48 protein-coding genes and 1 pseudogene (2 of these 49 running past the window's edge) are annotated in these 57,671 nt (G+C 48.5%); 31 read left to right on the forward strand and 18 right to left on the reverse strand.

Annotated elements, in window-relative coordinates; all coding sequences use genetic code 11:
* On the forward strand, nucleotides 1–121 hold the 3' end of the coding sequence (locus JNJ77_18225; GenBank protein ID MBL8824529.1) for a DUF2089 family protein. It extends 176 nt beyond the left edge of the window; only the last 121 of its 297 coding nucleotides appear in the window; its start codon lies off the left edge, out of view; the stop codon is at nucleotides 119–121.
* A gap of 1 nt (nucleotide 122) precedes the next feature.
* Entirely contained in the window at nucleotides 123–458 is a 336-nt protein-coding gene (locus tag JNJ77_18230) for a hypothetical protein (protein MBL8824530.1), read from the forward strand.
* On the opposite strand, the gene JNJ77_18235 is transcribed toward JNJ77_18230, so the two are convergent.
* Entirely contained in the window at nucleotides 453–1,250 is a 798-nt protein-coding gene (locus tag JNJ77_18235) for a putative hydro-lyase (protein MBL8824531.1), read from the reverse strand. The genes JNJ77_18230 and JNJ77_18235 overlap by 6 nt on opposite strands.
* Before the next feature lie 123 nt (nucleotides 1,251–1,373).
* Between JNJ77_18235 and JNJ77_18240 the strand changes: the two genes are divergently transcribed.
* The 3 genes from JNJ77_18240 to JNJ77_18250 all read left to right on the forward strand — a co-directional run bounded on the left by JNJ77_18240 (nucleotide 1,374) and on the right by JNJ77_18250 (nucleotide 3,676).
* Nucleotides 1,374–2,279: a sugar kinase gene (locus JNJ77_18240; protein MBL8824532.1), complete on the forward strand. Its 906-nt coding sequence runs from the start codon at nucleotides 1,374–1,376 to the stop codon at nucleotides 2,277–2,279.
* Between the two features lie 88 nt (nucleotides 2,280–2,367).
* Nucleotides 2,368–2,790, forward strand: coding sequence for a hypothetical protein (locus JNJ77_18245; protein MBL8824533.1), 423 nt, complete (start codon nucleotides 2,368–2,370; stop codon nucleotides 2,788–2,790).
* 604 nt (nucleotides 2,791–3,394) lie between these two features.
* Nucleotides 3,395–3,676 carry a GNAT family N-acetyltransferase gene (locus JNJ77_18250; GenBank protein MBL8824534.1) on the forward strand — a complete coding sequence of 94 codons (282 nt, stop codon included), beginning with the start codon at nucleotides 3,395–3,397 and terminating at the stop codon, nucleotides 3,674–3,676.
* On the opposite strand, the gene JNJ77_18255 is transcribed toward JNJ77_18250, so the two are convergent.
* Nucleotides 3,677–4,216 carry a hypothetical protein gene (locus tag JNJ77_18255; protein MBL8824535.1) on the reverse strand — a complete coding sequence of 180 codons (540 nt, stop codon included), beginning with the start codon at nucleotides 4,214–4,216 and terminating at the stop codon, nucleotides 3,677–3,679. It abuts the gene before it with no gap.
* 115 nt (nucleotides 4,217–4,331) lie between these two features.
* Here JNJ77_18255 and JNJ77_18260 point away from each other — a divergent pair, with 115 nt between their 5' ends.
* Nucleotides 4,332–6,149, forward strand: a complete 1,818-nt coding sequence (locus JNJ77_18260) for an aspartate kinase (GenBank protein ID MBL8824536.1) — start codon at nucleotides 4,332–4,334, stop codon at nucleotides 6,147–6,149.
* Nucleotides 6,150–6,200: 51 nt separating this feature from the next.
* Here the strand turns inward: JNJ77_18260 and JNJ77_18265 are convergent, their stop codons facing one another.
* Nucleotides 6,201–6,968 (reverse strand): gamma-glutamyl-gamma-aminobutyrate hydrolase family protein, encoded by a 768-nt coding sequence (locus JNJ77_18265; protein MBL8824537.1) that lies wholly within the window; start codon nucleotides 6,966–6,968, stop codon nucleotides 6,201–6,203.
* 315 nt (nucleotides 6,969–7,283) lie between these two features.
* Between JNJ77_18265 and ispG the strand changes: the two genes are divergently transcribed.
* Both ispG and JNJ77_18275 read left to right on the forward strand, forming a co-directional pair.
* Nucleotides 7,284–8,423, forward strand: a complete 1,140-nt coding sequence (ispG, locus tag JNJ77_18270) for a flavodoxin-dependent (E)-4-hydroxy-3-methylbut-2-enyl-diphosphate synthase (GenBank protein MBL8824538.1) — start codon at nucleotides 7,284–7,286, stop codon at nucleotides 8,421–8,423.
* A gap of 64 nt (nucleotides 8,424–8,487) precedes the next feature.
* Complete coding sequence (locus JNJ77_18275; protein ID MBL8824539.1) at nucleotides 8,488–10,428, forward strand: hypothetical protein; 1,941 nt, start codon at nucleotides 8,488–8,490, stop codon at nucleotides 10,426–10,428.
* Here the strand turns inward: JNJ77_18275 and JNJ77_18280 are convergent.
* Complete coding sequence (locus JNJ77_18280) at nucleotides 10,406–11,059, reverse strand: molybdenum cofactor guanylyltransferase (GenBank protein ID MBL8824540.1); 654 nt, start codon at nucleotides 11,057–11,059, stop codon at nucleotides 10,406–10,408. The two genes, JNJ77_18275 and JNJ77_18280, sit on opposite strands and share 23 nt — an antisense overlap.
* Nucleotides 11,060–11,226: 167 nt before the next feature.
* Between JNJ77_18280 and JNJ77_18285 the strand changes: the two genes are divergently transcribed.
* Nucleotides 11,227–12,558 carry a serine/threonine protein kinase gene (locus JNJ77_18285; protein MBL8824541.1) on the forward strand — a complete coding sequence of 444 codons (1,332 nt, stop codon included), beginning with the start codon at nucleotides 11,227–11,229 and terminating at the stop codon, nucleotides 12,556–12,558.
* On the opposite strand, the gene nirD is transcribed toward JNJ77_18285, so the two are convergent.
* A complete protein-coding gene (nirD, locus tag JNJ77_18290; GenBank protein MBL8824542.1) occupies nucleotides 12,555–12,866 on the reverse strand; it encodes a nitrite reductase small subunit NirD in 312 nt (103 codons plus the stop codon). The genes JNJ77_18285 and nirD overlap by 4 nt on opposite strands.
* Nucleotides 12,867–12,933: 67 nt before the next feature.
* Between nirD and JNJ77_18295 the strand changes: the two genes are divergently transcribed.
* The 8 genes from JNJ77_18295 to JNJ77_18330 all read left to right on the forward strand — a co-directional run bounded on the left by JNJ77_18295 (nucleotide 12,934) and on the right by JNJ77_18330 (nucleotide 23,696).
* Nucleotides 12,934–14,754, forward strand: a complete 1,821-nt coding sequence (locus JNJ77_18295; GenBank protein MBL8824543.1) for a M3 family oligoendopeptidase — start codon at nucleotides 12,934–12,936, stop codon at nucleotides 14,752–14,754.
* Nucleotides 14,755–14,757: 3 nt separating this feature from the next.
* On the forward strand, nucleotides 14,758–15,396 hold the full coding sequence (locus JNJ77_18300; GenBank protein ID MBL8824544.1) for a phosphopantothenoylcysteine decarboxylase: 639 nt from the start codon (nucleotides 14,758–14,760) through the stop codon (nucleotides 15,394–15,396).
* Nucleotides 15,393–18,146 carry a hypothetical protein gene (locus tag JNJ77_18305; GenBank protein MBL8824545.1) on the forward strand — a complete coding sequence of 918 codons (2,754 nt, stop codon included), beginning with the start codon at nucleotides 15,393–15,395 and terminating at the stop codon, nucleotides 18,144–18,146. The genes JNJ77_18300 and JNJ77_18305 overlap by 4 nt, the downstream gene beginning before the upstream one ends.
* Nucleotides 18,147–18,171: 25 nt before the next feature.
* On the forward strand, nucleotides 18,172–19,521 hold the full coding sequence (locus JNJ77_18310; GenBank protein MBL8824546.1) for an excinuclease ABC subunit UvrC: 1,350 nt from the start codon (nucleotides 18,172–18,174) through the stop codon (nucleotides 19,519–19,521).
* Between the two features lie 11 nt (nucleotides 19,522–19,532).
* A complete protein-coding gene (locus tag JNJ77_18315) occupies nucleotides 19,533–20,147 on the forward strand; it encodes a DUF1080 domain-containing protein (GenBank protein ID MBL8824547.1) in 615 nt (204 codons plus the stop codon).
* Between the two features lie 36 nt (nucleotides 20,148–20,183).
* Nucleotides 20,184–20,945 (forward strand): bifunctional demethylmenaquinone methyltransferase/2-methoxy-6-polyprenyl-1,4-benzoquinol methylase UbiE, encoded by a 762-nt coding sequence (ubiE, locus tag JNJ77_18320; protein ID MBL8824548.1) that lies wholly within the window; start codon nucleotides 20,184–20,186, stop codon nucleotides 20,943–20,945.
* 18 nt (nucleotides 20,946–20,963) lie between these two features.
* The gene (corA, locus tag JNJ77_18325) at nucleotides 20,964–22,007 is read left to right on the forward strand and encodes a magnesium/cobalt transporter CorA (GenBank protein MBL8824549.1); all 1,044 of its coding nucleotides are present in this window, start codon (nucleotides 20,964–20,966) and stop codon (nucleotides 22,005–22,007) included.
* 69 nt (nucleotides 22,008–22,076) lie between these two features.
* Nucleotides 22,077–23,696 carry a phosphoglycerate dehydrogenase gene (locus JNJ77_18330; GenBank protein MBL8824550.1) on the forward strand — a complete coding sequence of 540 codons (1,620 nt, stop codon included), beginning with the start codon at nucleotides 22,077–22,079 and terminating at the stop codon, nucleotides 23,694–23,696.
* Here the strand turns inward: JNJ77_18330 and JNJ77_18335 are convergent.
* A complete protein-coding gene (locus JNJ77_18335) occupies nucleotides 23,688–24,773 on the reverse strand; it encodes a DUF1501 domain-containing protein (protein ID MBL8824551.1) in 1,086 nt (361 codons plus the stop codon). The two genes, JNJ77_18330 and JNJ77_18335, sit on opposite strands and share 9 nt — an antisense overlap.
* 146 nt (nucleotides 24,774–24,919) lie before the next feature.
* The gene (gene lexA / locus JNJ77_18340) at nucleotides 24,920–25,528 is read right to left on the reverse strand and encodes a transcriptional repressor LexA (GenBank protein ID MBL8824552.1); all 609 of its coding nucleotides are present in this window, start codon (nucleotides 25,526–25,528) and stop codon (nucleotides 24,920–24,922) included.
* 158 nt (nucleotides 25,529–25,686) lie between these two features.
* On the opposite strand from lexA, the gene trpD reads away from it, so the two are divergent.
* The 3 genes from trpD to JNJ77_18355 are packed head-to-tail and all read left to right on the forward strand — an operon-like array spanning nucleotide 25,687 to nucleotide 29,248.
* Nucleotides 25,687–26,655: an anthranilate phosphoribosyltransferase gene (gene trpD / locus JNJ77_18345; protein ID MBL8824553.1), complete on the forward strand. Its 969-nt coding sequence runs from the start codon at nucleotides 25,687–25,689 to the stop codon at nucleotides 26,653–26,655.
* An 8-nt stretch (nucleotides 26,656–26,663) separates the two neighbouring features.
* Nucleotides 26,664–27,590, forward strand: coding sequence for a nucleoside hydrolase (locus JNJ77_18350; GenBank protein MBL8824554.1), 927 nt, complete (start codon nucleotides 26,664–26,666; stop codon nucleotides 27,588–27,590).
* A complete protein-coding gene (locus JNJ77_18355) occupies nucleotides 27,587–29,248 on the forward strand; it encodes a hypothetical protein (GenBank protein MBL8824555.1) in 1,662 nt (553 codons plus the stop codon). The genes JNJ77_18350 and JNJ77_18355 overlap by 4 nt, the downstream gene beginning before the upstream one ends.
* Before the next feature lie 23 nt (nucleotides 29,249–29,271).
* On the opposite strand, the gene JNJ77_18360 is transcribed toward JNJ77_18355, so the two are convergent.
* Together JNJ77_18360 and JNJ77_18365 are read right to left on the reverse strand one after the other, a co-directional pair.
* A complete protein-coding gene (locus JNJ77_18360) occupies nucleotides 29,272–30,627 on the reverse strand; it encodes a BBP7 family outer membrane beta-barrel protein (GenBank protein MBL8824556.1) in 1,356 nt (451 codons plus the stop codon).
* A 347-nt stretch (nucleotides 30,628–30,974) separates the two neighbouring features.
* Nucleotides 30,975–33,725 (reverse strand): hypothetical protein, encoded by a 2,751-nt coding sequence (locus JNJ77_18365; GenBank protein ID MBL8824557.1) that lies wholly within the window; start codon nucleotides 33,723–33,725, stop codon nucleotides 30,975–30,977.
* Between the two features lie 191 nt (nucleotides 33,726–33,916).
* Between JNJ77_18365 and raiA the strand changes: the two genes are divergently transcribed.
* From raiA to JNJ77_18400, 7 genes and pseudogenes are all read left to right on the forward strand, one after another.
* Nucleotides 33,917–34,252, forward strand: a complete 336-nt coding sequence (gene raiA / locus JNJ77_18370) for a ribosome-associated translation inhibitor RaiA (GenBank protein ID MBL8824558.1) — start codon at nucleotides 33,917–33,919, stop codon at nucleotides 34,250–34,252.
* Nucleotides 34,253–34,291: 39 nt separating this feature from the next.
* The gene (locus JNJ77_18375) at nucleotides 34,292–34,765 is read left to right on the forward strand and encodes a PTS sugar transporter subunit IIA (GenBank protein ID MBL8824559.1); all 474 of its coding nucleotides are present in this window, start codon (nucleotides 34,292–34,294) and stop codon (nucleotides 34,763–34,765) included.
* Nucleotides 34,766–34,791: 26 nt separating this feature from the next.
* A complete protein-coding gene (locus JNJ77_18380; GenBank protein ID MBL8824560.1) occupies nucleotides 34,792–35,091 on the forward strand; it encodes an HPr family phosphocarrier protein in 300 nt (99 codons plus the stop codon).
* A gap of 28 nt (nucleotides 35,092–35,119) precedes the next feature.
* Nucleotides 35,120–36,874, forward strand: coding sequence for a phosphoenolpyruvate--protein phosphotransferase (ptsP, locus tag JNJ77_18385; GenBank protein MBL8824561.1), 1,755 nt, complete (start codon nucleotides 35,120–35,122; stop codon nucleotides 36,872–36,874).
* A gap of 146 nt (nucleotides 36,875–37,020) precedes the next feature.
* Entirely contained in the window at nucleotides 37,021–37,872 is an 852-nt protein-coding gene (locus JNJ77_18390; protein MBL8824562.1) for a DUF2344 domain-containing protein, read from the forward strand.
* 61 nt (nucleotides 37,873–37,933) lie between these two features.
* Nucleotides 37,934–38,161, forward strand: a pseudogene (locus JNJ77_18395) (S1 RNA-binding domain-containing protein).
* 942 nt (nucleotides 38,162–39,103) lie between these two features.
* Nucleotides 39,104–40,606 (forward strand): Rne/Rng family ribonuclease, encoded by a 1,503-nt coding sequence (locus JNJ77_18400; GenBank protein MBL8824563.1) that lies wholly within the window; start codon nucleotides 39,104–39,106, stop codon nucleotides 40,604–40,606.
* A gap of 57 nt (nucleotides 40,607–40,663) precedes the next feature.
* Here JNJ77_18400 and JNJ77_18405 read toward each other — a convergent pair whose 3' ends face one another.
* Nucleotides 40,664–41,647: an extracellular solute-binding protein gene (locus tag JNJ77_18405; GenBank protein ID MBL8824564.1), complete on the reverse strand. Its 984-nt coding sequence runs from the start codon at nucleotides 41,645–41,647 to the stop codon at nucleotides 40,664–40,666.
* A 130-nt stretch (nucleotides 41,648–41,777) separates the two neighbouring features.
* Here JNJ77_18405 and JNJ77_18410 point away from each other — a divergent pair, with 130 nt between their 5' ends.
* From JNJ77_18410 to JNJ77_18420, 3 genes are all read left to right on the forward strand, one after another.
* The gene (locus JNJ77_18410) at nucleotides 41,778–43,766 is read left to right on the forward strand and encodes a sigma 54-interacting transcriptional regulator (protein MBL8824565.1); all 1,989 of its coding nucleotides are present in this window, start codon (nucleotides 41,778–41,780) and stop codon (nucleotides 43,764–43,766) included.
* Between the two features lie 134 nt (nucleotides 43,767–43,900).
* Entirely contained in the window at nucleotides 43,901–46,132 is a 2,232-nt protein-coding gene (locus tag JNJ77_18415; protein MBL8824566.1) for a PSD1 domain-containing protein, read from the forward strand.
* 13 nt (nucleotides 46,133–46,145) lie between these two features.
* Nucleotides 46,146–47,600, forward strand: a complete 1,455-nt coding sequence (locus tag JNJ77_18420) for a DUF1501 domain-containing protein (protein ID MBL8824567.1) — start codon at nucleotides 46,146–46,148, stop codon at nucleotides 47,598–47,600.
* A 4-nt stretch (nucleotides 47,601–47,604) separates the two neighbouring features.
* Here the strand turns inward: JNJ77_18420 and JNJ77_18425 are convergent, their stop codons facing one another.
* From JNJ77_18425 to JNJ77_18455, 7 genes are all read right to left on the reverse strand, one after another.
* Nucleotides 47,605–49,455, reverse strand: a complete 1,851-nt coding sequence (locus JNJ77_18425; protein MBL8824568.1) for a beta-propeller fold lactonase family protein — start codon at nucleotides 49,453–49,455, stop codon at nucleotides 47,605–47,607.
* A gap of 12 nt (nucleotides 49,456–49,467) precedes the next feature.
* A complete protein-coding gene (locus JNJ77_18430; protein MBL8824569.1) occupies nucleotides 49,468–50,514 on the reverse strand; it encodes a carbohydrate kinase in 1,047 nt (348 codons plus the stop codon).
* An 8-nt stretch (nucleotides 50,515–50,522) separates the two neighbouring features.
* Nucleotides 50,523–51,788: an efflux RND transporter periplasmic adaptor subunit gene (locus JNJ77_18435; GenBank protein MBL8824570.1), complete on the reverse strand. Its 1,266-nt coding sequence runs from the start codon at nucleotides 51,786–51,788 to the stop codon at nucleotides 50,523–50,525.
* Nucleotides 51,789–51,840: 52 nt separating this feature from the next.
* Complete coding sequence (locus tag JNJ77_18440; GenBank protein MBL8824571.1) at nucleotides 51,841–52,572, reverse strand: ribonuclease HI family protein; 732 nt, start codon at nucleotides 52,570–52,572, stop codon at nucleotides 51,841–51,843.
* 8 nt (nucleotides 52,573–52,580) lie between these two features.
* Nucleotides 52,581–53,174 carry a hypothetical protein gene (locus JNJ77_18445; protein ID MBL8824572.1) on the reverse strand — a complete coding sequence of 198 codons (594 nt, stop codon included), beginning with the start codon at nucleotides 53,172–53,174 and terminating at the stop codon, nucleotides 52,581–52,583.
* Between the two features lie 115 nt (nucleotides 53,175–53,289).
* Nucleotides 53,290–53,664: a diacylglycerol kinase family protein gene (locus tag JNJ77_18450; GenBank protein MBL8824573.1), complete on the reverse strand. Its 375-nt coding sequence runs from the start codon at nucleotides 53,662–53,664 to the stop codon at nucleotides 53,290–53,292.
* An 8-nt stretch (nucleotides 53,665–53,672) separates the two neighbouring features.
* Entirely contained in the window at nucleotides 53,673–55,112 is a 1,440-nt protein-coding gene (locus JNJ77_18455; protein ID MBL8824574.1) for a DUF1501 domain-containing protein, read from the reverse strand.
* A 134-nt stretch (nucleotides 55,113–55,246) separates the two neighbouring features.
* Between JNJ77_18455 and JNJ77_18460 the strand changes: the two genes are divergently transcribed.
* On the forward strand, nucleotides 55,247–56,431 hold the full coding sequence (locus tag JNJ77_18460) for a pyridoxal phosphate-dependent aminotransferase (GenBank protein ID MBL8824575.1): 1,185 nt from the start codon (nucleotides 55,247–55,249) through the stop codon (nucleotides 56,429–56,431).
* Nucleotides 56,432–56,486: 55 nt separating this feature from the next.
* Here the strand turns inward: JNJ77_18460 and JNJ77_18465 are convergent, their stop codons facing one another.
* Nucleotides 56,487–57,671, reverse strand: the 3' portion of a protein-coding gene (locus tag JNJ77_18465) for a Gfo/Idh/MocA family oxidoreductase (GenBank protein ID MBL8824576.1). 189 nt of this gene lie beyond the right edge of the window; only the last 1,185 of its 1,374 coding nucleotides appear in the window; its start codon lies off the right edge, out of view — the gene reads right to left on this strand; the stop codon is at nucleotides 56,487–56,489.

Consider the following 57,671-nt stretch of genomic DNA (forward strand, 5'->3'; position numbering starts at 1 on the left):
GAAACTGACCGATCCATTTGAGCGCAAATTGAAACTTCTGGTGTCTGATGGCCAGATCACGGCTGGCCTGGCCAGGGAGTTGTTGAATACGCATCATTCAGTTCTAACTGGGAGAAAGTAGCATGAACGAACCATGGTTTTCCCTTCAGGTTGCCTGGATATTTGGCACTTCGGTTGGGGTAATGGGTGGAATCGTAGGAACGCTGGTAGGCATCCTGGCCCCGCGAGGTAAGGCAAAGACTTTTGTTTATGGTCTCTACTGGTTTGCACTGTTACTGAGTGGTGCGAGCTTATTGGGTGGCATCATAGCACTTGTGTCCGGGCAGCCTTACCATGTCTGGTACAGCATGGGCCTGGCCGGATTGATTGGAGTCCTGGTGTTTGGAATCAATTATTTCACACTCAACATGGCTTACCGCCAGGCGGAACTGCGTAAACTAACCGCACAACATTTATGATGAGTGAATAATGTCGTGGTCGCGCATATCTGTCAAAAACATATGTCCTGGACAATGAGTTAATGCCAGAGTAGGTCGGGCAGCCATGATGGCTGCTTGGGGTGTTACGCCACAAGCCCAGAACACGGGTATTTCGCCTTCGTGAATCGTGACTGGATCACCAAAGTCTGGCTTGTTGATATCACGAATACCCAGTTCTGCCGGATCGCCCGCAAAGACTGGTGCGCCATGGGCCAGTGGCATTCTGCCAGACAAGTGTGATGCCAGATTGATCAGTTCGGGTTTGAGTGGACGCATCGAAACAACCAGTTCGCCTTCGAAAATGCCTGCTGCCCGGTTCTTTTGATTGGTGCGATACATCGGCACGTTGACATTCTGTTCCAGATGTCGCAGTGGCAGATTCTCTTCGATCATTACCGATTCAAAAGAAAAGGAGCAACCCAGTAGGAAACTCACCAGGTCGTTTCTCCAAAACGCCTGGATATCAGTTGGTTGATCAAACAGCACACCATCCTGGTACACAGCATAGCGAGGAAGATCGGTTCGTAAATCGGCACCCGGCGCTATATCGATTGGTTCCACCTGTCCCGCTTCCACCACGCTTAGTAGTGGACATGCCTGCGGATTGCGTAAGCAAAACAGAAGAAAATCAAATGCATATTCTTTCGGAAGAACGACAAGGTTGGCTTGCACAAATCCCATAGCAAGCCCTGAAGTCGGCTTGGTCCACTGGCCTGATCGGCTGGCCAAGCGTACTTCTTCAGCAGTTGAATGTGGTGAAAGTGGTTGCATAACTTCATGGTAGGAATCTGTTCTATGACGGATAACAAAAAATACCTGAGTGCATGCTTATTGAAGCCCTTCCTCAGGATTGTAAGCTGAAAGCTGATAGTTGAACAACCAAAGGTCCTGTCAATGTCTTCAGTTCTGGTGATTGGAACAGTCGCGCTGGATACCATTCTGACCCCAACCGGTGAGGCTCCCATGGTGCTGGGTGGCTCCGCAACTTATTTCTCTTGGGCTGCCAGCTATTTCAGTAAAGTGCATCTCGTCGGAATCGTCGGCGATGATTTCCCGCAACAGCATCAAGATATGTTTATCAACCGTGGGATTGATACAACTGGGCTGATGGTGAAGCCTGGTGGGAAAACCATGTTCTGGCGAGGTCGATACTTTGACGATATGAATCAGCGTGAGACCTTGGAGTTCTCGCCCAACGTTCTCACGGAGTTTGATCCGCAACTTCCTGCCATTTATCGAAAAATACCTTATGTATTTCTCGCAAATACCCATCCCAAACTGCAGATGCAGGTATTGGAACAAGTGGAAACGCCAGAACTGGTGGTAGCTGACACGATGGATCATTGGATCAACAACACACGTGAAGATCTACTACAATTGTTACCCAAACTGGATGGATTGGTTTTGAATGATGGCGAAGCCAAACTGCTCACAGGCGAACAGAATCTGATTCGCGCTGGAGAAAAGGTCCGTGAAATGGGCCCCAGTTTTGTAATCGTTAAAAAGGGCGAGCATGGCTCTTATCTGGTAACAAAAGATGGCCCCTTCCTGCTGCCAGGCTACCCGACGAAAACGGTTCTCGATCCCACCGGTGCAGGGGATAGTTTCGCGGGCGGCCTGATGGGATACCTGGCATCTGATACCAGCCGAGCACCTGGTTCATTGCGACGAGCTATTGCCTATGGTTCCATTGTCGCCAGCCTGACAGTAGAAGGATTCGGCCTTAATCGTTTAAAAGAGGCTACTCGTTACGACATCAATCATCGACTTGAAGAATATCGTGCAATGCTCGCCTTTTGACAATAGGTGCATCCTCATGACTTTGAACTCTATCTCTGTTATAATCAGTCTGCGGGTAAATATTCCACCAGCAAGGCAATAGGTATCGATGAGTTCGCATCCCCCATGTTTGCCTCACGTGCTGGCAATGATTATCTGCGATATGGTAATCGATGATCGCATCTCTGGAAAGAAAAGTCTCATCGGACTGTTCGATGCTATCGCGGCAGCGTCTCTCCCATGCCTGGTGAATGAGTTGTTTGTCTTCGTGGCTCTGACTGAAGGACATGGAGAATTGACGATACACTTGCGTTGCGTCAAAGCATCATCTAATGAAGAACTTTTTGATACTGAAACAGAAGTGAATTTTCCCGACCCACTAAGTGTCGTTGAAGTCAATTTTGGCCTTTGCGGGTGTGAGTTCCCTGAAGTAGGTGAATATCGCTTTCAGCTATTTGCAGCAGATAGTTTGCTATGTGAACGCAAGTTCCACGTGACGCAGGTGGAGCATGAAGCCGAGACTGAAGCCTGATTCCTGGGAATGCCGACTGGCAAGCCCAATAGATTGGCGGGCCATGCTTTCCTGCTGGTATGGATTAGATCAATATAGCTTGGAAATTGATACGTATTGCAGGCGGCTGCAGGAATCACCAGACTCTGCGAAACATTGCTGGCTGGCTATAAATCAACATATTATTGATGGAGTGGCTTGGCTGATGCCACACTCGCCCAGTTTGTTTCATTGCTGGCCTGTTCGCAGTCGTTTTGAGTCACGTACCAGAACGCATCTTGCGTGCACAGTTAATTTGTGGAAAAGTGTCAGTGCATATCTGGCTTCTTTGAATGTTAATCAATGCCAGGCACTCATATCGACATCGGCTCTGGATGATTTGACTACGATGGAGTCTCTCGGTTTCAAGCGAGTAGCAATGATCCATCGAATGCGTGTTAATGTCCATCAATGCAGTAATCCAGTAAAGAACAGATCAATCCATCTTGTCAGAGTAGTGGGGGAAAATTGGCACGAGTTTCAAAGTTGCTTTCGTTCAACCATGGTCAACAGTCTTGATGTACCAGAACTAAACGAGATACACTCTGGGGAGCAGCTAGGATCACAATATCTTGATCCTTCACTCATGAAGTATCTGATCTCCAATGAAATTCATCAAATGGCTGGTGTTGCAGTGCTGGAAACAGATGAAACTAACGGAGTGTTGAGATATCTGGGTATCGTCCCTGAATGCAGAAAACAGGGTTTAGCAACTCAAGCTTTGCAGATATTGATAGAACAGTTGAAATCGCTTTCTTGTGAGACGGTAGAAGTCAGGATGGATGCCAGGAACTTGCCCGCCTGTAGGCTGTATAACCGAACTGGGTTTGTTCATCTGGATGATGAAGAGTTGTTGATCGCAACTTGATTACTTGTCTTGAATTGCCTGAGTAACATTGCGGGCGATCGAATCATGTGGATTGGTGTATCCCTTTCCCCAAGTGACTTTTCCTTCTTTTGCAATGACAATATTCAGTGCGCCATCGCCACTGAGTTGCCAACCTGAAACATCGTAGATTTCACCATCGAAGTGATTCCAGGAAGAAGCCTGGAGTTTGATGGATTGCTGTGCTTTCGGAAGATACTCCTTGGCTTTCTCGGCATCCTTACTGATCCAGATGATGCACACCTGCACCTTTGGTACATCTTTTCGCAGATCATTCACAGCGGTGTCTATCTGCTTTAAAGAACGTGCAACAGGCCGGTCCCATTTATCACTTCGAACAAAAACAAAGATGGTTGGCTGGTTCTTGGATACTTTGCTCCACTCCAGCGATTTGCCTTGCTGATCACCGACGACCTGCATCGCCATTAAAGATGGAACTGCCTTCCCGGCTTCCGGGCCAGCATTAATTTCGTTGTCGTCGAAACTTCCAGTCAAACATATCAGGGTGATGATCCAAAACATGATGTTCTCCCAGTCAGAAAATTTTATCCAACGAGACAAACTTGCAAAGTTTGAGAATGGCAGACATGATAAAAAATACTAATGTAACTCCTTCACTTTCGCGAGGAAAATATTCGTGGCCTTGATTGTACAGAAATTCGGTGGCAGCAGTGTTGCGACCAAAGACCTGATTATGAAGGCGGCTAGCAGAGCCATCCGGGCTAAGGAAGCAGGCAACCAGGTGATGGTGGTAGTGAGTGCCCGGGGAGATACTACAGACGAATTGATTGAATTAGCTCAGGAAATTTCTGATGCTAGCTCTGCACGCGAGATGGATATGCTGCTGGCAACCGGGGAGCAGATCTCAATTGCATTAATGGCCATGGCTATTCAAAAACAAGGACATCAAGTTGTCAGCTTAACAGGTCCCCAGGCTGGCATTCATACAGACGACACATTTTCCAAGGCACGTATTCGGCGGATTGACACTCTACGATTGAAAACTCAGCTTGATGCAGGCAACATCATTATTGTAGCCGGTTTCCAGGGGCAGACGGATGCAGGAGAAATCACCACGTTGGGGCGAGGCGGCTCGGATACTACCGCAGTAGCTTTGGCTGCTGCCATGAAACATGATCCTTCAGCCAAGTATGTCGATACGCAATGTGAAATCTATACTGATGTGGATGGAATCTACACAACAGATCCTCGCATTATCCCCAATGCTCGCAAGGTGCCCAGCATCAGTTACGAAGAATTGCTGGAACTGACCAGCATGGGTGCTGGAGTCATGCATTCCCGCAGTATCGAATTTGCGAGCAAATTTGGTGTGCCATTTCAAGTCCGCAACAGTTTCAGTGATTCTCCAGGTACATGGGTACTGCCAAACACAGACTGGACCCGGCAAACACCAGTCTGTGGTGTAGCCATCGTTCGTGAAGAGGCTCGCGTGCGGATTGCAGGGCTTCCGGATCAGCCCGGCATCAGCCATCGCATCTTTAGTTCGCTGGCCAGCCGAAAAATTGTCATAGACATGATCGCGCAGGCGTCGGGATCACAAGGTAAGGCAGAAATCGGTTTTACCCTGCTCAAAGGTGATATGCAGGCAGCATTAGATATTCTGCGACCGATCACCGATGAGTTAAAAGCTATCATTACTCATGTGGATTCTGTCAGTAAAGTGTCAATTGTTGGTGCTGGCATGCGTACACATACCGGCGTCGCTGCCAGCATGTTCAACGCTCTTGCAGAAGCCAAGGTAAATATCAATCTCATTACTACCAGCGAAATCAAGATCACTGTTCTGGTTGATCGAAGGGATGGTGTTCGCGCGTTGAAAGCGGTGCATGAGGCATTTGGGTTGCACATTCTGAAACTACCAGCCGGTCAGATTAATCCCAGCAATTCGTCCAGCGATCAAACCAGAACTGCTGAAAGTCATCTGGTAGGGCAGCAGATAGTCTCCAATTTGGAGAATATGGAATCAATCGTAGTAACCGATGTAGTGAAAGACACGACACAGGGGCGCATCACGATACTCGATTTTCCCGATGTACCAGGGAACTGTGCAAAAGTGTTCTCATCAATAGCCTTGGCCGGGGTGAATGTGGATTTAATTGTTCAATCCAGCGATGATAATGGAATTTCAGAACTGGCATTTACCGTACCACGGAACGACCTGCAGCGCGCCTTGGAACAAACACAACTGACATTCCCCAATATCAGCCCACAGTGTCGCGCTTTAGCAGATGCAGAAATCACCAAACTGACAATTTATGGAGTAGGTATTCGCTCCCAGACAGCAGTCGTTCAAAAAATGTTTGGAGCACTGGCGGAACGAGGCATCAACATTGACATGATTTCAACCAGTGAAATATGCGTCAGCGTCGTGGTGCATGAACGGCATGCTGAAATTGCGCTTTCTGCACTAAAGCAGGTATTTGGTATCAAATAAGAAAGCTGGTTGTTTTCGCAACCAGCCTGTGGGCGAGTAATTGATAATTCATTAAGCTGCCAGTCGTAATCCGCTGACACCCTTCTGTGCACAGTTGCTGATAAAGGCTTCAAACAACTGCATATCTAATGCAGAAGCGGTTTCCGAATGGGGATGCCATTGAACGCCGATGCAGAACCAATGTGGATCAGTCGATTCATAGGCTTCAATCACTCCATCCAGCGATAGAGCACAAACCTGGAATTTTGGTGCAACCTGCTTGATGGCTTGATGGTGGTAACTGTTGACTCGTATTTCACCACCGCCATAGATTTTATCAAGTAGTGTTTTAGGCATCAGGTTAATGGCATGACGATGAGGACCTCCTGTCAGATCTTTGTGAGGGAGTGCTTTGGGCATATCTTCAGGCAGATGCAGGTAAAGGCTACCACCGCAAATAACATTCAATTCATGCATACCTAATGCAACAGCCAGCACAGGCATCTTGCGTTCCATGATATACTTGCACAAAGCCCGGTCATAATCTTCGCGCTTCGCGGGCATCGGCTGAACAGCGGGGTGAGGCTCCATTCCCAACCGTTTGGGATCCATATCAAGTGGTCCACCTGCCAGAAGAAAACCATCTAGCCTGTCCAAAAGGGTATTGAGTTCCTGATCCTTGCAGACTGGTGGCAGGAAAATGGGCATTCCACCCGCAGCGTAGACAGCCTCTGCATAACCGGCATGTAGCCGCAGTTGTGCTCCAGCCATCTTCCCTGCCGGGACAAAATCCAGATTGATACCAATGAGTGGACGGGTCGGTGCCGACTGCTTGGCCATGAGGTTCCTTCCTCGATTGTTAACCTGTCTGGTGCGGATCAAGACAGGCATGTTCCAGCACTCATCCATGAGTGCCCGCAGGCCAGATCGCCTGCGGCGGACAAAGTATAAAGTGATGCTTCTCTGCACACAACCCCAGTTCTTTTAGGCGTGATAGCGGGCTAAGTTGATGAAAACAAACGACTTATGTGTAAAGGTCTCAGTGACTGAAGAAATTTTCTTTGTTATTCTCTCTCTATTTTCAAAAGCCTGGACTAATAAACTGTACTTGCGAGTGAGTAAAAGGAATACACCATGACTGCGATGTACCAATCAATGTTTGCTAGACATAAAACCCGCGAAGTCATGGTGGGAGATGTTGGCATTGGAGGTGACAACCCCATCGTTGTTCAATCCATGACTACTCCTGACACTCATCATGTGAAGGAAGTAGTAGATCAAATTCGCCGTCTGGAAGAAGCAGGCTGCGAGCTTGTACGGGTTACTGTGCCCAAGCCTGAAGATGCCCATGCATTATCTGAAATCAAGAAACAGATTAAGATTCCACTTATTTGTGATATTCATTTTGATTACAAAATGGCACTTGCAGCCCTCGACCACCCGATTGATAAGATTCGCATCAATCCCGGGAACATCGGGGGCCTGGATCGTTACAAGCAAGTGGTACAGAAAGCCAAGGACAAAGGCATTCCCATGCGAATTGGGGTAAATGCTGGTTCGCTGGAACGCGAATTTGCCATGAAGTATGGCTATCCCTGTCCACCTGCGATGGTGGACAGCGCGCTTCGCTATATCGAAGTAGCAGAAAGTCTTGGCTATCATGACATCATCGTGTCATTGAAATCGAGTGATATTATCACCGTGGTGGAGGCATATCGACTTTTTGCCAAGCAAGCCAACTATCCAACCCATATCGGTGTGACGGAAGCGGGTAAACCTCCATATGCAATCACCAAATCGGCATGCGGCATAGCCCCATTGCTGCTGGATGGAATTGGCGACACCATTCGAATCAGCCTGTTAGGTGACCCAGTACCAGAAATCCAGGCTGCTTTTGACATTCTCCAGGCTACCCAACGCCGTGTGCGCAAACCTGAATTGATTGCCTGCCCCACCTGTGGCCGACTGGAGATCGATCTGGAGGGCATTATTGCACAACTCGAAAAGCGGCTGGAGGGCCGAAAAACTCCGATCAAGATTTCTGTGCTCGGTTGTGTGGTGAATGGGCCAGGCGAAGCCAAGGAAGCTGATCTGGGAATTGCAGCGGGCAAAGGCAAGGGCATGATATTTAAGCGTGGTGAGATGCTGCGAACCGTGCCTGAATCAGAAATGGTTGATGCCTTAATCGAAGAAATCAACAAATGGGAAATAGAAGAAAACTCTCTGGGAAAGGCACAGGGAGAGACGGAAGGTTTAGGACGTCGCAGAAAAACACTGCCTGTCATTCGATCATAACGCTTGCAGAGTCTGTTGGTTACGTACACAATTAAGCAAGATGAGTGTTAGAAGGATATTCTGAATGTTGATTCGTATTCATTGCCCCAATCCTCAGTGCAAAAAGCTGCTTCGAATAGACGCCAGGCATGCAGGCAAAAAGATATCGTGTGTGGGATGTCAGCAGCACATCCGTTTACCTACTGCTGAAGAGTTGAAGTTGTCAGGAAAAACAACGGCCAAGGTCAGTGAACAGGGTAATGCTGGTGCAGAAGAAGTGATCGACTTTGATATGCTGGCTGCACAGGCCGTGGATTCTGAACGAGCGGAGCAGGCAGAGGTCAACAAGACCGAAATGGTCGATTTCACCTGTCCGCATTGTGACGAACAGGTGAAATTAAGTATCGAAAATGCGGGAAAGCGGGCTCCCTGTCCCAGTTGTCGACGCATTGTAGCAGTACCCAAGGTAGATATCGACAAGCCAAAAGACTGGAGAGAAAAAGAAGCAAGGATACCGACGCTGGCCAAAAAGGAAGAGGTCAAGCTGGAAGGTGCCTGGGGCAATCAGGAAATAGCCAGAGTCAGCATGGAAGCCTTGGAAGAAGCGAAAGCGATCAGAAAAGCTGAACGCAAACTGACCACCAAAGATTATATACGCTATTCGATGCTTGTTTTGCTAACTTTGTCAGCCTTGTACTGTGGCTGGTGGGGATGGAGTAAATACCGTGCTGGCTCCATTGAATCTTGGGCAGTCAGCATCGTGGAAAATGGTGTAAAAAATTCTGGTTTGCCCGCGGAAATGCTGGCAGTATTACGACGAGGTTTCGGTGAGTGGAAACTGTTGACAGGTACGGAACTAGATCAGAAGAAGGATGGCGTTAGCGTGCTTCGCAGTGCGTTGACAACAACAAGCGATCCACTCTGGAACTGGTTGCTGGCACGCGACATTGCAGAGGTTGCAGGTCAGCAAATGTCGCTAGATCTTCAACAATCTGCAGGACCCATTGATATCACATTTTTGATCCAACTGCTGGGTAATGTGCCTTCTGGCGAAGCACAGGAAGAAGTTCTACGCGTATTGTGTCGGTCTTTGCTGTTCCGAGCGCAATCTGATCAGAAACTAATGGATTCAGCCCAGACCATTCTTCTTTCAGTTATTAAACAAACCATCAAGCCTGTAACAATGTCAGCTGCTGGCAAGTCAGGAACAGCGGCTCAGGATTTCAGTGATCAATTGAACGGCATTGGCATTCTTGCTCAGGAACTGAACAGAATGAAAGCAGCTGAACAGGCTCTTCGTCTGGTTGGCAAAGCAGCTAACCAGGGAGAACGGCTCATTTACAAAAAAGAAATGCCTGTGCCTCGAAACCTGGTTGCTGCGGTAACTGCACTTTCAGCAGCAGAGTTGGAAATCAGTAAGGAAAAAGAGCAGGATGCTGAACTAGGGAAAATGATCGGACATTTTTTGGCTCAACGGGCTGGGCCTGCCAATGAGCTTTATCAAAAACGTCGAGAAGCGGGATTCGCTGAAGTGAATTTGCTTCCGTTTCTCGAGTTAGCACAGTGTTCCCTGGATGATGGCAAACTGCAAGAAGCACAAACTTATCTCAACCAAGCAATGTCGATTGCTCAAATCTACACCAGCCGAAATAAGGAAGTCTGGCGGCAGCGAGTCTATGCACATGTCAAATTATGCGAGATGACTGCTCAGGCGGGAAACATCTCATTAGCGGAAACACGAGTCAAACAATTGAAGCTGGAAGAGTATCCAGGCGCTGCTCAGGTCGCCATGGCGTTGATTGCCCGTCAACGTGATCTCAGCGCTGATTCCAAGGAAGGACTTCTGGCAGGATTGCCAGGTCAGTCCGCAGGGCAGGCGTGGGCTGCCTATTCAATAGCTTTGAAGCAGTCTAAATTAACTCGCAATGCATATCCAACTGTTACCAGTGCAATTTCGGATGAACCAGGCCATTCACTCAGTGTGCTGGGCGGCTTGCTGGGTTTCAGGATTCAGGCTTCGAAGTAAGTTGCTTCTGTAACTTCTTGGCTTGTTCATAGTCATCTTTGTTGTTCAGATTGATTAGCAGTCGATCAAAAGGATCTATCAACTGTCGTTCATCATCATTCACAACACGCACCTGCAGGCAATCCAGGAAAGCTTGAAGACTTTTCTTCTGAGCCGAGATAACTGCATCGAGTTTGGGCTTAATGTTTGAAAGATACAAGCCGGGCATTGGCTGAGGATTGTTCATGGATTGAAAAATAACGGCTTCATTCTGCTCCAATCGTGAGAGGAGAAACGGAATGATGTCTGGAGTAACAAACGGATAATCACAGCCTGTTACCAGCACTGGCTTTGCGTCTGAAATCTCGTGAAACGCACTTTGCAATCCAATGAGTGGTCCGGGATACGGTGTTTTATCGTGGATCACTTGAATCTGTTCGTTGCCTATTATCGATTCTGCTTCATGGCCCAAAACCACTATCAATGGATTACAATAAGGCCGGATCACATTTATCAGATAATTCAATAAATAATCGCCATTCCATGATAGAAGTGCTTTATTTTCTCCCATGCGACTGCTGGCTCCACCAGCGAGGATGACGCCTGCTAATTCAGCGAGTTTTTGTGCATTGTTGTAGTCTGAAAGATTCATGGGAAACCTGCTTGCTGTTAGTCTATTTGAAACCTAAAGTTGGGTATCCCCGGGTTTGCATAGATGGTGTTATTGTGGACGTTTCCGATCCGATTCTACTTAAAGTTCTTTCGTTCCATCCCAATTTGTCTGAATCAGATTTCAAGGTAATGGAATCGTGGTGGCTGATGGATCGTAAGAGTGACGAAACCATTGTGGACTTTATGACACGTCAGGGTGTATTCTGTAGCGATGCTGCGCGCACTATTGATATGGTTCGCCGGGGAATCCTGACTTATTGCGATCCTAAACGTGTCTTTGGCGAGCATGGGCATCACAGACTGCGAGAGTATGCACAGCAATTCGGTTTTAAATCTGCCAATGCTCAGCCAGCAGCGGCCAAGGCTGATACGCGCAGCAAACTGAATGAAGTCAAAGATTGGCTGGCCCGGCGAGCTGAAGGAAAACAACAAACTGTAGCGGTTGCTGTTTCTGAAACAACTGACAATACCAAAATTGATCCACCATCAACTCACTCAATCTCACTGGAACCACCCCCTTCCACTACGGTGCCTCGTATCGCACCGGTGCCTGATCGAACGTCGCAGGTGTTTTCACGCAGCAAGTTTCCCCAGATAGGCGAACAATATGGAAAATATCTGTTAACGGAGGAGGTGGCGAGAGGTGGTACTGCAGTCGTCTTTCGAGCAATGAATCGTTCGCTTAACAGCACTGTGGCAATAAAAGTGCTGAAAATGGACCGCGAGGAAGGATTAAATCAGGATCAGGCGAGAATGCTGGAAAGCTTGCGCCATGAAGCGCAACTGCTTGCACGATTCAATCACCCGAATCTGGTAAGGGTTTACGACCTTGATGAAGAGGCTACCTTTCCATTTCTAGTTCTTGAATTTGTCGATGGTTTAAGTCTCTACGATATTCTGGCACACGTAGGCAGGTTGCGGGTTGACCGTGCGATACGAATTGTCAGTTGTGTGGTGGAAGGGCTCTCGGCAGCATATCGCAAAATGGGGCTGGTGCATCGTGATATCAAGCCAGGCAACATACTTTTGGCTCGCGAAGGTTGTGTGAAACTGGCTGATCTGGGGTTGGCAATGACTACTGATACCTGGACCAGTAATAGTTCGCTTAATTCCAGCGTGTTGGCAGGCACTGCAGCTTATATGGCACCGGAAATGTGCACCAGTGGCGAAATCGATATGCGTTCGGACATCTATTCACTGGGGGCCACATTCTACCATGCCATCGTGGGAGAAATGCCTTTCAAAGGCAAAAACCGCATGGAAGTGATGCTCAAGCATACTCGCGAGATGCCTGTTCCGCCACATCAAGTTGTGTCGGGTCTCCACAGTTCTGCATCAGAAGTGATTCTGAAAATGATGGCGAAAAACCCTATGGAACGGCATCAGGATTATGAGGAGTTACTTGAAGATCTGAAACGAGTTCAAACTGGCAGCGCTTCTGATTTGCAACTGAATATGCCAATGGGGTCTACATCCTAATTCAGTTTGACTTGAATTTCATCTCCCTGAGCACGAACTTCGTAGCATCCAATAGATAGTTTTGGGCTATTTACCCATTTACCATCGGTGAGTCTGAATTGCCAGCCGTGCCAGGGACATTCCACCACATCATCCTGCACCGCCCCCTCCGCGAGGGATGCCCCCATGTGTGGGCAATAATCATCAACAGCCAACCAGATGTTTCCAGGCCGGTGAAATACTGCAATAGTTTTCTGTCCGACGTTTATAGCTTTTGAAGTGCCAGGTGGAATGTCTGACACTTTTCCAACGGTAACAAAATCAGACATGCCGTGCCTCAACCCTGGTGAATAGAATAACGAAGATCTTTATACAGGTTTCCAATACTTGGTGTTTATGACAACTTCGAACAGCAGTGCAACAGGTGTTGCCTGGAATTTAGCCGATCTCTATTCCTCGATCGACGATCCTCAACTCGATAGGGATATGACGGCAGCCTGCGAACAGGCAAAGCAGTTTGAGAAAAAGTATCGAGGCACTTTGGTTGAAGGATGTAAAGCATCCTGGCTCGCTCAAGCGTTGTCAGAATTGCAGGCACTGTGTGAAATCATGGACAAGCCTTTGATCTATGCACACTTGGTTCACGCGGCCAAGACTGACGATCCCAAACATGGTGCCTTGCTGACTAGGACACGTGATGCACGAACGCAGGCAAATCAATACCTGATATTCTTTGATCTGGAATGGGTGGCTGTAGCAGATTCTGTTGCTCAACAGTTATTATCCGATCCTGCACTGGCTACCTGGAGGCATTATCTTGAAGTCAAACGCCTATTGAAGCCACATTATCTTTCAGAGCCTGAGGAGAAACTGTTCGAGGAGAAAAGTAACACCGGAAAAGCTGCATTTGTCAGGCTCTTTGATGAGACTGTTGCCGGCCTGTCATTTGAGTTGAAACTCGAAGACAAGACAGAATCGCTCACATTGCAGCAGATGCTGACGAGACTCTATGATTCTCGTCAACCAGTGCGACAGGCTGCTGCTGAAGGTATTACCCAGGGGCTTAAGGCCAGCAGCAAGCTTTTGACTTACATTTACAACACTTTGCTGCAGGATCATCAAGTTGATACGAGGTTGAGACACTTTAGCAGTCCCATGGAGTCCCGCAACCTGGCCAATGAAATTACCCAGGCAAGTGTTGATGCCTTGATGGCTGCTGCTGAAAAACACCAGGGAATGGTTGCCCGTTACTACAGCTTGAAAGCCAAACTACTCGGACTGCCCAAGTTGCATGATTATGACCGTTATGCACCCTTGGGGGAGAATTTGCCTACGTGCAACTGGTCGCAGGCACGGCAGATTGTCCAGGAAAGCTACAGTACTTTTGATCGATCCAGTGGTGATATCGTTGAGAAGTTTTTTAACCAGAATTGGATTGATGCAGAGCCACGTCCAGGCAAACGGGGTGGAGCCTTCAGCGCATCAACTGTGACGAGTGCTCACCCTTATATTCTGATGAGTTATACCGATAAGCTGCGTGATGTCATGACTTTGGCTCATGAACTGGGGCATGGCATTCATCAATACCTTTCAAGAGACGTCGGTTATCTTCAGACTGATACTCCGTTGACTACTGCAGAAACAGCCAGTGTGTTTGGCGAAATGCTGACTTTCCATCGGCTGATGACTCTTTACCCTGATCCAAAGGTGAAACTGGCACTATTGTGCAGCAAAATCGAAGATTCTTTCGCCACGGTTTTTCGCCAAGTAGTATTAACCCGTTTTGAGCAATCAGCCCATGTTGCACGTATGCAGGAAGGGGAACTGACTACCGAGAGATTGAACTCACTCTGGATGGATGCCAATCGACCAATGCATGGCAACGCCGTGGAATTGACAGAAGGTTACTCCTGGTGGTGGCTTTACATTGGCCACTTCATACATAGCCCGTTCTATTGTTATGCTTATGCCTTTGGTGAACTGCTGGTATTAGCGCTCTATGAGCAATACCGCAAGCAGGGTAACAGTTTTGTATCCCAATATTTACAGATGCTCTCCGCAGGTGGTTCCATCAGCCCACCTGAACTCGTTGGTAAGTTAGGCATCAATATCAATGCACCGGAATTCTGGAACCAGGGTCTCCAGTTGTTATCCGAAATGGTAATTCAAGCAGAACGGCTCAGTGAACAAGTGACAGCAATGCAGTCAGGAAAATAAGTCATGGCAAAGATTCTGCTTGGCGTAACTGGTTCCGTGGCAGCGATCAAGACTCCCGATTTGGTGGAGGCGTTGCTTCAACAGGGACACCATGTCAAAGTTATTGCCACAGCGCACTCCCTCTATTTTTTTGATCGTTCCAGTCTGCCTGAAAACTGTTTGTACACCGATAAGGATGAATGGCCTCGACAAAACACTGGTAAAACCTGGCAACGATGTGACGAAGTCTTGCATATTGATCTGCGTCGCTGGGCTGAGTTACTGGTCATTGCTCCTCTTGATGCCAATACCTTGGCAAAGCTGGCAAATGGTATATGCGATAATTGCCTGACTTGTGTTTGGCGTGCCTGGGATTTGGGCCGTCCTCTCTTACTGGCACCTGCGATGAATACTCTGATGTGGGAACACCCACACACGGTCAGACACCTCGTACATCTCGCACAATTGTTTGGGATAACGATTGAGCCTTCGCTGGAAGCTGACCAGCTTGCTGACTTACTCGGAAAGCAGACAGTCAGTCCCTTACGTCTGGTCGGGCCAATATCCAAGAAGCTGGCATGTGGCGATACTGGGCAGGGGGCCATGGCGGAACTGCCCGATATTCTCAATAGTATCCAAGGCATTCTTACTGCACCATCATGACGAAACTTAAAACCCTGGTATTACTCACCAGTTATCAACCTGCCAGCAAGTACCGCCAGTCACCGGGGCAGGAGGAAATCGATGCGTTCTGGCACGGATATTTTCTGCTTTGGCATCCATCCCTGATTCTTCAATCTGCAGGGTTGCCCCGCTTAGCGACTTACCATGATTTTGAACAGCCTGTTTCGGATCATGTCTTTGTTATTCCACAAACACCTCATCGTTATCACTCTGCTGAATGGGTCGAAGATCAGCAAAAAGCTGGTTCGGTATTTATTGATGCATTGCCTGAATGGGAACAGACTCTGCAGCCATGGATCAAGGCAAATACAGGAAAACCAGGTATTGAAACAGATTGGATACCTTTTGCCAGCCTTGGCATGGGCTATCTGATACTGCAGGCTTATTGCGATGCCCAGGATCATGTCAATCCATTGGATGTTGAGGCATTTTATAGCCAGGTGAGGGAGGCAGCTCTGGCTGTTGAAAAAGATAAGCAACAGCATCATCTGGAACAGGCTGCCCATTTGCTGCAGGAATCACGCGAAGTAGTCAATCCTTCGCAACTCTATCAAGCGATTTCCCTTTTTCTGCATCGTGAGCCTGAAAGCACCAGTCTCGAACACTGGCTCAAGAGCGATATTGCTTTCACGATGGTGACTAATTCGGAATGGCTGCAAAAGTGGGCACATCATCATTGCGAGCAGGCAGGTCTGCTGAAGGAAAAACTCACTAACGGGCAGATAGATTGGTGGGGCAACGTCGCGGTTGAGCAACCCGATGCACTTTTGCCCTGGTCTGCGGTCATGGCTAATCTGCAGGCAGGCTTGTGTGATTGCAAGAAATGGACCAATCAACGTTTGGAATCGCATGGCCGGGCTGATTTCGCTGCCTCCCCGGCTATGCCGGCAATGTTGCAGTCGTTTGGTTTGAAGAGAAGCCTCGGTTTCAGTTACGACCAGGCGGTTTGGCCTATGGCTTCGCAAAGTCTGGTTGGATGGCGTGGACCAGACAGCACGTTGCTTGAAAGTTGTACGCGAAAGCCAGAACCGCTCGATTCATCACTCACTGCCTTTCATCTTGGCTATCTTTTCCATGAATGCACTACTTCCGAATATGTAGGGTGGATTCACCTTGGGGGGCTATTCACAACGGATACGATTCCCCTCTGGTTGCAATGCTGGAGCACCTTGCACAAATTAGCGCCGGTTTTTGGCCAGTTCAGTCATCTCGAAAATACCATTCGTGACATTCCGGCGACAGAACAGTTCACACCTCCCGCAGCAGACGATTTCCAATCGGATTATCTGCTGGAACGAACTGGGCAAACAGAAAATTCGCATAAGCAAACAAACCCAATCAGTGTATTTAGTAAAGCTACAGTGCGTTGGCGGCATTGGGAAGTGGTTCAGACACTGATCGGTTTATCTGCGTCCATTTCAACAAAACAAAATGATGATGTGCCTGAACGTGATTCGGTATCTACGCAAAAATTGCTTACTAACTCAACGGATCAGGACGAGTCACTCAACCATGCCTTAAGGACGGCATCCGAAAAAATAGCGAAAAAGGTTGAGGGTAATTCGAACTCAACTGGTTATCTAGTCATTAATCCATGTAGCTTCATCCGAAATGTTACAGTCCATTTGCCTGAAGCAACCACCTTATTGCCTGCTCCGGCACTTGCGTCACAGAAAGCTGCTAAAGGAATTGATGCAGTGATTGAGGTGCCTGCTATGGGTATTGCCTGGGTGCCTAGAGCTGTTGCAAAAGGAGAGTTGGTTCGATTGCCCAAGAACACTGTTGTGCAAGGCACTACACTAAGAAATACTCACATCATTGTGGAAGTAGATCCAGCTACTGGTGGCCTGCGATCCTTATTGGATGCAGCACGAAACATCCCTCGTTTGGGACAGCAGTTGGTCTATGCTCCGGGTTCCCAGATGGTTTGTGATAGTGTACGGGAAGTAAGAAATGGCCTGGCAGTTGGAGAAATTCGATGCACTGGCAAACTGGTGGACGCTCATCACAATACTCTGGCTGAATTTCAACAAAGCTATCGACTTGCAGCCGGGCAGCGTTTTGTTGAACTTGATATACAGTTGACGCCAACCACTGAATTAGTGGGTTACCCCTGGCATGCTTATTTTGCAAGCAGATGGGCCTGGCGTGATCCTGCAGCTCGATTGTATAAGAGCGTTCATCACACGAAGCTGTTCAGCCAACAGACTCGCCCGGAAACTCCTGGATTCATCGAACTGGAGACCCAGCAGGGGAGAACGGCAATTTTCTCTGGCGGCCTTCCGTTTTGGCAACGACACAGTTCACGCATGCTTGATACCTTATTGGTAGTGGAGGGTGAAACGGAAACGCAATTCCGCTTTGCTTTGTCTGTCGATGATGATTTGCCTCATAGAACTGCGCAGGATTGGTTGACGCCAGCAATCGTGGTTCCCAACCAGAAGCAACCTGCTTCAAGTACAACGGGTTGGCTGTTTCATCTCGATGCTCCGAGCGTTTTGATTCTGGATATCAGTAGAGAGCCTTTCAAAGAAAAGAGTATCCTAGTGCGACTGGTAGAGTCATTTGGATATGCAACCGATGCTGTTTTGCTTTGTCCCAGCCCGCCCAAATCGGCAGCGGTTGTGAACAGTTGGGGAGATGTGATGCACACTATAACGCCACAGCAGGACAGTGTCCCACTAAGATTGGGCTGTTATGAGTTTCAGCAAGTGCGTCTCGATTTTTAGTCTGTTCAATCGGTAATATGATGGTATGGACAATGAATTGGAATCAAAGCAGCCCCTGACTCCCTCTGAAAAGGTGAGAACCTTTCCCACGCAACCTGGCGTTTACCTGATGAAAGACGCTCAGGCCAGGGTTATTTATGTTGGTAAAGCAAAGAACCTTCGCAATCGTGCTGGTTCCTATTTTCATAAGCAAGCTCAATTCGATAGCCGTATCGCTGGGCTGATTTCGGAAATTGCCGACATCGATTTTATTTGTGTGGATTCTGAAGTCGATGCACTATTACTGGAAGCTCGGCTAATCAAGGATATTCGCCCGCGGTTTAACAGTGATCTGAAAGACGACAAAACTTATCCTTATCTGCAGATTCGTGTACGTGAAGATTTTCCACGGGTTGAGTTTACTCGCAAGCCCAGGCGGGGTGCGAAGCTGTATGGGCCATTTACTAGTGCGCGCAGTCTTCGTGCAGCCATCCAGGTTCTGCAGCGCATATTTCAGTTTCGAACCTGTAAGCTGGATATCAACGAAGGCGATGAGCAATGGCGCTGGTTTCGGCCATGCTTGCTTTACAACATCAGGCAATGTAACGCACCCTGCAATATGCGCGTCAGCAAGGAGCAGTATCGCGAGCAGATTCGCAGGTTGCAGATGGTGCTCGATGGTAAGAAGGATGGCTTAATCCAGGAGTTGCAGGAAACAATGAAGCGGGCTGCTGTTGAACTCGATTTTGAGAGAGCCGGGAAACTGCGTGATCAGATACAGGCGCTGGGCAATCTCAAGTTACGTGGTGAAGTAGATAAAGATGTTCAGCCTGAAGTTTTTGTCCTCGATCCCAAACGTGGTGTAAGAGGATTGCAGAAGATTCTCAAGCTCGAGGCATTGCCACGGGTCATTGAAGGCATTGATATTGCTCATTTCCAAGGTTCAGAAACGGTTGCATCGTTGGTGCAGTTTGTGGATGGCGTGCCATTCAAGCCAGGATATCGACGGTTTCGTATTCAAAGTGTTAATGGTGTGGATGACTTTGCGTCCATCCGCGAAGTCGTGACTCGCCGGTATCGACGATTGCAGACCGATGAAGAACTTTTCCCTGATGTGATCATGATAGACGGTGGAAAGGGGCAATTGCATGCGGCTCATGACGCCCTCCGTCATCTCCGTATTACCCAGCCTTGTTTGATTTCGCTTGCTAAACGTGAAGAAGAAATCTATCAATTGGGACAATCAGAATCACTGAAACTGAGCAGGAATGCAGCAGCATTGCGTTTATTGCAGTATATTCGGGATGAAGCCCACCGCTTTGCCCAGCAATATCACAAGCTGCTCCGGCACAAAAAGCTGTCAGATGGATATGATGAAATAGTTGAACAATCATGAATGGTGTTTTCATGCCTGGGATACTCATTAGCTTGTTAACTTTGATGACTCCTGTTCAGGAGAACAGTGAGTGGGTCAGCCTGTTTAATGGCAAGAATTATTCAGGTTTGACGTTTTACATCTCAGCAGGTCCGGAACGAACTTTTGATGTGAAAGATGGTTGTCTCTGGATCAAGGCGCCACTTGCTGGATACACCTATACTCGGAAAAAGTATTCCAATTTTGAGTTGGAGTACGAGTGGAAATATGAACGACCTGAAGATTTGACAGACGATTCCAAATTCGCAGGCAACACGGGAGTGTTACTTCATATCTCTAGGATCATGAAAAACTGGCCCAAGGCTGTTGAAATCGAAGGAAAGTATCTTGAGGAAGGCAAACTGTTATTTCACAGCAAGGCACAAGGCACATTTACCGATCATGAAGTAGCCCGCAAAGCCGCTGTTAAACCTGTCGGGCAATGGAATCAGATGCAGGTGCTCTCCAAGGATGGAAATATCCTGGTTAGGTTCAACGGCAAGCTTGTTGCAGAAGGCACCACCGATCTGAAAGAGGGCAATATTGGCTTTCAGGCACAAGGCTCCGATGTCTTTTATCGCAACATTCGCATTCGTGAATTGAAATGATCTCGTTTGCTGACAAAGAGCCTGTAAAACAAAAGTATGTCTACGACAACAGAATCACCACCTCCGTCTGCAACGGCACTGGACAAAAGTAATGTCCGAATTCGCAAGATGTTTGGCTCTATCGCGCCATACTACGATCTGCTCAATCATCTCTTAAGCTTGAACATTGATAAAAGCTGGCGCGCTAAGACGGTCAAGCTGGTGGCCCCTGTTGCAGATCATGGGCCGATTCTTGACGTTTGCACAGGATCGGGAGACTTGGCCCTCGGATATCAGAAAGTTGCTCAAGGTAAAATCGATGTTGTGGGTGCTGACTTTTGCGGTCCGCTTCTGGATAGAGCATGCAGAAAAGCTAAAGATCCCAATAAGAAATGGAACAAACCGGTTCGCTTTCTTCAGGCCGATGCCCAGCGATTGCCATTTCCCAGCAATCAATTCCAAATTGTCAGTGTAGCCTTTGGACTGCGAAATGTTGCCGATACGAACCGTGGCTTATCGGAAATGATTCGAGTCTGCAAGCCTGGTGGCCGTGTAGTTATCCTGGAATTCTCCAAACCTCGTGTCAAAGTGATTGACAAACTCTATCTGTGGTATTTTCGTTCTGTGCTGCCTCGTGTTGGACAATGGTTTTCAAAAAGTCCCGATGCAGCGTACAACTATCTACCTGCAAGTGTACTTTCATTTCCAGACTACGAAGAATTATGCCAGCGAATGCAGTCGTTGGGACTGTGCGAGGTATCTTATCATCCATTGACCTTTGGTGTAGCGACTATCTACATTGGGAAAAAATCAGGCTAACAAATCATCGGGTACAGTATGAAGCTTCAGATTCTTTGTCGTTCTGCTGGCAGCGCGCAGCCATCCATCATCACTGAAGCTGCATTGATAGAAGCACTGTCGAATAATGACAGCACACTCTGGATTGACATCGTGTTTGGTACAGAAGATGTTGCAGCAACTACAACGTTCCTGAATCGATACTTCACGTTTCACCCACTGGCTCTTGAAGACGCGTTGCTGGAAACCCACTTGGCACGTGTGGATGATTGGCAGAAGTATCTTTACATCGCTTTCCACGTCATGATGTATCGAAATCATGCTGTACATCAGCAGGAATTGGACATCTTTCTTGGCGCCAACTACCTGGTCACCATACATTCGGAAGAAATCGAAACGTTACAAAAGTTGTGGGATCAGCTACAGAAAAATTCTGATCAAAGGCAGATGCAAACACCAGACAGGCTGCTCTATCATCTCTTTGACAAGCTAACCAACACGTCCATGCAGACCGCCGACTGTCTGGACGATGCTTTGGATGAGATCGAACAACAGATTTTCAGTCGTCCTCAGCGTGGACAGTTGGGTGAACTGTTTCGCTTGAGAAGAGTGGTTTTGCAGATGCGGCGTATGTTTGGCAATCAGCGAGAAGCCATGAATCGCCTGGCACGCGATATATTTGGTGTTATTCATCCTGAAAATCGTGTGTACTTTCGCGATATCTACGATCATCTCGTCCGTATGCATGAACTATCTGATGGTTTGCGCGACATGGCCAGCAGCGCCCTCGAAAGTCACATTTCCGTTACCAGCTATCGCATGAATGAGGTGATGAAGACACTTACGGTGGTAACGGTACTCTTTATGCCGTTAACATTTCTGACAGGCTACTTTGGGATGAATTTCTTTGGCGATCAGTTCAATATCGATAATCCCTGGTCGCATTATTTCTGGTTCATCGTCTGCATGCTGCTGATGGTAATAACCCCAATCGCCATGCTCTATTGGATGAAGCGTCGAGGCTGGTTGAATTCTTCGCTGCAGCCTGAGCGGCAAGATCTCCATTCAGATCACAAAACATAGTCAATTCGCCTGCCATTTTCTAACTTGTAAGTTTCAACTCGAATCATAACTTCACCTGAGGAGCATCGGATGCCTCGTGTTCTTATTTGCGACAAGATGGAAGCAGATGGCTTAACCATTCTTCAAAATGCAGATATCGAAGTCGATAATCGTCCGGGAATGAAAGGGGATGAACTGAAGGCAGCATTACAGGCAGCCGATGGAGCCATCGTTCGCAGTGGTACCCGAATCACAGCAGATTTACTGGAAACCCCCGGAAAGTTACGGGCGATTGTGCGTGCTGGTGTCGGAGTAGACAATATTGACATTGCCACGGCAACCCGCAAGGGCGTGATTGTGATGAACACGCCTGGTGGCAATACCATCAGCACCTGTGAGCAAACCTGGGCGTTGATCTTTGCTTTGATGAGGCACACTGCACCAGCTGATCTTGTCATGCATCAGGGCGGGTGGGATCGTAGCAAATTCGTTGGCACCCAACTGGCCGGAAAGACACTAGGTGTTATTGGCTTGGGGCGCATTGGCCGTGAAGTTGCTAAACGAGCACTGGTCATGGAAATGAAAGTGGTAGGGTATGATCCTGTACTTACTGCTGACCGGATCCAGGCAATGGGGTTTGAAGCAGCGTCGGATGTGCAGACAGTCTTAAAGCAGGCGGACCTGGTAACTATTCATGTGCCACTCACTGAAGAAACCAAAGACCTCATTGGGGCTGCAGAACTGGCTTTGATGAAAAAGGGCAGCCGGATCATTAACTGTGCTCGCGGTGGTATCATCAATGAACATGCCCTGGCTGATGCATTGAAGTCGGGTCACCTGGCTGGTGCCGGGCTTGATGTCTTTGTAGAAGAGCCGCCACCAGCAGATCATCCGCTTCGTTCACTATCTAATGTGGTGCTGACGCCTCACTTGGGGGCATCTACCAGTGAAGCACAGAAATCAGTGGCGCTCGAAGCTGCTCATCTTCTGGTTGATTATCTCACCAAAGGCCAGGTGAATTCTGCAGTTAACCTGCCCGCTGTAGATCGCGCGACATTGCAACAGCTACGTCCATACCTTGATGCAGCCCGCCGCATGGGACTTCTTCTTGCCCAAATTCAGGAAGGATCGATCAAGAAAGTATCACTCACGTTCCGCGGTGAATTGACAGGTTCAGCCATGTCCTGGCTGTCGGCTGCACTGGCGACCGGGCTGATGGAAACGCATCTTAGCGAAATGTTGACACCTGTTAATGCAGTGTTGGTAGCTCGCGAGCGAGGCATTGATATTATCGAAGAGCATAATCCTGGCAGGGGCGACTTCAATACACTCATCACGGCCAGCATGGTTACTGATAAAGTGACTCATCAAGTTTCAGCCACGTTATTTGGCAACGATTATTTACGTCTGGTTCAGATCGATGGCTTCAATCTGGAAAGTTATCTTGATGGCAACCTGTTGCTCTTCACTCACCGTGATTTGCCCGGCCTCATCGGCTACATTGGAACTGTCTTTGGGCATCATGGTGTCAACATTGCCCAAATGGTAGTAGGCAGAAAAGAGAAGGGGGGCGAAGCAGTGGCAGTCCTCAATCTCGACAATCTACCAACAGAGGCAGCATTGAATGAGGTCCGAAACCATCAGCACATTCGTACGATGCACCTGGTGAAGCTGCCACCTGCGGGTGAAGTCCCAGCCTGGTTAGCTTGAGCTTGGGCTGCTGAACAATTCCGTAATCGGTTCGCCATATGGCAGTGCTGTAGTGGTACGCAAGCCTGCAGCATAGCGAACGGTATTGGCAATGGCACTCGCATGAATCGGTCGGCTGGCTGGTTCCATGCCCAATCGGTCTGAACTGCCAATGACCTGTCCGCCTCGAACTCCACCACCGGCAAAGAGAGCCGACCAAACACCAGTCCAGTGGTCACGTCCGCCACGTAAGTTGATTTTGGGCGAGCGACCAAATTCACCGCAGGCCACTACTAAAGTGGAAGACAACAATCCCCGTTGTTCCAAGTTAGCGATCAACGTCGTGAATGTGGCATCAAACATGGGTGCTACCGTGTTCTTATAATCCTGTAGCGTGGTGTTCAGTGAAGCACCATCAGCATGGCAATCCCATGAAAGTGAATCGTAAACCGTGTTGAACATATTAATGACAACATGCTGATGCCCCTGTTCAATGGCCTGCCTGGCGAGCAGGCAGGATTGACCAAAAGCATGTTGACCAAAGGCTTCTTGCATCTTGTTGGTTTCTTTTCCGAGCCTTATAGCAGTGTTTGGCGCTATGGATCGAAATCCATCTTGACCCCGACTCAACTCAACCCCTGTATTTTCGATTTGACACGGAATGAGCAGGCTTTCCTGTTTTGCAGGCAGTTCCTTTACTACATGCGGGTACTGGCCTAGCTTCCCCTGTTGAACCAACTGCAGGCCAGTTTCGTGAATCGGTGGTTCCTGATGAAAAACCGAACGCACCACTGCAAGCCGGTGTGCCTGTTGTGCTAAACGTGGGAAGAGTTCGGTGAACTGCATGCCTGGAATACTGGTACGAATTGCCTTAAATGGGCCACGATATTCCAGCGGGGCATTGGGCTTTGGGTCCCAAGTATCAATATGGCTTGGTCCACCAACCAGGTTGATGAAGATACAGCGAAACGCATCTCGTGTGACGGGAGATTCTGAGGATCCAAGACAGGTAGACGTTATCAGTCCGGCTGCACCTAAGTGTAAAACGTCTCGTCGTGTGAGCTTGGGTATAGAAATCGGCGTTGCATTGCTGTTCATAAAACTCTCACCACAGTGGGGATGACACTGAGAGAATAGTATCAAAGTTTGCGTTCAGGTGCCAGCAACAACCATGATGAACTCAAACAAAAACACGAGTTGATACACTTGTTCAACTCGTGCTCTCGAAGGTAAATCAGATTGCATTATACTTTACGAAGTACGCCGACGAGGACACCCAGCACACGAATGTCTTTGACGTGATCAACATAGATAGGTTTCATCGCACCGTTGCAGGGTTCCAGACGAATGCGTTTGTTTTCCTTGTAGAACTTCTTTAACGTGGTTTCGCCATCCACCCAGGCAACAACCCGTTCACCATTCTTGGCTGTTTCCTGCTTCTTGATAACTACGTAATCGCCATTTTGAATGTGATCTTCGATCATCGATTCACCCGATACTCGAAGTACAAAGTTGTTATCGGCTTTAAACAATTCCCCTAGTTCCAGTTGTTCATTCAGTTCGATGGTGGAAACGGGAGCACCAGCAGAGACTACACCCAGCATTGGCAAAGTCACACTGCCCGGTTTGTAACCGACAATGTGAATGGCTCTAGCTGAAAATCCTTCCCGTTCAATGAAATTTTTCTTTTCCAGTGCCTTAAGGTGGCACATCACCCCATTCGGAGATTTGATCTTAAAGCGATTGGCAATCTCTCGCACGGTTGGTCCATATCCGCGTTCATCAATCTTTTCGCGAATGAACTCGTAGATATCCAGTTGTCGTTCAGTCAATTGATCGCTGGCAACTCGCATGATCGCCTCTTGCAAAAAGGGGACTGAGTGATGTACTGTACAGTGTATAACAGTCTTGCACGGGTGGTAAAGTGTACATGTACAAAAAATCTTAATCTGTGTCAAATATTCACTAGATTACTTCATTTATGTCAACCATCCCTTTTTTTGAGTTTTGCATGATTGATGATCGGTTTGTGAAAATGCTGGATGGTCAATTGTCTGATGACGAGAGCAGAAATCTCTTAAGTTCCATGCGAGGACTTCCAGTAACGGGAGAAATGCTGGCACAGGCAGCCAGTCTGTTGCGGGATCGTATGACAACCATCGAGTATCCTGAACCTCTGCTCGATACCTGTGGAACCGGTGGCGATCATCAATGCACCTTGAACATCAGCACTGCAGCAGCATTTGTTGTTGCTGGCGCTGGTGTGAAAGTTGCCAAGCATGGCAACCGGTCGGTTTCCAGTTCGTCAGGCAGTTCAGATGTTTTGAATATATTGGGAGTTCACACGGATATTCCTTCAGAAGGAGTTAAGGCTTGTCTTGATGAAGCGGGCATTGGTTTCTGCTTTGCCCCAAGGTTCCACCCCAGGCTGCGAGCCATGGCGCCAATCAGGAAGCAACTGGGTTTTCCCACTATTTTTAATCTGCTAGGCCCTTTGTGCAATCCGGCAATGGTTCAACGCCAGGTCATGGGTATAGGCAGCAGAGAGTATCTGCGTCCCATGGCTGAAGCACTTTTATCATTGGGTGTAGAACGGGCTGCGGTGGTACATGGCGATCCTCGATTGGATGAAGTCTCACTGCAAGGGGCTACTCAGGTGTTTCTGATTTCAGATGGGACTATTCGTGAAATGTCGTGGTCGCCCAGTGATTTTGGGTTTGAACCGCAATCCATAGAGTCGATCCGCTGTTCTGATGCGAGTGAAAGTGCAGATCAGATCAAAAGAATTCTACAAAATGAATCAGTTCCCGGTTTGCCCTGGGTACTGGCTAATGCAGCAGCCAGTTTGCATGTCACTCATCCGGAAAAAACACTAAGTGAATGTGTACAATGGTCACAGGAGGTGGTACGCTCAGGCAGAGCGTATCGTGCACTGCAATTATTGCAGTTAGTCAGTCAAAAGTACCTCTCTTCTTCCTGACAGCTTCCATGTCGAAAAAGACCATTATCATTGGCGATCCTGGCATAGACACGGCTTTTGCTATCGCCCTGGGTCTGTTTCATCATGAACTTGACGTGGTTGCTTTGGCAGCGACTGCAGGGAATGTATCTGCGGAGCAAGCCTCAGAAAACCTGCACAATCTGGTGGAACATTTTGATCCGCAAAGGCTGCCTCGAATTGGTCATGCAATACCTGTTTCGTTTGAGCCATTTGGGCAGCGTATGTGTGGAGCGCATGGTCTGGGTGGGCTGAAGCTATCTTCGGTAAAGAAGTTGCATAGCCTGCCTGCGGATAAAGTCATTGTGGAAGAAGCGAAAAAATATCATCACGAAGCGCACATCGTATTGCTTGGACCTGCAACTGTGTTGGCACTTGCTTTGGAACGAGATCCTGAATTGCCCTTTCATTTGAAGGGCCTGGTCATTGTTGGTGGTGTCTACCAGGAAGCAGGAGATGCAGGTCCGATATCAGAGCATCACTTCCATGCAGATGCTTTATCTGCCCGCAAGGTAATACAGTGTGGTATCCCTCTTGTACTGATCCCGCTTGATATCTCTCGTCGTTTTGCTTTTTCACCTGCAGAACTCGATGAACTGTTGGCGGGAAATTCATCGGTAAACAACCTTCTCCGACGATTGGTTCCCGGTGGCTTACGGGCATCAGCGGAACATTGTGGTATTGAAGGGCTGATCCTGCCCGATCTTGCGGGTATCTGTTATATGCTTTGGCCCCAGTTCTTTACAACTAAGCTGCGTGTCATGGACATTGAAACCCAAGGGGAGTTAACGCATGGCATGTGTGTTATCGAACATCGACACACCAAAAAAACTCCCAATGTAGAGTTGGTAGTGGATGCTGATCTGGTAAGCTTGAAAGCAGAGCTACACAAAGCCTTTCATGGATTTTGCGGATGACCAAGGATTCCTGGTATCTCTTAAAGTGTTCCACCTGTTGGGCCACATTACGCATCAAGAATGAATATACGCATATGCGAGGGAAATGCCCCTCATGCGGTTCTCGCATACCGGCTCCTATCCCTAAAGCACTATCTTTTGATGCTGATCTGGTCGATGGTGAGCCACTCGATGAAGAATGGCCTGAACCCGCTACCTTGATGTCGAAGCAAGAATCTGAAGTCTCTTCCTACGCCCTCAGTCAAACGGATGGCACAACTGGATCAGTGACAGCAACCAACCAGGCGAAGCAGGAAGAGGAGGAAAGTGGCGTCTACTCTTTGGCATTCGAGCCTGATTTGCCCAAGACACCGGGAGTTACGCGATCAGCAGAGTGGGATCAATCGCCTGTCAGTACACAACCACCAACGCCTGAAAAGAAAGGCGACAACAAGCCGCTTCCGCCAGCTGTCATTGATTTGTCCGCACCTGCTCCAACGAATGATGATAAAGTTTTGTCTTTCAAAACAGAAATCGATCCACTGTTTGGCGATGAAGTCAAAGTGGAAGTGAAAACGGAAGCTCCCAAGCCTGTTCAACAAGAACCCGCTGTTGTACAACCCGCTCCAGTTGCACGCCTGGCTACGCAGGAAGACGAAGAGGATTTGTCTTCGAGCCAGATTTCGTCGATTGGAGCTGCAGTAAAGAAAAAGAAGAAAAAGAAAACAACAGAATCTTCACCTCAGCCAAGTTCTGAATTGGATAAGCCAACATCCGATACCCATCTCTACCGTTTGAGTTCTGCAGAAGAGAACCGTGTCAAGCTCGACGAAGTCCCGAAGGCACTGTTCATTGATGGTGTCTTTACTTTTCCGTGGCAGCCTCGAAATCTTCCTCCGTGGATATGGCTATCCATCTTTTTCGGATTAATATTTCTGCTCTTTAGGTTGATGGCATATGTACTGGAATCTGGCAGCATGATGGCCCAGGTGGGCGTTGGTGCTATTGGTATGGCTTCAGCAGTGTTTATCTTGTTTACCCTGTCATATGGCGCCGCCTGTTGGTCGAACACAATTACTTTTACCTCGGCAGGTAGCTTGGCAGTTGACTGGTCAACAGATGGGTGGAAAGAAAATGTCGTCACCATGCTGAGGATTGGGTACTACTTTGTTATCGCCATGCTGATGTCTACGCCATTTCTGGCCCTGAATGTGTTAGATATTGGCACATACCTGTGGTTGATGTCCATTCTCTTCTTTTTCCCATTGTTTCTATTCAGTGGACTAGCTTCGCTGACATTTTGGAACTTTATTCACGAAGGCGTGTTTAAGAAAGTGCTCGCCAAGCTACATCACTACCTGCTGATGTATGTCATCAGCTTGGTATTATTTGGTATTGCAGGCGTAGCCATCTATTTCACAATACGATTTGGATGGATTTGCCTGTTCTCAGGCCCGCTCTTTGCCGCTGTCTGGTTGATCTATGGTCGCTTGTTGGGGCGCATGGCATTTCTTCTTCAGCAGGAACCCAAGCGAAAGAAAAAGAAGAAGAAAAAGAAACAACCTCAGGAAGAAAACTCCGACGCTGCCCATGCTGATGACGAATCGGTTCTGGAAGAGATGAATGTAAAAGGCCCACGGGAGGACGCCCGTGGGCCTGGGGGAGCGCGACCGGTGTAACCCGGTCGCGGCGGTGGGGCTGCTTAATATCGGAGTTCCAGTCCCAGGTTCAGACCGTGTGCATAGTATCGGCCTTCCTTGAACATATTGGAGACTGGTATTGGTTGTGCGGCTGTGCCCAGGTCAATGGTACCTGCACCGTTAGAAGGTGCACCGCCGCCATTCATCTGAGCCACGCGTGTCATCACCAGGATATTGTACCCTGCGAACACACTGCAATGTTCCGTGATGTGGAAGCCTGCATTCAGGCTGCCTTCTAATGCAAAGGCTAGACGGGTGCGTTCTTCTTTATAGATGGTTGGTGCAGGATAAACTTCGAAGGGGATATTAACATCAGTGTTGCCAACCACTTCGACTGCTGACAGGCTCTGTCGCATAGCACCAAATGCTAACTTGCCAAAGCCATTCAGAAAGAACCTGCCAAGATCAGTATCGAAGCGGGCGCCTACCTGAGCTGCATAAAACTGATTGTATGCACGGTATTGTCCACCCAGGAAAGTAGTGCTGGTGGTAGGATTGCCAAATTCATTAATGATGTAACGGTCATCTGTCACGCTGAGGAATTGAGTAAGCTCGTGATTGAATTCCAGGTCAAGGTAACGGAGACCATATATCTCACTGACAACGGTGTTGCCGATGGTGAAGCCGCGGTGATTCACATTAGCTTCGAAGCCGTATAGCTGTGAACTGGCTTTGCCTTCGATGGATGCTGCAAGATCCGCATCGAAAACTACAGGTGTTTCGGTAAGTACATTGACTGGAAGTGGTGGATCACCGGAAACGATCGTGGTAATGGTGACATCGCTTAACCCCGTCTGAAACTGAACATTATTGACCGAAGCGGTTCCTCGGAACCCAACGGTCTTGCGTTCCAGCTGAAAGTAAGAGAACTCAGCACCCCAATCATGATTGGAGTCGAGGAACATACCTATGGTGATACGGCCGCCGGTGCGATCCTGTCCATCCAGACCTGAGCCTGTCAGAATACTGGGATCGAGCTTGGCAACGCCGGAGATATCTTTGGTTTCAAAAAGAATCGGATTCAGCGGATCGGTGATGTTATAGGAAGCTGATCGGAAGCCATATGGCATGCTATCCCGAAAAGCAGGCAATGAATCTATACCACTATTCCGGAAAGTACTGCCTAACTGCCACACGAGCACTTCGGCCCGGCCATACAGACGGTAGTCATTTCCAAAGGATGAGCAACCGTTTCCATTGCTGCATCCGACAGCACAATCGTGCTGGGCAATGGTACCAGTGCGGGCTGCTGTACCACTAGCCATCCGTACGGAGGCTAACTCAATATTTTCCTGGGCCGCGGCGAAACCTGTGCCGGCCAACATCGCAGTCAACGACCAAACGATCTTGCGCTTCATGGAACTCCCCCTGCATCACGCAGATGCCTGTATCCAATGCAAGGTCATAGCCCCTGACTTGATCGGTGTTTCTTGGGTCAGATCAAGCCCCGGGACCTGGTCCCTGCGTGTTGGCAAACTTCAACTTCATAACCTCATGGCGAACATCGGTTCAGTGGTGCGTTGCTTGCTGAACTTTTCGGTCAAGTTGGTCTTGACACGAATATCGCACACTCTGGTTATGCCAGCTTTGTTATCGGCAACGAAGGGGAGGTGAATAAAATGTTTGCCTAAAAAGAATTTGGGAAATTTGGATAAACTTCTACCCGCTGAATATGCTCGTTGCGGTTTTACTGTTAAATAACAGCTTATTTTGGCACATTGGCTGTAGTTGACGAGACTTTTTCAACTCCTGGTGTAACCGGATTAATATTGATCGACTCTATTTTCAAATCATCGAGATAGACAGTTCCCATCCCAGTTAATGCAATGGAGAGAGAAATCTGTCCAGAACTTGGGACGGTTCGATACAATTCGATCTTTTTCCAATTGGTGGAATGATACAACCGAACCCCCAATGCTTCTGTGCCGGCTGAATCATAGATCAGTAATCCGTCGGCACTGGCTTTGAGGGGTTGCGGGATGCGGTACCATCCTGTCAATTTCACGGTGGTTCCGGGTGGCAACTGAACTGGTGGGGTAGTCAAAGCCAGGAAAGTACGTTCCAAAGCATCCGGTGCATAATTGGGATCTTTTGGAGTAATAGACAGTTTCCAGCATTGATTTCCTTCATGAGGAGATTCACTCACCCTGGCTTCAGCTAGTAGAACTTCATCCAGAGTATCTTTCTTAATTGACCAGCCCGTTGGAACCGGCCCAACTGGTGCTTCACAATCTCCATCGCGCAGCAGGTTTCCGCTCAACTGCCCCTGATTGGTTTGCTTCAGCCAGTCGTAATATCGAGGCAATGTGTAGTAACTCAATGTGTATGGCGAACTCACTGGACTACTAAGACCTTTCACTGTGTAATCCCAGTGGTTTCGCATCAGTTGTCTGATGTATTGCCCACTTCGCTGACTTGCTTGATAAGACAGACGTTGATCCGCGAGATTACCACGCGAAAACGATTGAAAAGCATCTTGCAGATGCTTGTAGGCCTGTTCGCGAAGTTGATGGTCATACGGCCTGTTCAAGCCGTGTGATTTGAGCTGTTCATGCACTGCTTCTACAGTAGTCAATTCCTCTCGTGCGGCATCATAGGCCCACTGTGCAGTCTGGCGTGCTGACTGTTGTGCTTTCTGCTGAATCGTTCCAATCTTGTTGGCATCGTTGGTGCAGAGCAGGGCAGTGCAAATCGAAAATTCGGGGATCACCACTTCTACACCACCTGCTGCCCGTCGATGATGCAAGGCGCGTAAATCACCAGGCACTACTTCGTATACCTGTGAATCGATAGGAACCCCAGGAATGACGAGTTGCAGATGCTTGACATGACTTGGACCCATGACAAACTGGTTGTCTGGTGTAGTCCAGATAGGCAATACGAGGAAACCACCTTCACAACGGGCAACTGCACAATGGATGCGAGGATCGCGTGTATTGATCCAGACGATGTCTTGCATGGTTGCCAGAAATGGTTCCAGCAGGTTGAAATGCTGGTTCAATAAAGCCAACTCGAGTTTTCTAGCCTTGCCCAGTTTTTCATCATTCAGCGATGCATCAGCCCAGAATCCGAGTCCACGATAACCTGCTGACAGTGCCAAAAATGACATCAAACGAATTTGCCCGGGATTAGGCCCCAAATCAGCTTGATTTTTGGTTCGTTCAACACCCGTAAGCATAACTTTCGTAGATTCAGGTACATGAGTTTGAACCCAGGTCCAGAAATAGGCATCAGGCTGAGCCAGACGGGTTCGGCTCACCAGCCAATCGCGATATTCAATGGGATTCAGGGTAGTCATCAGTGGCCAGCGATGGACACCGATCATTTCGAGATGCTGGCTGTATTGGCGGTAACCATTCCACACAGACCCAGAATAGAGTTGTCCTTGAGTACGTGATCCACGGAGCGATTTGCTGACGATATCTGCCTGGTCAGTTGTCAGTCCACTTTCACCACTCAATTGCCAGGCTAGGACATGATCAGTGCGAGGAAAGCGATCTATCTCGTTACGCAAGGAAACGCTGGTCAATGCAGCCAGACCACCGGTTGGCGGTCGCAACTCCGGGATCAGCCAGAAGCCTTCGCGAACGGCGGATGTCAGTACTGACTCTGGGGTTTTACTGTCTATCCACAGTGTATTGAAACCAATCTCGCGTAGATTTTTCAGTGAGTTGGTGTCGGTGTAGCGAATACCTCGCATAAAGAAGGTCTGCTTGTTGACCATCAGTTTGTTTCGAGTCAGTTCTACCAAGGGAGTATTGTTGCGCATCGGAGTAATACTGGTTGGTGTGGAGGTATTTTTGGGTTCACTGGTAGAAATGTTCAAAACTGGACTGACTTCCACATCATCGATCCAGACCAGGTGCTCACCTGGTCCGCTATACACATTGAGTTGCAGTTGATCAAAATAGGCACCCTCGACATTGACTTTGCGATTCAACTCACCTTGTAATAGCGAAACCTGTGAAGCAACCTCTTTCAAAGGGTTACGAAGCCAGAGTTGTTGCCACTGGCCAGATTGGACATACATATCGCCAACGACGAGCATCGTAACCGGCTGATCCAGATTTTTGCTGTTGCGTTCACGTGGAAGCACGACTCTTGCAGCAATCTTAAGTCCAGGACGATTGGCTTTGATCCAGACACTGATCAGCATGTCCTCTACGATTTCAGTACGTGGCAATCCATACCAGTAGTAGATGTTTGTTCCGGATTTTGCGATAAGATGGATATGTTCTGAATGAGTTCCCGTGTGCGCAACGGTATTGGATATCTGATGGCGGTTTTCCTGGAATGGTGCATCAGCAGTACCAGATCGCCAGGCCATTGTGCCTTGTTCAAAACTGTCACGATGATGGTTGGACGTTGGGGGTTGGGCAGTAGCTGAGATCATCAGGCCGCTCATTACAAGAAGCGCAAACAGGCCGCTGATATGACGAATTGGGCCGGTATCCATACCAACCTCCAGAATCTCGATACAGTTATTTCAAGTGGATACCACAACCCCGAAAACGCGCAAAGCCCAATCCGGCTTGCAGTTAGTTGTTCAGATGACAATGAAGTTTCACAATTACTCTGGTTAAGGATTTGCTTGCTGACATTGCCCATGTGCCTTACACTAACACAGCAAACTAATTGGAGAAACGTATGCAAATCGTCGTGACGGCTCGTCATGGGCATTTGTCAGCGGAACATCAAACACAAATAGAAGCTAAAGTGGGTAAGTTACTCCATTATTTCAGTCGAGTTGAGTCAATAAATGTAACCGTCAATCTGGAACATCAGCACGGACCGAAAGATGTTGAAATACAGTTAAATGCAGAACACAAGCATGATTTTGTGGCAAAAGACAGTGATGTTGATATCTTTGTCGGCTTGGACAAAGCATTGGCCAAGATGGAGCATCAGATTCGCAAGTATAAAGAGAAGATACAGGATCATCGTCGCGCCCCAGCTGCTGGCGATATTATCGGTAACCCATAAGGGGCTGTCAGACCGGGAGTCAGCGTTTTACCTATGAGCATACGCATTACTGATTTTGTCATCCGAGAAGCTATTGTGCCTGGCATCCACGCCGGTACCAAGGATGCCGTCATTCGAGAACTGGTTGCGAGCCTGAAATCAACCGGGAAGGTGGCTGAATCGGATGAAGAAAACATTGTCAAAGCCATCACCCGTCGGGAACAACTCGGGTCAACTGGTATAGGTCGAGGTGTGGCAATCCCCCATGCCAAACACGAAAGTGTTGGCAAACTCATAGGCACTGTTGGCATAGCGCCAGCTGGTATTGCCTTTGAGAGTCTCGATAACGATCCGGTAAACATCTTTGTCATGCTGCTTTATGCTCCCGAGCGGCCTGGTGAACACTTACGGGCACTGGAAGCGGTTTCCAGGCTGCTGCGGGATGAGAAGTTTTGTCAAACACTCTTGCAAGCCAAGACTGGTGATGAAATCTGGCAGCTACTTTGTGAAGCGGATGGCATCGCAGCAAGATAGCTCAAACGAACTGGGAGCAAGGTTCGATGACGGGTAATGCTAGTAAAGAACGAAAGGTGGAGATTCACTTTCCAGTGGGTCTGCACGTTCGTCCAGCTACTATCATTGCTCAGAAAGCAAGGAGGTTTCAGGCAGAAGTATTTCTGGTTTACCAGGAGCGAAAAGTAAGTGCACGCAATGTTTTCGATATGTTCCTGTTGGGAGCTGAGAAAGGCGCTATTGTCACTCTGGAGACGGATGGTGCCGGCGATTCAGAACAGGCACTCGAAGCACTGGCTGCTCTGTTTGCTCCTGATTGCCCCGAAATGATTTTGCCTGAAGATTAACCATCATTGATGAGTATCGCCGCCTGATATGGATAGCAAACCCGGAATACCTGTTGCACCTGGAGTAGCGATCGGCCCAGCCTTTGTGCTGCATGCCGAATCTTACCGTATTCCGGATCGGTTTATCGCTCGTGGCAGTTACCCTTCCGAAATTGCTCGGTTTAAACAAGCACTCGAAGCTGCAGCGGCAGAGGCCAGACAGCGTGCATCAGATCTGGAAGTTGCTGTAGGAGCGCAGGTTAGTGCAATATTCAGTGCCCATGCGGCAATGATGGAAGACCCCGGATTTCATCAGGAAGTGGAATCACATATTCGTGATTCAGGGTACACGCCGGAATATGCAGTCAGCAAGATCATCAATAAACGTGTCAATCTTCTGGCAAGTCTCAAAAAAGATTACTTTGCGGCTCGCGATGTTGATTTGCGCGATCTGGAAAAACTTCTACTTCATCATCTGCTCGGTAAGCGACGCGAACCACTGGAGCAATTGTCGCAGCCTGTCGTCTTACTTGCAGAGGATTTGACACCAAGTGAAATATTATCTATCGACCGGACAAAAATCCTGGGAGTTGCCACTGAGCATGGTGGCAAGACGAGTCATAGTGCCATTTTGGCTGCTGACCTGTTGCAGGTACCAGTAGTTTTTGGCCTGGGTCGAATACTCAATCTCGTTTCGGGTGGTGATAGGGTTATTGTAGATGGCGGAAGGGGATTACTGATCCTTTCGCCTGATGAAGAAACTCTGGAGCGCTATGAGCGGGCCAGGGCTTCCTATGCAGTCCATGAAGAAGATTTGGCTCAGCTTCGGGATTTGTCTGCAGAAACTCTGGATGAAGTTAAAATTCAATTGCTGGGTAATATCGAGATTCCCGAAGAGATTCCATTATGTCTGGAACGTGGTTGTGAAGGAATTGGACTGTACCGTACCGAATTCCTGTATCTCGACCAAAACAAGCATCCAAACGAAGAAGAGCAGTTTGCTGCCTATTCAGATGTCGTTAAACAAATGGCAGGTCGGCCTGTTACTATTAGAACACTGGATCTGGGGGGAGATAAATTTACCCAGTTTGGTGAATATACACATGCCGAGAAGAACCCATTTCTAGGGGTACGCAGTATCAGGCTGTGCCTGAGAAACCTTGATTTATTCAAACCTCAGTTACGGGCGATCTTAAGGGCAACGGCCATTCCGGATGCCGATGTCCGAATTATGTTCCCTATGATCTCCACGTTAAGAGAACTGCGTGACAGTAAACATGTACTGAGAAATGTCATGGAAGACCTCGAAGAAGACGGATACACCTTCCAACGGAAGGTCAAGATTGGTACCATGATTGAAGTACCATCGGCTGCGATCATGGCCGAACAACTGGCGAAGGAGGTGGACTTCTTCTCCATTGGTACGAACGATTTGATCCAGTATGTCCTGGCTGCTGACAGAACCAATGAAAATGTCGCAACACTGTATACCCCTGCTGATCCCGCCGTCTTGCGGTTGATCAAACTGGTAGTCGATGCTGCTAACAAACAAGGCATCGAAGTAAGTGTATGTGGCGAAATGGGAGGCGACCCGGACTATACCATGCTACTGGTTGGCTTGGGACTGCGCTGTATTTCAGCAGGTTCAGTCCATGTGCCCGAAGTGAAGCAACTGATCAGGTCGTTTCGAACTGAAGAAGCCATAACGGTTGCTCGAACTGCCTTGCAGCTTGAGACAGCCCGGGAAGTTAACAATTACTTGCGCGAACAGACACGCCGCGTTCTACCCCAGTATGAAGATTAAGATGTTTGACTGTTTGAACATTGATCGTCACGGGGGAGGGAACTCCAGAAAGAAGTACTGATGCTGAGTTGATTGAGCTTTTGCCGATTCAGCCGTCTTCTTTCATAGACATAGTGTGTCACGCGCCGTTGGGAAACCACGGCGAGATGTCTGAGGTGAATGTCCAGCCTGATGTGTGCAAGCTCCGTCTTCGTTTTTCGAAGGCCGGAGATATTCGATTTCTCAGCCACCATGATCTCATGAGGCTGATGGAACGATTGATGCGTCGCGCACAAATCCCTTTCCGGTCAACGGAAGGTTATAATCCCAAACCCAAGATTACTTTTGCCAGTGCCCTCAGTCTTGGCATTGTGGGACACAAGGAAGTTGTTGAACTCGAACTGGATGGTAAGCATGATGCGGTCCGGGTGTTGATCACATTGAATGAGCTCGCGCCGGAAGGGTTGGACTTTTTGTCAGTAGATACCGTTCCTGTTCGCAGTACTGCTCAGCCTGTACGCGCCATCTATTTCTATCCGCTGCCTCCGGTATATCGTCCGGACATCAGCGATCGCTTGTCGCAACTGATGCTGAGTGACACGCTGGTCATTGATCGTATCCGCAATGTATTGCAGGCCCCGGCCAGGGCAGAACCTTTGGCAGAAGAACGCCTTGACGCATTGACCACCGCTGAACCTCTGATGACCCGTGTTGAGGTCAAGAAACTGGACATCAAGCCGTTCATACATCGTCTCTGGCGAGACAGCCAGGGATATTGGATGGACGTTGCTATTACCAATCACGGAGCTATTCGCCCCGAAGAATTGCTCCGTCTGGTAGATTTGGAAAACCACATGCTCGATGGCGAATCCGTCCTCGAGCGTACCGAACTGTTCCTGGAAGACGAGTTGCCAGCCGCGAAACCGGCTGTTTCATCCGGTGCTGTACCTTGTCTTAAGCAAGGCGACCTGCAGGAACCTACTTTAACCCAAGTACCGGTTGTATACCGGTCTGTTTGAGAAAGAAACAATGACTCCCGAATATCAACGTCCCGTAACCCGTAAACGCGTTCGCAAGGAAATGCTGATCAACGCTATTCCAACTGAAGAAGTGCGCATTGCCATCATGGAGGATGGAGTACTGGAAGAACTGTACGTAGAACGTTCCACCCAGGAAAGTTTTGTTGGCAACATCTATCGTGGAAAAATTGTCAACATTGAACCGAGCATACAGGCTGCATTTGTGGACTTTGGCGTAGGCCGAAATGGCTTCCTGCATGTATCTGATGTGGATCCACAGTATTACAAACATCTGACAGAAGGTAACGATAGACATCGTAAGGATAACCTGCTTGATGTTCTTGACATCCCAGAAATCTCTCTGGAGGAAGAAGAAGCGCTTGAGGCAAGCGCATTGATGGATGACGATGATGAGGAAACCATCGAGACTGTCGAAATCATTGAGGATCAAAGCGATGAGGAAGTGACTCTCGAAGACGAATATGTTCCACCTGAGAGGCCTCGATCACGACGCTCTTCATTTGAAGATTCCAGGGGCGGCGGATCACGTACTGGTCGTTCGCGAGATAGAGATTCACGCCACTCGCATGACAGGTCTGAACGAGGCCATCGTGAAGGGAATCGCTCACATGGTCGAGATCGGCAACAGCCGGTGATTGCTCCTCCTGCAGTTAAGGAAACGCAAATCATCGAGCCAACACCAACAACAATCACACATATTAAGCAGAATGTAACAGAGCCGCCAGCCAGCGGGTTCGGATTCGGGATTTTATTTGAACCGGCTTCCGATACCGAAGTACAGGCTGATCGCGTTATCACGGAATCTGTACCCGCTTTACCTGTCGAACCCCATTTGGGACTTTCGTCTCAGTTCGAACAACCTGTATATTCACAAGAGAAAATTACAACCAATGCCTCGTCGTTTGATTTGGAAGACTTCAGCTTTCCATCAATCGATCAATCACCCTCTGCAGTGCCAATGCCAGCAGCGGAAAGAAAGACGGAAGAAACGACAATAGAGTTGGATGCCTTTGATGTGAGCTTTGCATCAATGAAAGCACCAGAATCGCCTGTTTTTCCAGAATTTGGCCATGAGCAAACAAGCAAGCTCAGTAATGAAATACCTGATGTAGAAATTGATACTGGAGTTTCTCAACCAATTGATGAAGTCATTCCTCATTTTGATCGAGGCGAAGAACCTGAGTCTTCCATTCCGACTTTCAATCGCGAAATGGTAGATGAGCCTATTCAGTTTGATGAATCCACTGAAAGCGAGCTAAGTGAAGAAGCATCACCACATACTCGTGAATATGGCGCTAGGCGTCCTCGATCCGGTGGCCGTGATCGTGATGGCAATCGCGGACGTGGAAATCGTGGAGGTTTTCAACGAAGTGGTCCTGGCGGAGATCGCCGGCAGCGAAATACCAGTCGGGATTTTGGCCGTGATGGTCCTAATGCAGCTCCCAAGCCTCCTATTCAGGAAATTTTCCGAAGAGGTCAGGAAGTACTGGTGCAGGTTATCAAGGAAGGTATCGGCACCAAGGGGCCAACCTTGTCCACTTACATCAGCATTCCAGGGCGTTACCTGGTCGTTATGCCTGGCCTCAGTCGTATTGGTGTCTCTCGCAAAATAGGTGATGAACAACAACGTCGCCGACTTCGCAACATCCTACAGGATTTGCAGCCACCACGCGGGTTGGGGTTCATCATCCGTACTGCCGGCTTGGATAGAACCAAGAAAGAGTTGCAGCGCGATCTGGCATACCTCACACGATTGTGGCGGGTGATTGCCAATCGTATTAAGAAATCCCGCGGTCCAGCTCCGATTTATCAGGAAAGTGACATTATCACTCGAACGATTCGCGATATTTTCAACAATCATATCGAAAAGATTCGTGTGGATGAACCGGTTTCCTATCAGCATGCTCATGAGTTCATGCAGTTTGTCATGCCTCGTTATGCAGACAGGCTGGTGCTTGAGCAGGGGCTTGAACCACTCTTCCACCGGTTTGGTATCGAAGCAGAAATTGGGAACATTCAGAACAAACGGGTTCCACTCGCTAACGGTGGTTCACTGGTGATTGATCAGACGGAAGCACTTGTTGCCATTGATGTCAACTCCGGCCAGTTCCGCCAGGAAAGTGATGCCGAGGAAAACGCTTACCAGATGAACCTGGCTGCTGCCAAGGAAGTGGCTCGACAACTCAGGCTTCGTGATCTTGGAGGTGTGATCGTCATCGATTTCATCGACATGCGCGAAGAACGGCATCGCCGTGAAATTGAGCGAGCACTTCGCCTGGCGATAAGCCGTGACCGAGCACGAACCAAGGTGCTGCGCATGTCCCAGTTTGGCATCATACAAATGACCAGACAACGCATCAGGCCTTCACTCAAGCGAACGAATTTTGACGAATGCCCTGCCTGCCGTGCAACTGGCTTGGTCAAAACCGGTGAGACCATGAGCATCGAGGTGATGCGAATGCTCCAACTGGCAGCATGGCGACCCAATGTGTCACGTGTACGCATTCGAGTTGCCGATACACTGGCACAATACCTGCTTAACCGCAAGCGACGTGAAATTGCCAAGCTGGAAGAAGAAGGGAAAATCCAGGTCACCATTCTCGGTGTTCCTCAAGCAATGCCTGAAACATTGGAGATTCAATGCCTGGATGAATCTGGTGGAGAAATCCGTTTGACTCGTCCACCTGAGCTAAAGAAGAAACAAAGCAAGTAGTATTCGCCTTGTTGGCAAGCCATTGACAAGTGATTGACAATGGCTTGCTTGAATGGATCAGTCTCGAAATGTCTTACGCAAGAATGCCTGCACTTCATCCCAATGGTTGGCCACTGCCTTGTAATCTACTTCCATTGCATTCACTGTGGTTAGGGTTTGAATGCGTGGCTTATCCAGAACTACTTTAGGGTTGAGGGGAATTTGTGCGCTGGGCCCCAGGGCCAACTGCCTTTCCACAAGCTCGCTTAATAGATAGTCAATCAGCTTTTTGCCTGTATCTGCGTGTGGAGCATTCTTGATTAGTCCGAGTGTATTGGGCAGAAACAGTGTGCCAGTAGTGGTTTGATCCAGATACACCATTCTCACAGGCTTCTTCATGTTCTGAACAACCACAGCATCGTCAGTATCAGTCAGTCCCATATCGATTTGACCATCTCCCACCGCGACAGCTACATCTTTGTTCCCAGGTAGAATGACAGCCGATTGAGCCATCTGTTCCATCAGTTTTTGAGTCGGCTCACTTCCCAACCGTTGCCACAAACAAGCCATGTGCGTTGCAGTGGTTCCAAAAAATGGCTTAGCCATTCCCCAACGCTTGTTCCACCATGGCTGCAACAGTTCCTGTAGTGTTTTGGGCGTATCAAGCTCTGCGATGCGTTCATGCACTACCAGGACTCGGGCTCTTGCCGCAAAGGCTTGCCAATAGTTACCTGCAGGTCGCGTCCAGGAAGGATAATCTTTTGCCGATGACGAAACATATGGCTGCAGCAACTGTTTCTGTGCCAGACGCTGCATTAGTACAGGCTCATTGCACCAGAATACATCGCAACGTGGTTGACTGGATTCTCGCACAATCGATTCGTAAAGTCCTACCGTCTTGTTGGCTTCCGTATCCGACCGAATTTCGACCTGAATACCTGTGGTTTTCGTAAACTCTGCCAGCAGGCCGACTGCGTATTCACGATCCTGGCTGCAATAAAGTACCACTCGCTGTGACGCTTGCTTATGACAACCCACAGTGAGCAGGACCAATCCCAACATTACACAAAATAGACTTCGATTAACAGCCAAGATGATTGGCATCAAGATTCTCACTGTATTAGAATAGCAATGCGATATCTGAAAGGATGTCGTACTTTCATGCTATGCAGCCAAGTAATATTGGGAACTCATGCCACCCCATCCAAGTGCCTATCTGGTAGTGCGTCAAGGTTCTCAGTTCGGACGTGTTTACGAACTCGAAGCAGGAAAAAAACTGCTGATGGGTCGGGCCGAATCCAACGAAGTCGTGCTCGATGATGATTTGTGCAGCAGATTTCACGCAGAAGTATTCCGCAATACTGCAGGGCAATGGTCCATTCGTGACTGCGGCAGTCGAAATGGTACGAAAGTCAATAACAAGCTGCTCGAGAAAGATTGTCCTCTGCAACCCAATGACGAAATAGTTGTTGGTCGTAATACGTTCGTCTTTGTCCGCCACCTTTCTGAATTGCAGAGTGATCAGGAACTGTCAGATTCGCCGCTCGGACATGACATTGTTTCCCGAGTGCTGGTTTCGACTCGCTATGACAATGGCGAGACGATGCTGCCACCGACGGAGGAAGACGCAGCTTCCAGTGATGCAGGGCAGATGGATGGTCCAAAGCATCAGAAATTGACGAAAGACCTGGCGTTTCTGTTTCGTCTGGCGTTACAGATGGGACAGGCCCTCACGCTCGATGATTTGATTGAGCAGGTACTCACTGCATTGCTCGAAGCAACGCAGGCAGATTGTGCAGCGATTCTTCATCAGAATCAGCAGGGATCCCGGAGAGAATGGAAAGTGCTGGCGCACAAGAATCCGCCTCAACTGGAGAACTCGTTCATACCACCGCCGGTCAACGTAATCAGAGAAGTACTGGGAACCAAGCAGGCTGTTCTTGCCAGGGCACGAAACCGGTTTCAACCACAACAGAGCAATCGGAGCATTGCTTCCTTCATTATCGCGCCGGTCAAAATCAGTGATACAGTGGAGTTCCTTCTGTTCGTATATGTTGCAAATCCACTTCATGTCCTGCAGCAGGATTCACTGGAGATGTGCGTTGCTATCAGCAAGCAATTGGCGGTTGTTGCTCAGGGAATGAAGCGGCAGGAAGAACTCAGACAGGAACTCCAGGGGCTGCGAGAGCATATCGCTTCAGAAGTTCAACTCATTGGTAGAAGCCCTACGATTGAGGCAATTCTAGCTCAAATTGGCAAAGTAGCTGCAACGAATGCAACCGTGCTGATTCGCGGCGAAAGCGGTACAGGTAAAGAACTAGTGGCTCGTGCCATTCATCTAGCCAGTCCGCGAAAAGCTAATCCGTTTATTTGTCTTAACTGTGCTGCCTTGCCGGAATCACTTCTCGAGAGTGAACTGTTCGGCCATGAGAAAGGTGCATTTACTGGAGCCACGGAGCGAAAAATCGGTAAGTTCGAAGCTGCCAATGGCGGCACTATATTCCTTGATGAAATCGGCGAAATGCCTGCCAGCGCTCAGGCAAAACTGTTGCGAATACTGGAAGGCCATGCGTATGAACGCATCGGCGGTTCGGAGCCTGTCAAAGTAAATGTCAGGGTGGTTGCAGCTACCAATCGACCACTGGAGGAAGCCATTCGCCAGGGTCGTTTCAGGCAGGATTTGTATTATCGACTGCAAGTGGTTGAAATACGAGTACCTTCACTGCGTGAACGTCTTGAAGATATTCCGTTGCTGGCCAATCATTTTCTCGAAAGGTATAAGCAGGATATTGGCAAGAAAATTCCGGGGTTCAGTGAGGCAGCCATCGAGAAATTAAGACGACATCAATGGCTGGGGAATGTTCGTGAGCTGCGTAATGTCATTGAACGTGCCGTTGCACTTTCTGACGGCGGTATGATTGAGAGCGATGATCTATGGTTGTCTCCACTCACCTTGCCGTCTGCTACCGGTTCCAGTGAAACTCGTTCACAAGGCGCGTACCGCCCGTTGACATTGGAGAGCCTCGAGAAGGAACATATCATCAGTACTTTGAAACATGTCAATTGGGTGAAAAGTCAGGCTTCCACCATTCTCGGGATTGAACGCTCTACTCTTGATAGAAAAATGAAGGCCTACGAAATCAATCGAGATGAATCAAACAGTGAGATACCTTTAAAATAGCTGAATCAGTTGTGAAGAGAGGTAAACTTTACTTGGTCAATCATTGTTTCTTATGGTAGAATAATTGAGTTAGACCTGCCTACAGACCCTTATTTCCTGCCAATGGGTTTGTTTGTTTTGCCGAGGAAAAGCTGATGATACGCCGCCGAATCGGCATCATCTTCTCCTGTTGTTTTTTTCTCTTCGTTCATCCGCTGATAGCGGATGACAAAATTGATTATTTTGAGAACCATATTCGACCCATCCTGGCCGAGCATTGTTATTCCTGTCACGGGCCGGAGAAGTCCAAAGGCAATATCCGGTTGGATTTACCATCTGATCTTCAGAAAGGGCTGGATTCTGGGCCATTGTTTGTTCCTGGAAAACCGAAGCAAAGCCGATTGATGGAATTGCTGAGCCATTCGGCAGACATCAAAATGCCACCTAAAAAGAAATTGAGTGACGAACAGATTGACAAAGTACAAAATTGGATTGAACAAGGCGGTCACCTTCCAAAAGATAAAACGGTAGTATCTGAAAGCTGGAAGAATCATTGGGCATTTCAGCCTGTGAAAGCAAGTTCGACAAAACCACTTACTGAAACAATCAATCAACTGGTCGAAAAGCGGTTGAGAACTCAATCGTTTGCATCTGCAGCCCCTGCAGATCGGCGCACGTTGCTTCGACGGATCAAGTTTGATCTGGTGGGATTACCACCTTCCTTCGAAGAAATGCATAACTTTGTCAATGATCCAGCAGGTAATGATGAAGTAATGTCAAAATGGATCGATAAGGTGCTGGTTAGTCCTCAGTTTGGTGAGCGCTGGGCAAGGCATTGGCTCGATCTCGCAAGATATGCAGACAATAAAGGTTACATCGGTGTTGGAGTGGATCGCACTTACCCCTTTGCCTGGACCTATCGCGACTGGGTAGTGAATGCCTTCAACCAGGATATGCCTTACGATCAATTCCTGTCATACCAGATTGCTGCAGATCAACTGATTCGAAAAGATAATCCGCAGGATCTGGCTGCAATGGGTTTCATGACAGTTGGTCGCCGGTTCATTAACAATCCGCACGACATTATTGATGACCGCATTGATGTGACCATGCGGTCCATGATGGGGCTTACCGTTCAGTGTGCTCGTTGCCACGATCATAAATACGATCCGGTAAGTATCAAGGATTATTACAGCCTATACGGAGTATTTAACAGCAGCACCGAGCCTGACTTGGAAGAAATGCCACTACTGGGCATGTCGCCACCTCCAGAAGCATCTGCGGCATTCAATCAGGAATTAGTGAAACTCAAAAACGAATTGACCAAGTGGGATAAAGACCACGAGCAGAATAAGAAAGATAAGCCCATACTGTTTTTTGAACAGCGCAAGCCGCTTGAGAACAAAATACGTAGATTGCATGCTGATCATCCCGGTGCGCCGCCTCGCGGTATGATTCTGCTGGATAAGCCCCAGCCTGTGGAACCAGTAGTCTTTGTGCGTGGAAATCCGGGAAATCGTGGTCCTAAAATACCTCGACAGTTCCTGCCTTTTCTCACCAATCAGCAAGTTGAGCCGTTCAAGCAGGGCAGTGGACGGGTTGAGTTAGCCAAGGCTATTACCAGCCCTGATAATCCACTGACAGCCAGGGTTTGGGTAAACCGGGTTTGGGAACATTTAGTGGGTAAGCCATTGGTTGCCACCCCCAGCGACTTCGGTTTGCGAAGTGAACCACCCACCCATCCAGAGGTACTCGATGAACTGGCTGCTTCTTTAGTCAGAAATAAATGGTCAACCAGGAAATTGATCAAGAGTATCATGATGAGCCAGGTCTACAGGCAATCATCAGATCATGCGGAATCCTGGAAAAAGGACCCGGATAACCGCTGGCTGGCCCGCATGAACCGCAAACGACTCGAATGGGAACCTATGCGGGACAGTTTACTCTTGGTCAGCGGGCAGCTTGATTCAACACTTGGCGGGCCTTCAGTGGATATCTTCAAGCAAGGCAACCGGCGCCGTTCTCTCTATGCCTTTATTGACAGACAGAATCTCCCTGGCCTTTTCCGCACATTTGATGTCGCAATTCCCGATACTCATTCTCCTATGCGCTTTACCACTACAGTGCCACAGCAAACGCTTTTCTTTATGAACAGCGTCTTTCTGGCAGACCAGGTTAAAGCGTTTCTTCAGCAAAATGCTATTCAGAACATCACAGACCCCACCGAACGCATACACCGTTGTTATCAACTGATATTTGCACGTGATGCACGAGAACACGAATTTGCACTCGCAAGAGATTATCTGGGTAACAAGCCTGATCCGAATGCCTGGAAACAATGGGTGCATGCTTTATTGATGACAAACGAATTCATCTTTGTGGATTGACCCTGGAGCAATCATGCCTGTGACCCCAACACTTGCTCATCTTCTGCTGAACCGCCGGCAACTGCTGGCTCGGTGCGGCATGGGCATGGGTTCATTGGGGCTCAGTTCATTGCTGGCTTCGCAGGGAATGATGCAGGCTTCAGAAAAAGACAAACCTTCACCGCTCAATCCACTATTGCCTCGCTCGCCTCATTTCGTTCCCAGGGCCAAACATATCATCCACATCTTTGCCAATGGTGGGCCAAGTCATGTGGATACATTTGACCCCAAACCCAAATTGACTGAATACCATGGGAAAATGCTCCCACGACCCAACCTGGGCACGGAGCGTAAGACCGGTGCCGCATGGAAGTCGCCTTTTGAATTCAAACGCTATGGAAAGAGTGGCATCGAAGTCAGCGACCTGTTTCCACACGTCGGCTCGTGCGTTGATGATTTGTGCATCATCCGTTCGATGTATGCTGACATTCCTAATCATGAACCATCGCTGCTCTTGATGAACTGTGGCGAAGCGCGTTTGATTCGTCCCAGTTTTGGCTCTTGGATTACCTACGGCCTGGGTTCTGAGAATCAGAATCTGCCTGGTTTCGTCGTAATGTGTCCAGGCGGATACCCCATTCAAGAATCGCAGAACTGGCAAGCCGGTTTTCTTCCGGGCATCTACCAGGGTGCTTATCTCGATACCAAGCACGACAAAGTTGAAAAGCTGATCGAGAATATCAAGAACAATCGGTCAAGCTACCAGGAACAACGTAAGCAGATTGACCTGGTGCAATCTCTGAATGCTTTGCATCAGTCAGAGCGGAAAGACGATTTGCAACTCGAATCCCGTATTCAATCGTTTGAACTCGCCTACCGAATGCAGATGCAGGCTTCCGATGTCTTTGACCTCAGCAAGGAACCGCCCCATATTCTTGATATGTATGGGCCAGGTGTGCATGCCCGACAACTGCTATACGCCCGCCGCATGATCGAACGAGGCGTTCGCTTCGTGCAGGTCTGGCATGGTGATGGACAGCCTTGGGATAATCATGACGACCTGGAAGTGAACCACAAACGATTAGCCAAGCAGTGCGATCAGCCTATTGCAGCACTGCTGAAAGACCTGAAGCAGCGTGGCTTGCTGAACGATACTCTTGTTATTTGGGGTGGCGAGTTTGGCCGGACTCCGGTCGTGGAACTGCCCACACCTGGTTCCAATGCTGGCAAAGTCAACGGCCGCGATCATAACCACTGGGGCTTCTCGATGTGGCTGGCAGGCGGAGGGGTGAAAGCTGGCACCGTAGTGGGTGCCACCGACGAATTCGGGTTTCAATCAGTTGAGAACAAAGTCCATGTTCACGACTTGCACGCAACCTTATTGCATCTGCTGGGGTTTGATCATGAAAGATTCACATACCGCTATGCAGGAAGAGATTTCCGGCTGACTGATGTGCATGGCAAGGTCGTGAAAGACATCATTGCTTGAGAAACTACAGACCTTTTAAGTATTCCACCAGATCCTTGAGTTCCTGTTCCGTCAGCTTTCCATTTCCGGTTACCTTCTCTGGTGCATGCGGGCCAGTGAGAAGTTGTTCCAGTGTGTGAGCCCTGCCATCGTGCAGATAACTCATTCTGTCATACACGCCACGCAGGGTAGGAGGGTTGAATCCCTGGTAGTAGTCATAATTGCTTTCCAGACCAACTTTATGCACTTTGTTGTCTGTCAAGTATTCACCACGATGGCAAGTGGCACAACCAGCCTTGCTGCCTTCAAAGACTTCTTTTCCTCGGTGCATGGCTTCACTCATTTGTCCAGTCTTGCCACGATGCGGACTGACCGGTCCTGATAACGTTTCCAGGTAGGCTACCATGGCACTCACTTCATGATCGTTCATAGGCTTCCCCAACATCGATTCCTTCATCGATTTTCGCATGGCAGCGCCGAGGTCTTTCTGCCAGCCATGCCATGTCCAGGGGCCAGTGTGCGAGACATAACGCATCGAAGGCACCATTTTCGGGTTGCCCACCTGCCCATCATTCGTGGTGTCCATGGCAATGCCGTTACTATGTCCATCATGATGGCAACTGGCACAGGAATACCATTGATCGAAAGATCGGGTTCCATCGTAGAAAATGGTTTCGCCTTCACGGGCAAGACTTGGCGTTACCGGGCCTCCAAGAGCAATAGTTCGAACGATGGAACGTGATGCAACATCAATGACCTGGATAGCATTGAGAAGGTAGTTTACCACATAGAGAAGCCTGCTATCTTGGCTGAAACGAATATACATTGGTCGCCCACCTACCGGCAGTCGGAAATATCGCTCTTTATCTTGCCGCAGATCTTCGTCGATCAGGAATCGACTGTTGAAGCCTTGGAAAGGCAGCTTCGTATTCTTAAAGAACAGCACTTCGTGCGTGCCGGATGCAGAGCAAGCCATCCATTCCTGATTGGGACTAACTGCCAGTCCGCAGGGATCAGCAACTGCCTGGCCTTGAGTATCTAAATACAGTGAAGAAATGCGTTTCTCACTATGAATGCGGATACGAGCAATCCGGCTCGTTGTGACCCAGCCCAACTTGATCGTGCGCTGATTCGGTGCAGAACCGAAATGATAAATGTAAGGCGTATAAGCAAATTCACCATCGGGACTGATCACCAACTGCCCCTGGTTGAGGCCTGTGAAAGGCTCATCACGGATTAGTTTCCGCTCTACAACGTTGACAAAACTCATGGAGCCGTTGCCACTGCAGGTAACGACCAGTGTTTTATCATCGGGTGTAAGAGCTAATGTTCGAGGCCAGCGTCCTACGGGTATGCGTGCCTGTTCCTTGAGACCATCCAATTCAACGACTGCAATTGCATGTGCTGTACTGAGAGCGATATAGGCCAGCTTGCCTGCCTTATCAATTACAATTCCTCGTGGTTCGAATCCAAGCCAGAGTCTATTGCACTCTATCAACTGGCCATTGGCTTGCAACTGATAAGCAACAACCTCATGAGAAAAGGTAGCGGAAGCCAGCAACATCTTTCCGTCGGGAGAGAGTGCCAGATCGGAAGGACGTTGTCCGCAGAGAATCTCCTGAATTACTTGATTATCTGACAGTGAAACAACACTGATGGTGCCACTGGTTTGATTGGCAGTGAAAAGCCATTTCTCATCAACAGACAAAACACAATCGACGGGTGAACGATCAATCTCGGCCTGCTTACTTGTTATCACAGTTTGAGCCTGCAAAGAGCTGTACCAGATCAGCAACAGAACCGACAAAAAACAGTCAAGTACGAACGATGGCAAGACAGTCTGCCTCATAATCTTCCGAATGGTGTATCTTGCCATGATTCAATCTCGTCAGGAAACTTGTTTCCACCGCTCCCAGACCTGCTTGGGAGTTGCAGTACCTGTCGTACCCAGTTGTTGAATGGTGATGGAGGCAATCAAATTGCCAAACGCCGCTGCTTCTGTCAGCGAAGCTCCAGACGCAAATGCACAGGCAATTCCAGCCGAGGTGCTGTCACCAGCTCCCACTATATCAATTGGTTCGGTTACAGCATAGCCGGGTACCTGCCTGACCTCATACTGTTGGATTCCTGAGCAATCAACATCGTGGGTGAAGCGAGCAGCCAGGAAAATACCCTCTTCACCAGAAGTACAGAAAACAGGTCGCTGTAGTTGAAAAGCCAGTGCACGGGCTGCCTGTTCAGGTGTCATGCTGTCAGTGTTCAATGCTGCCTGGCATTCAGACAGGTTAGGCTTAGCCCAGCAGTATGAAAATTGGCCGATGCGTTCCCGGCTGTCGCATAGCAATAGCTTGTTAGAGTTCGACTGTCCCAGTTCTGCCAGTTGATGCCGGATCATGGAGGTGATTACACCGGTTTCCGCCACACTGACCTGATCCAGTACAAGCAGCGCATCAACATCTTTCCACAATCTGGGAAGAGATTCGTAGAGGTAGAGTTGAACATCGCCAGGCGTTTCAGTTCGATTCTTGATGTCGAGCCGATTCAATTCACGCGACGGTGCACCCGGCTTGTTTAACATGGGTTTGGTGTAAGTGGGCGTGTGCCGCAGTGGGGTTTCCAGCAAGTAGGAAACATCGATGCCACGTTGCGTCAATGCTTTTTTGACATCGTGTCCGCGCCCATCGGTACCGATGAAGGAGAGTAGATGAATTTTACCTACCCCCAGAGCAGCCAAGTTGTTGAGAATAGTACCAGCAGCTCCGGGTGAATGTCGTATGCTAGTCACCTGGTATGCAGATAAGCCTGTTTCAATTGATGGTTCAGTCAGCGTATCATCTATTTCGAGGTATTCGTCGAGAAACAGATCACCCACAACTCCAATTCTCAATGAAGGCAGTTTTTTCAGTATAGTTCGTATCAACATGTCGCTGAGCATGTTCGACATCACTGCGCCGAGGAAAGTTTTGCTGGTTCTTTGTTGGCAAACTGGATTGGCGTTCCATCTTCCAATGCTTCCGAGCCGCGACTGATAAACGTCTCACCAGGTTTCAGACCCTTTTTGACTTCAACCCAGCCTGGTTCGCGATAGCCGAGTTCCAGGATGCGTGCCTGGGCTACCCATTCTGTCTGGCCATTTTTGCCTGTTTTCTGAATCGGGACAAAAGCCACGAATCCACGCTCATTAGGTCGAACCGCTTCTTCCGGCACCACACACGCATCCTGATTGGTTCGCAGAGGAAAGCGAATGCGAGCTGTATACCCGGCCTGCATCTGTTTCATGTCACTGGGAAAGATCTCTGACTTGCTTTCAAACATATGCGTTTCATTGTTGGCAATGGTGCTCATGTAAAACAATCTGCCACGGTATGTTTGCCTTGGAGATGCAAGCAAAGTGAATTCAACATCTGACAATTGGGGAGCCTGGACGAGTACGGAAAACATTGCAAGGTTCCGCACGGATATGCCGAATAATGGAGGAACAGCAGAAACCATTTGAGCTGTTGCATCAGCGAACGATACAGCCAGGTTACCTGTCATTCTACTGCGAACTGCAGAAGATGCACTTTCCGGAATCCAACCGACCAGTCGCAAGCGAGTTATATCGGCGATGGTAGCTACAACACCTTTTTCATCAATGTAACTACCCGCTGTTACTTTTCTTAAATTGATCCGACCTGCATATGGCGGACGGACTCGTGAGCGATTGAGTTGTATTTCTGCAAGTTGTCTGTTGGCTTCGGCTGCAGCCAACTCTGCTTCACTGGTCTTTTGTACTAGGGCAGTACGGGTACGCTCTTCTTCAGTAATGGCTCCTTTTGCATCTTCAGCACGTCTGGCAGTGTCTTTGGATTGTTCCAGCGCGGCACGAGCCCGCAGTTCATTGGCCTTGGCCAGTGATAATTGAGTCTCAAAACGCTTTTGATCAACTACCAGGAGAACGGTGTCTGGAGTGACGAATTCACCTTCACGAAACAAGACTTCGTCGACGATGCCACTGACACCTGCTGCGATGTCGGTGATGCGCTCCGCTTCGATCACACCAGGCGTTTCGACGGTGTACTGCAATGATCGCTTTTCTGCTGTGCCAATCTCGACATTGCGTTTCAAATTCACCTTGCTGGGAGGTACAGCCGGAACAGCTTGCTGATTTGCAGTGCCACAACCTGTCAAACCGAGCACAAACAATAAAAGTACGCTTTGATAATGCATGAAGTTATGCTATTTGTTCCAGGCGATACCGCATGGGGTACTCAGTCTTTTTTCATGCTTTCCTGATTGATCGTACGCTGATTATCGGCGTCTGGTTCTTCAATTCGAGTTCGCCCAGGACAACGACAGCGTCGCCTGATTGGTAATTAGAAGGAACTCGAGCATGAGCCAGTCGCCAACTCACACCATTTGCCACCACGGCATACGAATCGTTCTGTTGAGAGGTTTTCAACTTCAGCAATGAACCTTGTAGTTTTACTTTTACATATTCCTTAATACTACTCGCAGGCACGTCTGGCGGTTGTTTTTCGATCTTACGAGCAGGCTTGTTGTTAGTTGCTGATGTTGTCGATAATGGCTTGTGCAACCCCAATGATTCGATGGGCAACCTGGGATCATCCAGTGCTTCGTTGCACAATTCATCAGCAACGGTATTCTGTTCTCGGTAGACATGTTGGAAATGAACTTTACCAAGCTGTTTAATCAAGCCATCCGCAAGTGCTTTAAGTTCAGCAATCTTCTCATTTTTTACTTTGTAGACGCCAGTCATCTGTCGAACCAGCAGTTCACTATCCGCACGGATATGGACTTCATCAGCGCCTAATTCCACAGACTTTTCCAACGCACGCAGCAGGCCGTGATACTCGGCGACGTTGTTGGTCGCATGCCCCAGCTTGCCTTTCAGTTTGATTGGTGTTTCGGAGGCTCCCAGAATGTAGCATCCATAGGCAGCTGGTCCGGGGTTGCCTCGTGATCCGCCGTCGATGTTGATTGTCAGCTTCATGCCGGTAACTATTTCTCTCCAAGAATAATAATGCTGGTGGCTACCAGTCTGCTGAACCCCTGCAAGTCTTCACGTGCTACCTGCACGATGACGACTTGTCCTTTGGATAGGTTAGTACGATCACCTGGTTTTCCAGGTAGTGCAGACTCCGTGCGTTTTCGATTCGTTTTGGAGCCAGTTTTTGATTTTGAGGCATCGTCATCAGTTTGATTTTGCTTTGATTCAGAATCCTGAGAATTCTTCCTGCGCGTCGTTGACTGATTGTCTGTCGGAGCCTGTGCATTATCCAGCAATCGTATGACAGTATCTTCATGAACACGCAATTCCAGCTCTCTGGTCTTTTCCTTAAAGACAAATTCTTTGGGGACAGGAGGCCGATATTTGCCTGACGCACCACCTCGCACAGTATTATTGTTAGCTGATCGAGTGGTAGAGGTAACGAGTTCCTTGTATTCCACTTCAATCTTACTGCCTTTATCAGAGACTTTGGATATTTCGCCTTTGAAAGCTCCAATAAAGGTCAATGCTCTCGGTGATTTCTTATCTTGTGCAAAACTATCAACATGTAACAGCGACAAAAGCAGTAACAGTACCAAGTTCATGCATTTCAACATAGGATCACACCTGCCAGTATCGGGCGATGCTGGATGCAAATCAAAGATAGCAGTCAATTGAAACCCGTGCCAGTAATAAATTGAATCACTTTGATAAACTCCTTTATTGCTGAAACATGGCAAACAAGCGAGGAATAAAGATGATGCATCCGATTACCAACGCAGTCAGGCTCGCAACCAGCACTGCCCCTGCTGCAATATCAAGCGACTTCCAAAATCGATCTTGTTGATCGGGGTTTAATCCTTGAAACAATACTTCGATAGCACTGTTGAATAATTCTGCCGTAAATACCAGTCCGATACTGAAAATCAACGCGATCCATTCTGCAGATTCGATGCGCAGTAATGCACCTAACAAGATGACAATCAGGGCAACAGGAATATGAATTGAAAAACTGGCTTGTCCGGTTATTCCCCACCGGACGCCTCGAATGGCGACACGGAATTTGTCAATCCAAGTGAGAGTGGGTTTGGGCATGCTGATCTCTAAGCCAGCATCTTGTTTATAACGTGTCCATGTACATCGGTAAGCCTGAAATCACGGCCTTGGAAGCGGAAGGTCAGCTTGGTATGATCGAAACCCAGCAAATGCAGCAAGGTGGCATGCAGGTCGTGAACGTGTACTTTGTCTTCAATCGCATTAAAACCAAAGTCATCGGATTTTCCCAACACAACACCCGGTTTCATGCCACCCCCTGCAAACCACATGGTGAAGCAATTGGGATGATGATCCCGTCCATCATCGCCGCCCTGAACCATGGGCGTTCTGCCAAATTCGCCTCCCCATATGACAAGAGTATCTTCCAATAAGCCTCGTTGTTTGAGATCTTTGACGAGGGCAGTGCAGGCTTGATCGGTTTTCTTGCACTCTGCTTTCAAGCCGCTGACCAGTCCACCATGATGATCCCATGCTTCATGGAACAACTGGACAAACCGAACCCCTTTTTCAACCAGCCTTCTGGCCAGCAGGCAATTGTTGGCAAATGAAGGCTTTCCCGGTTCTGCACCATACGCATCCAACACAGCCTTGGGTTCCTTGCTGATGTCCATCAGTTCAGGAGCAGTTGCCTGCATGCGATAGGCCAGCTCAAAGGAATTAATCCTGCCAGCGATTTCGGGGTCTCCCATGAAACCCAAGCGTTCTTCATTGAGTGCCTTGAGAGCATCAAGCGTATCCCGCTGTGCTTCACGATCTATGCCAGGCGGATTCGACAGGTACAAAACTGGATCGCCTGCGCTCCGGAAAAGCACACCATTATGTGCTGTCGGCAGGAAGCCTGCTCCCCAGTTCGATTGTCCACCACTGGGGCCTTTGCTGCCCGAACTGAAGACAACAAAACCAGGCAAATCTTCTGCTTCACTGCCCAGGCCATAGGTTACCCAAGAACCGAAACTAGGCCTTCCGAATTGCTGTGCTCCGGTGTTCATGAAGATTTGCGCAGGGGCATGGTTGAATGCATCCGTCGTCATCGATTTAACGATGGTCAAATCATCAACTATGGTAGACAGGTGAGGCATCAACTCCGATATCTCGGTCTGATTCTTTCCTACCTTGTTGAATTTGAACTTTGGTCCCAACAGCTTTGAATTCGGGTTAATGAACGCTGCGCGATAGCCCTTCAATAATTCTGCAGGAGGCAATGTGCCATTGTGCTTGGCTAACATGGGTTTGTTATCGAACAGTTCCAGATGACTGGGTGCGCCAGCCATGAACAGGTAAATAATCCGTTTGGCTTTGGGAGCAAAATGAGGTTTCTTCGGAGTCAGTGGAGTAACAGACTTCTTATCACCATCCCTGCCAATCAATCCCTGGCTGAGTAGATTCATCAATCCGATAGTGCCAAGGCCAACACCGCACTCACGAAAAAACCATCTCCGTGTAAGGTGCTGTCTCTCTTGCTGAAGCAATTGCTCGATCGGTTTCATGACTTCTCTCAAATCAACCATGCAAGTTCAGTTTACACGGAAAGAACAATCCCTGCCAACTCTTTCACAACTCTAACCGTTGCGATTCATGTCACTAACATAGCAACACAAGAGCCAAAGGAGAGTAAGTACCCATGTTGCGATTGTCCAGGCTTGCAGATCAGGTGAAGCCTTCCGCTACATTAGCTGCCGGTGCCAAGGCCAAGGAAATGAAAGCTGCTGGCATCAAAGTCTATGATTTTACCCTCGGTGAACCCGATTTTCCCACCCCGCCTCATATTGTTGAAGCTGCGGTGAAGGCCATGCATGCAGGTCACACCAAGTATACCGCCGCTGAAGGCTTACCGGCGCTGAGGCAGGAACTGTGCAAGAGCTACAAACAGCGTTTTGATCTCACTTATACTCCCGATCAGGTCATCATCTCTAACGGCGCCAAGCACTCCCTTCACAATGCTCTTGCGGCATTGGTTGGCCTTGGTGATGAAGTTATCATCCCTACACCCTACTGGACCAGCTATGCTGATCTGGTCACTATGACCGGTGCGAGCATAGTTTTGGTGAACACCACCATTGAGGAAGGATTCAAACTAACTGCTGCTAAACTCAAGAGTGCCATTACACCCAAAACGCGACTCTTGATGATGAATTCTCCCAGCAACCCTACGGGTGTCACTTACTCACGAGACGAGCTTCTCGCCTTATCACAAGTGGTAGTCGAGCACCAATTGGCAGTGCTCTCAGATGAAATCTATGAGAATCTCTCCTACGACAATGTGAAGTCTACTTGTATAGCCAGCCTGCCTAGCATGCAGGAACTTACCATTGTCGTCAGTGGCGCCAGCAAAAGTTTCGCCATGACAGGGTGGCGTATCGGCTGGGCTCTTGGACCAAAGCACGTGATCAAAGCCATGGGCAACATTCAAAGTCAGCAGACGGGTTGTCCCAACAGTATCAGTCAGTATGCCGCTCTGGTTGGTTTGACCAGCGACATGAAAGCCATGAATGATATGCGAGCCGAGTTCCAGGCCCGGCGTGATCTTATCTGCAAGGGCTTGGCCAGTTTGCCTGGTATCACAGTGCATCAACCAACCGGGGCCTTCTATGCCTTCTTCAATGTGTCAAAGCACTTTGGCAAGACTTTGCATGGCATCAAGATTAACGATTCAGCTGACTTCTGCCGTGCTGCCTTGGAAAAAGTGCAGGTAAGTGTTGTTCCAGGTTCTGCCTTCGGTGCCGAAGGTTACGTTCGGCTTTCGTTTGCTTCCAGCCGGGAAGATCTGCAGGGTGGAGTGGAGCAGTTACGAAAACTGCTTTCATAAAAAGTCAAAGCTTCAAGCCTGAGCTTGAAGCTTTGAATAACATCCAATGTTGATCTTAATATTCGCGGTTCTTCTTGCGACCCGGTTCGGGAATCGGGTAAATGCCTTCGGCATTTGCTTTTACCGGAGCAGGCGAATCGATGGTGAGTTTATCCACATCGGGAGCCATCTCGTGGTCGTGGTTCATCATCTGATCCAGCGTGACTTCACTGCAAGTATGACTGGCAAGCCGACCCATGGCAGTGACCAGACTTGCCATGGCTCCACGTCGGGCTTCGTTATGAGGCTTGTCATCACGAATGGACTGAATGAGATTGTCCCATTCAAGTTGGTAGGGATTATTTTCACGAGCCTTACATTTCCAGATAATATTCTCCGTTTTCATTTGATGACCCTTGAAGGTCTTGCAGCGGGCAGGAGAATGGCCTGAAGCCGAGATGACCGCTGCACCCTTGGTGCCATGTGCATAACTGGCGAACTCTTCGCGTGCACCAGTGATACATCGGCCTTCCAGATACATCTTCGTGCCATCTTCGAAGGTGTATTCCACGGTGTAATTGTCGAAATTCTGATCGACAAAGTCTTTGCGGTAATGACGGCCACCGTTGCCTGATGCTTTGACAGGCCAGGCGTCTTTCATCCAGCAGCATTCGTCAATGTTATGGATGTAGAAGTCGCTGAATGCTCCACCACTGGCCCAGAGGAAACCGTGGAAATTGCGAATCTGGTATTCCAGTTCATTTAATTTCTCAGGTTTCTTCCTGACTTGGAAGGTTCCAACCGGGCCATGCATGCGATAAGCACGCAGCAGAGTGATGTCTCCGATCTCACCCTTTTTGATGCGATCAAAGAGTTCCTGGCGAACTTCGCAATGTCGGCACATCAGGCCAACACCTACCTTGAGGCCAGCTTTCTCCGATTCATCAGCCAAGGCCAGCATTTTTCGCGTGCTGGGGCCATCAACCGTAGTTGGCTTTTCCATGAAGACGTTGAGTTTCTTTTTGATTGCATACTGGAAGAATGGCCAGCGGAAGGCAGGAGGAGTGGCAAAGATCACCACGTCGCCGGGTTTCAACACATCCATAGCATTCTTGAATGCATCGTACCCGACAAACTTGTTTTCATCTTTCACGGCGAGTCGTTCTTCATTATCTACTCGACGTTTCAATTCATCGTAACTGGATTTCAACCTGTCTTGGAACGCATCAGCCATAGCGGTTATGCGGATGGGGCCAGACCT

The sequence above is a fragment of the Planctomycetia bacterium genome (genome assembly GCA_016795155.1).
GTDB lineage: Bacteria > Planctomycetota > Planctomycetia > Gemmatales > HRBIN36 > JAEUIE01.

Excerpts from the sequence above, each read along its gene's own strand:
- JNJ77_18445 (MBL8824572.1), bottom strand. The coding sequence starts at position 53,174 with ATGAACTTGGTACTGTTACTGCTTTTGTCGCTGTTACATGTTGATAGT.
- JNJ77_18330 (MBL8824550.1), top strand. The coding sequence starts at position 22,077 with ATGCCTCGTGTTCTTATTTGCGACAAGATGGAAGCAGATGGCTTAACC.
- JNJ77_18240 (MBL8824532.1), top strand. The coding sequence starts at position 1,374 with ATGTCTTCAGTTCTGGTGATTGGAACAGTCGCGCTGGATACCATTCTG.
- ubiE (MBL8824548.1), top strand. The coding sequence starts at position 20,184 with ATGTCTACGACAACAGAATCACCACCTCCGTCTGCAACGGCACTGGAC.
- JNJ77_18425 (MBL8824568.1), bottom strand. The coding sequence starts at position 49,455 with ATGGCAAGATACACCATTCGGAAGATTATGAGGCAGACTGTCTTGCCA.
- JNJ77_18450 (MBL8824573.1), bottom strand. The coding sequence starts at position 53,664 with ATGCCCAAACCCACTCTCACTTGGATTGACAAATTCCGTGTCGCCATT.
- nirD (MBL8824542.1), bottom strand. The coding sequence starts at position 12,866 with ATGTCTGATTTTGTTACCGTTGGAAAAGTGTCAGACATTCCACCTGGC.
- JNJ77_18265 (MBL8824537.1), bottom strand. The coding sequence starts at position 6,968 with ATGGCCAAGCAGTCGGCACCGACCCGTCCACTCATTGGTATCAATCTG.
- JNJ77_18400 (MBL8824563.1), top strand. The coding sequence starts at position 39,104 with ATGGTAGATGAGCCTATTCAGTTTGATGAATCCACTGAAAGCGAGCTA.
- JNJ77_18430 (MBL8824569.1), bottom strand. The coding sequence starts at position 50,514 with ATGCTCAGCGACATGTTGATACGAACTATACTGAAAAAACTGCCTTCA.
- lexA (MBL8824552.1), bottom strand. The coding sequence starts at position 25,528 with ATGCGAGTTGCCAGCGATCAATTGACTGAACGACAACTGGATATCTAC.
- JNJ77_18405 (MBL8824564.1), bottom strand. The coding sequence starts at position 41,647 with ATGTTGGGATTGGTCCTGCTCACTGTGGGTTGTCATAAGCAAGCGTCA.
- JNJ77_18435 (MBL8824570.1), bottom strand. The coding sequence starts at position 51,788 with ATGCATTATCAAAGCGTACTTTTATTGTTTGTGCTCGGTTTGACAGGT.
- JNJ77_18380 (MBL8824560.1), top strand. The coding sequence starts at position 34,792 with ATGACGGGTAATGCTAGTAAAGAACGAAAGGTGGAGATTCACTTTCCA.
- JNJ77_18255 (MBL8824535.1), bottom strand. The coding sequence starts at position 4,216 with ATGTTTTGGATCATCACCCTGATATGTTTGACTGGAAGTTTCGACGAC.
- JNJ77_18280 (MBL8824540.1), bottom strand. The coding sequence starts at position 11,059 with ATGAATCTTTCAGACTACAACAATGCACAAAAACTCGCTGAATTAGCA.
- JNJ77_18230 (MBL8824530.1), top strand. The coding sequence starts at position 123 with ATGAACGAACCATGGTTTTCCCTTCAGGTTGCCTGGATATTTGGCACT.
- JNJ77_18415 (MBL8824566.1), top strand. The coding sequence starts at position 43,901 with ATGATACGCCGCCGAATCGGCATCATCTTCTCCTGTTGTTTTTTTCTC.
- ispG (MBL8824538.1), top strand. The coding sequence starts at position 7,284 with ATGTTTGCTAGACATAAAACCCGCGAAGTCATGGTGGGAGATGTTGGC.
- JNJ77_18360 (MBL8824556.1), bottom strand. The coding sequence starts at position 30,627 with ATGAAGCGCAAGATCGTTTGGTCGTTGACTGCGATGTTGGCCGGCACA.
- trpD (MBL8824553.1), top strand. The coding sequence starts at position 25,687 with ATGATTGATGATCGGTTTGTGAAAATGCTGGATGGTCAATTGTCTGAT.
- JNJ77_18310 (MBL8824546.1), top strand. The coding sequence starts at position 18,172 with ATGGACAATGAATTGGAATCAAAGCAGCCCCTGACTCCCTCTGAAAAG.
- raiA (MBL8824558.1), top strand. The coding sequence starts at position 33,917 with ATGCAAATCGTCGTGACGGCTCGTCATGGGCATTTGTCAGCGGAACAT.
- JNJ77_18350 (MBL8824554.1), top strand. The coding sequence starts at position 26,664 with ATGTCGAAAAAGACCATTATCATTGGCGATCCTGGCATAGACACGGCT.
- JNJ77_18410 (MBL8824565.1), top strand. The coding sequence starts at position 41,778 with ATGCCACCCCATCCAAGTGCCTATCTGGTAGTGCGTCAAGGTTCTCAG.
- JNJ77_18460 (MBL8824575.1), top strand. The coding sequence starts at position 55,247 with ATGTTGCGATTGTCCAGGCTTGCAGATCAGGTGAAGCCTTCCGCTACA.
- JNJ77_18440 (MBL8824571.1), bottom strand. The coding sequence starts at position 52,572 with ATGAAGCTGACAATCAACATCGACGGCGGATCACGAGGCAACCCCGGA.
- corA (MBL8824549.1), top strand. The coding sequence starts at position 20,964 with ATGAAGCTTCAGATTCTTTGTCGTTCTGCTGGCAGCGCGCAGCCATCC.
- JNJ77_18245 (MBL8824533.1), top strand. The coding sequence starts at position 2,368 with ATGAGTTCGCATCCCCCATGTTTGCCTCACGTGCTGGCAATGATTATC.
- JNJ77_18355 (MBL8824555.1), top strand. The coding sequence starts at position 27,587 with ATGACCAAGGATTCCTGGTATCTCTTAAAGTGTTCCACCTGTTGGGCC.
- ptsP (MBL8824561.1), top strand. The coding sequence starts at position 35,120 with ATGGATAGCAAACCCGGAATACCTGTTGCACCTGGAGTAGCGATCGGC.
- JNJ77_18250 (MBL8824534.1), top strand. The coding sequence starts at position 3,395 with ATGAAGTATCTGATCTCCAATGAAATTCATCAAATGGCTGGTGTTGCA.
- JNJ77_18365 (MBL8824557.1), bottom strand. The coding sequence starts at position 33,725 with ATGGATACCGGCCCAATTCGTCATATCAGCGGCCTGTTTGCGCTTCTT.
- JNJ77_18335 (MBL8824551.1), bottom strand. The coding sequence starts at position 24,773 with ATGAACAGCAATGCAACGCCGATTTCTATACCCAAGCTCACACGACGA.
- JNJ77_18315 (MBL8824547.1), top strand. The coding sequence starts at position 19,533 with ATGCCTGGGATACTCATTAGCTTGTTAACTTTGATGACTCCTGTTCAG.
- JNJ77_18420 (MBL8824567.1), top strand. The coding sequence starts at position 46,146 with ATGCCTGTGACCCCAACACTTGCTCATCTTCTGCTGAACCGCCGGCAA.
- JNJ77_18390 (MBL8824562.1), top strand. The coding sequence starts at position 37,021 with ATGTCTGAGGTGAATGTCCAGCCTGATGTGTGCAAGCTCCGTCTTCGT.
- JNJ77_18235 (MBL8824531.1), bottom strand. The coding sequence starts at position 1,250 with ATGCAACCACTTTCACCACATTCAACTGCTGAAGAAGTACGCTTGGCC.
- JNJ77_18455 (MBL8824574.1), bottom strand. The coding sequence starts at position 55,112 with ATGAAACCGATCGAGCAATTGCTTCAGCAAGAGAGACAGCACCTTACA.
- JNJ77_18285 (MBL8824541.1), top strand. The coding sequence starts at position 11,227 with ATGGATCGTAAGAGTGACGAAACCATTGTGGACTTTATGACACGTCAG.
- JNJ77_18300 (MBL8824544.1), top strand. The coding sequence starts at position 14,758 with ATGGCAAAGATTCTGCTTGGCGTAACTGGTTCCGTGGCAGCGATCAAG.
- JNJ77_18305 (MBL8824545.1), top strand. The coding sequence starts at position 15,393 with ATGACGAAACTTAAAACCCTGGTATTACTCACCAGTTATCAACCTGCC.
- JNJ77_18275 (MBL8824539.1), top strand. The coding sequence starts at position 8,488 with ATGTTGATTCGTATTCATTGCCCCAATCCTCAGTGCAAAAAGCTGCTT.
- JNJ77_18295 (MBL8824543.1), top strand. The coding sequence starts at position 12,934 with ATGACAACTTCGAACAGCAGTGCAACAGGTGTTGCCTGGAATTTAGCC.